This is a genomic window from Pseudoalteromonas piscicida (assembly GCF_000238315.3).
In the GTDB taxonomy this organism is placed as follows: Bacteria; Pseudomonadota; Gammaproteobacteria; order Enterobacterales; family Alteromonadaceae; genus Pseudoalteromonas; species Pseudoalteromonas piscicida.
The window spans coordinates 1,471,970-1,529,640 of sequence record NZ_CP011924.1 but is presented as its reverse complement, the minus strand read 5'-3'; the positions used below and the strand labels follow the sequence as shown (position 1 = coordinate 1,529,640).

Annotated in this window: 51 protein-coding genes and 2 pseudogenes (1 of these 53 cut by a window edge); 18 read left to right on the top strand and 35 right to left on the bottom strand. The window is 43.0% G+C overall.

Annotation, left to right across the window (positions count from 1 at the left end):
* Together PPIS_RS07015 and PPIS_RS07010 are read right to left on the bottom strand one after the other, a co-directional pair.
* A protein-coding gene (locus tag PPIS_RS07015; protein WP_010373897.1) for a 2-hydroxyacid dehydrogenase crosses the window boundary here: on the bottom strand, positions 1–719 show its 5' portion. It extends 262 nt beyond the left edge of the window; 719 of the gene's 981 nt are visible here — the first part of the coding sequence; the start codon lies at positions 717–719; the stop codon falls past the left edge of the window.
* The gene (locus PPIS_RS07010) at positions 685–1,200 is read right to left on the bottom strand and encodes a glutathione peroxidase (protein WP_010373899.1); all 516 of its coding nucleotides are present in this window, start codon (positions 1,198–1,200) and stop codon (positions 685–687) included. The genes PPIS_RS07015 and PPIS_RS07010 overlap by 35 nt, the downstream gene beginning before the upstream one ends.
* A gap of 128 nt (positions 1,201–1,328) precedes the next feature.
* Between PPIS_RS07010 and PPIS_RS07005 the strand changes: the two genes are divergently transcribed.
* Positions 1,329–2,216 (top strand): NAD(P)-dependent oxidoreductase, encoded by an 888-nt coding sequence (locus PPIS_RS07005; protein ID WP_010373900.1) that lies wholly within the window; start codon positions 1,329–1,331, stop codon positions 2,214–2,216.
* On the opposite strand, the gene PPIS_RS25695 is transcribed toward PPIS_RS07005, so the two are convergent.
* From PPIS_RS25695 to PPIS_RS06965, 8 genes are all read right to left on the bottom strand, one after another.
* On the bottom strand, positions 2,138–2,380 hold the full coding sequence (locus PPIS_RS25695; protein ID WP_081629148.1) for a hypothetical protein: 243 nt from the start codon (positions 2,378–2,380) through the stop codon (positions 2,138–2,140). The two genes, PPIS_RS07005 and PPIS_RS25695, sit on opposite strands and share 79 nt — an antisense overlap.
* Before the next feature lie 393 nt (positions 2,381–2,773).
* On the bottom strand, positions 2,774–3,466 hold the full coding sequence (locus PPIS_RS06995) for a M15 family metallopeptidase (RefSeq protein ID WP_010373902.1): 693 nt from the start codon (positions 3,464–3,466) through the stop codon (positions 2,774–2,776).
* Positions 3,459–4,586 carry a succinyl-diaminopimelate desuccinylase gene (gene dapE, locus PPIS_RS06990; RefSeq protein ID WP_010373904.1) on the bottom strand — a complete coding sequence of 376 codons (1,128 nt, stop codon included), beginning with the start codon at positions 4,584–4,586 and terminating at the stop codon, positions 3,459–3,461. Before dapE ends, PPIS_RS06995 begins: the two co-directional genes overlap by 8 nt.
* Positions 4,586–4,933 (bottom strand): ArsC family reductase, encoded by a 348-nt coding sequence (locus PPIS_RS06985; protein ID WP_010373906.1) that lies wholly within the window; start codon positions 4,931–4,933, stop codon positions 4,586–4,588. Before PPIS_RS06985 ends, dapE begins: the two co-directional genes overlap by 1 nt.
* A complete protein-coding gene (locus PPIS_RS06980) occupies positions 4,930–5,442 on the bottom strand; it encodes a PTS glucose transporter subunit IIA (RefSeq protein ID WP_010373908.1) in 513 nt (170 codons plus the stop codon). The genes PPIS_RS06985 and PPIS_RS06980 overlap by 4 nt, the downstream gene beginning before the upstream one ends.
* A complete protein-coding gene (locus PPIS_RS06975; protein ID WP_010373910.1) occupies positions 5,439–5,819 on the bottom strand; it encodes an ACT domain-containing protein in 381 nt (126 codons plus the stop codon). The genes PPIS_RS06980 and PPIS_RS06975 overlap by 4 nt, the downstream gene beginning before the upstream one ends.
* A 148-nt stretch (positions 5,820–5,967) precedes the next feature.
* Positions 5,968–8,115, bottom strand: coding sequence for a phosphate acetyltransferase (gene pta, locus PPIS_RS06970; RefSeq protein ID WP_010373911.1), 2,148 nt, complete (start codon positions 8,113–8,115; stop codon positions 5,968–5,970).
* Positions 8,116–8,117: 2 nt separating this feature from the next.
* A complete protein-coding gene (locus tag PPIS_RS06965; protein WP_010373913.1) occupies positions 8,118–9,317 on the bottom strand; it encodes an acetate kinase in 1,200 nt (399 codons plus the stop codon).
* A gap of 152 nt (positions 9,318–9,469) precedes the next feature.
* On the opposite strand from PPIS_RS06965, the gene yfbV reads away from it, so the two are divergent.
* Positions 9,470–9,916, top strand: a complete 447-nt coding sequence (yfbV, locus tag PPIS_RS06960) for a terminus macrodomain insulation protein YfbV (RefSeq protein ID WP_010373916.1) — start codon at positions 9,470–9,472, stop codon at positions 9,914–9,916.
* A 67-nt stretch (positions 9,917–9,983) separates the two neighbouring features.
* On the opposite strand, the gene rlmA is transcribed toward yfbV, so the two are convergent.
* From rlmA to xthA, 3 genes are all read right to left on the bottom strand, one after another.
* Positions 9,984–10,784, bottom strand: a complete 801-nt coding sequence (rlmA, locus tag PPIS_RS06955; protein ID WP_010373918.1) for a 23S rRNA (guanine(745)-N(1))-methyltransferase — start codon at positions 10,782–10,784, stop codon at positions 9,984–9,986.
* Positions 10,781–11,404, bottom strand: coding sequence for an energy-coupling factor ABC transporter permease (locus PPIS_RS06950; RefSeq protein WP_010373920.1), 624 nt, complete (start codon positions 11,402–11,404; stop codon positions 10,781–10,783). Before PPIS_RS06950 ends, rlmA begins: the two co-directional genes overlap by 4 nt.
* Positions 11,405–11,485: 81 nt before the next feature.
* A complete protein-coding gene (gene xthA / locus PPIS_RS06945; RefSeq protein WP_010373922.1) occupies positions 11,486–12,295 on the bottom strand; it encodes an exodeoxyribonuclease III in 810 nt (269 codons plus the stop codon).
* A gap of 265 nt (positions 12,296–12,560) precedes the next feature.
* On the opposite strand from xthA, the gene PPIS_RS06940 reads away from it, so the two are divergent.
* Positions 12,561–12,995: a hypothetical protein gene (locus PPIS_RS06940; protein ID WP_010373924.1), complete on the top strand. Its 435-nt coding sequence runs from the start codon at positions 12,561–12,563 to the stop codon at positions 12,993–12,995.
* 41 nt (positions 12,996–13,036) lie between these two features.
* Here PPIS_RS06940 and PPIS_RS06935 read toward each other — a convergent pair whose 3' ends face one another.
* Positions 13,037–13,321, bottom strand: coding sequence for a hypothetical protein (locus tag PPIS_RS06935; RefSeq protein ID WP_010373926.1), 285 nt, complete (start codon positions 13,319–13,321; stop codon positions 13,037–13,039).
* Positions 13,322–13,483: 162 nt separating this feature from the next.
* Between PPIS_RS06935 and PPIS_RS06930 the strand changes: the two genes are divergently transcribed.
* Positions 13,484–14,719, top strand: a complete 1,236-nt coding sequence (locus PPIS_RS06930; RefSeq protein ID WP_010373928.1) for a DEAD/DEAH box helicase — start codon at positions 13,484–13,486, stop codon at positions 14,717–14,719.
* A gap of 67 nt (positions 14,720–14,786) precedes the next feature.
* On the opposite strand, the pseudogene PPIS_RS06925 reads toward PPIS_RS06930, so the two are convergent.
* The 3 genes and pseudogenes from PPIS_RS06925 to PPIS_RS06915 form a co-directional block, all read right to left on the bottom strand.
* Positions 14,787–15,166 (bottom strand): annotated as a pseudogene (locus tag PPIS_RS06925) (diacylglycerol kinase).
* Positions 15,156–16,799, bottom strand: a pseudogene (locus tag PPIS_RS06920) (phosphoethanolamine transferase). Before PPIS_RS06920 ends, PPIS_RS06925 begins: the two co-directional pseudogenes overlap by 11 nt.
* 75 nt (positions 16,800–16,874) lie before the next feature.
* Positions 16,875–18,776 carry an LTA synthase family protein gene (locus tag PPIS_RS06915; protein WP_021032637.1) on the bottom strand — a complete coding sequence of 634 codons (1,902 nt, stop codon included), beginning with the start codon at positions 18,774–18,776 and terminating at the stop codon, positions 16,875–16,877.
* A gap of 204 nt (positions 18,777–18,980) precedes the next feature.
* Here PPIS_RS06915 and PPIS_RS06910 point away from each other — a divergent pair, with 204 nt between their 5' ends.
* Entirely contained in the window at positions 18,981–19,658 is a 678-nt protein-coding gene (locus PPIS_RS06910) for a response regulator transcription factor (RefSeq protein WP_010373934.1), read from the top strand.
* The gene (locus PPIS_RS06905; RefSeq protein WP_010373936.1) at positions 19,655–21,043 is read left to right on the top strand and encodes a histidine kinase dimerization/phospho-acceptor domain-containing protein; all 1,389 of its coding nucleotides are present in this window, start codon (positions 19,655–19,657) and stop codon (positions 21,041–21,043) included. Before PPIS_RS06910 ends, PPIS_RS06905 begins: the two co-directional genes overlap by 4 nt.
* 8 nt (positions 21,044–21,051) lie before the next feature.
* Here PPIS_RS06905 and PPIS_RS25325 read toward each other — a convergent pair whose 3' ends face one another.
* From PPIS_RS25325 to PPIS_RS06895, 3 genes are all read right to left on the bottom strand, one after another.
* Positions 21,052–22,083, bottom strand: coding sequence for a ShlB/FhaC/HecB family protein (locus PPIS_RS25325; RefSeq protein WP_019647389.1), 1,032 nt, complete (start codon positions 22,081–22,083; stop codon positions 21,052–21,054).
* A gap of 75 nt (positions 22,084–22,158) precedes the next feature.
* Entirely contained in the window at positions 22,159–22,698 is a 540-nt protein-coding gene (locus PPIS_RS25320; RefSeq protein ID WP_019647388.1) for a hypothetical protein, read from the bottom strand.
* 143 nt (positions 22,699–22,841) lie between these two features.
* Positions 22,842–24,137, bottom strand: coding sequence for an anti-phage deoxyguanosine triphosphatase (locus tag PPIS_RS06895; protein ID WP_010373938.1), 1,296 nt, complete (start codon positions 24,135–24,137; stop codon positions 22,842–22,844).
* Between the two features lie 255 nt (positions 24,138–24,392).
* On the opposite strand from PPIS_RS06895, the gene PPIS_RS06890 reads away from it, so the two are divergent.
* The 3 genes from PPIS_RS06890 (at position 24,393) to PPIS_RS06880 (ending at position 28,835) form a co-directional block, all read left to right on the top strand.
* Positions 24,393–25,214, top strand: a complete 822-nt coding sequence (locus PPIS_RS06890; RefSeq protein WP_010373940.1) for a glucosaminidase domain-containing protein — start codon at positions 24,393–24,395, stop codon at positions 25,212–25,214.
* Positions 25,215–25,233: 19 nt separating this feature from the next.
* Positions 25,234–25,854, top strand: a complete 621-nt coding sequence (locus PPIS_RS06885) for a DUF2987 domain-containing protein (RefSeq protein WP_248694161.1) — start codon at positions 25,234–25,236, stop codon at positions 25,852–25,854.
* 314 nt (positions 25,855–26,168) lie between these two features.
* Positions 26,169–28,835, top strand: a complete 2,667-nt coding sequence (locus PPIS_RS06880; protein WP_010373944.1) for a TonB-dependent receptor plug domain-containing protein — start codon at positions 26,169–26,171, stop codon at positions 28,833–28,835.
* A 340-nt stretch (positions 28,836–29,175) separates the two neighbouring features.
* On the opposite strand, the gene PPIS_RS06875 is transcribed toward PPIS_RS06880, so the two are convergent.
* Positions 29,176–30,510 carry a dicarboxylate/amino acid:cation symporter gene (locus tag PPIS_RS06875; RefSeq protein ID WP_010373946.1) on the bottom strand — a complete coding sequence of 445 codons (1,335 nt, stop codon included), beginning with the start codon at positions 30,508–30,510 and terminating at the stop codon, positions 29,176–29,178.
* Between the two features lie 180 nt (positions 30,511–30,690).
* Here PPIS_RS06875 and PPIS_RS06870 point away from each other — a divergent pair, with 180 nt between their 5' ends.
* Positions 30,691–33,675, top strand: a complete 2,985-nt coding sequence (locus tag PPIS_RS06870; RefSeq protein ID WP_249031252.1) for an Ig-like domain-containing protein — start codon at positions 30,691–30,693, stop codon at positions 33,673–33,675.
* A 251-nt stretch (positions 33,676–33,926) separates the two neighbouring features.
* The gene (gene topA / locus PPIS_RS06865; RefSeq protein ID WP_010373951.1) at positions 33,927–36,572 is read left to right on the top strand and encodes a type I DNA topoisomerase; all 2,646 of its coding nucleotides are present in this window, start codon (positions 33,927–33,929) and stop codon (positions 36,570–36,572) included.
* A 138-nt stretch (positions 36,573–36,710) separates the two neighbouring features.
* Here the strand turns inward: topA and PPIS_RS06860 are convergent, their stop codons facing one another.
* Positions 36,711–36,953, bottom strand: a complete 243-nt coding sequence (locus PPIS_RS06860) for a hypothetical protein (RefSeq protein ID WP_010373953.1) — start codon at positions 36,951–36,953, stop codon at positions 36,711–36,713.
* A gap of 191 nt (positions 36,954–37,144) precedes the next feature.
* On the opposite strand from PPIS_RS06860, the gene PPIS_RS06855 reads away from it, so the two are divergent.
* Positions 37,145–37,687, top strand: a complete 543-nt coding sequence (locus PPIS_RS06855; protein ID WP_010373955.1) for a TIGR00645 family protein — start codon at positions 37,145–37,147, stop codon at positions 37,685–37,687.
* A gap of 681 nt (positions 37,688–38,368) precedes the next feature.
* Here PPIS_RS06855 and PPIS_RS06845 read toward each other — a convergent pair.
* The 3 genes from PPIS_RS06845 to PPIS_RS06835 are packed head-to-tail and all read right to left on the bottom strand — an operon-like array spanning position 38,369 to position 40,274.
* Positions 38,369–39,073: a hypothetical protein gene (locus tag PPIS_RS06845; protein ID WP_010373959.1), complete on the bottom strand. Its 705-nt coding sequence runs from the start codon at positions 39,071–39,073 to the stop codon at positions 38,369–38,371.
* Positions 39,070–39,903: an ABC transporter ATP-binding protein gene (locus PPIS_RS06840; RefSeq protein WP_010373961.1), complete on the bottom strand. Its 834-nt coding sequence runs from the start codon at positions 39,901–39,903 to the stop codon at positions 39,070–39,072. The genes PPIS_RS06845 and PPIS_RS06840 overlap by 4 nt, the downstream gene beginning before the upstream one ends.
* On the bottom strand, positions 39,903–40,274 hold the full coding sequence (locus PPIS_RS06835; protein WP_010373963.1) for a GntR family transcriptional regulator: 372 nt from the start codon (positions 40,272–40,274) through the stop codon (positions 39,903–39,905). Before PPIS_RS06835 ends, PPIS_RS06840 begins: the two co-directional genes overlap by 1 nt.
* Positions 40,275–40,363: 89 nt before the next feature.
* On the opposite strand from PPIS_RS06835, the gene PPIS_RS06830 reads away from it, so the two are divergent.
* The 6 genes from PPIS_RS06830 to PPIS_RS06805 all read left to right on the top strand — a co-directional run bounded on the left by PPIS_RS06830 (position 40,364) and on the right by PPIS_RS06805 (position 48,490).
* Positions 40,364–41,848 (top strand): alpha/beta hydrolase, encoded by a 1,485-nt coding sequence (locus tag PPIS_RS06830; protein WP_010373965.1) that lies wholly within the window; start codon positions 40,364–40,366, stop codon positions 41,846–41,848.
* Positions 41,849–41,851: 3 nt separating this feature from the next.
* Complete coding sequence (locus PPIS_RS06825) at positions 41,852–42,586, top strand: ABC transporter ATP-binding protein (protein WP_010373966.1); 735 nt, start codon at positions 41,852–41,854, stop codon at positions 42,584–42,586.
* Complete coding sequence (locus PPIS_RS06820; protein WP_010373969.1) at positions 42,583–43,719, top strand: ABC transporter permease; 1,137 nt, start codon at positions 42,583–42,585, stop codon at positions 43,717–43,719. Before PPIS_RS06825 ends, PPIS_RS06820 begins: the two co-directional genes overlap by 4 nt.
* 163 nt (positions 43,720–43,882) lie before the next feature.
* Positions 43,883–44,776: a tRNA 2-thiocytidine(32) synthetase TtcA gene (gene ttcA, locus PPIS_RS06815; protein WP_010373971.1), complete on the top strand. Its 894-nt coding sequence runs from the start codon at positions 43,883–43,885 to the stop codon at positions 44,774–44,776.
* 289 nt (positions 44,777–45,065) lie between these two features.
* Complete coding sequence (locus PPIS_RS06810) at positions 45,066–47,219, top strand: TonB-dependent siderophore receptor (protein WP_010373973.1); 2,154 nt, start codon at positions 45,066–45,068, stop codon at positions 47,217–47,219.
* A 74-nt stretch (positions 47,220–47,293) separates the two neighbouring features.
* Positions 47,294–48,490 carry a PepSY-associated TM helix domain-containing protein gene (locus tag PPIS_RS06805; protein WP_010373975.1) on the top strand — a complete coding sequence of 399 codons (1,197 nt, stop codon included), beginning with the start codon at positions 47,294–47,296 and terminating at the stop codon, positions 48,488–48,490.
* A 53-nt stretch (positions 48,491–48,543) separates the two neighbouring features.
* On the opposite strand, the gene uspE is transcribed toward PPIS_RS06805, so the two are convergent.
* The 10 genes from uspE to ccoN all read right to left on the bottom strand — a co-directional run bounded on the left by uspE (position 48,544) and on the right by ccoN (position 57,641).
* Positions 48,544–49,467 (bottom strand): universal stress protein UspE, encoded by a 924-nt coding sequence (gene uspE / locus PPIS_RS06800; protein ID WP_010373977.1) that lies wholly within the window; start codon positions 49,465–49,467, stop codon positions 48,544–48,546.
* A gap of 118 nt (positions 49,468–49,585) precedes the next feature.
* The gene (locus tag PPIS_RS06795; RefSeq protein WP_010373979.1) at positions 49,586–50,320 is read right to left on the bottom strand and encodes an FNR family transcription factor; all 735 of its coding nucleotides are present in this window, start codon (positions 50,318–50,320) and stop codon (positions 49,586–49,588) included.
* 185 nt (positions 50,321–50,505) lie between these two features.
* A complete protein-coding gene (locus PPIS_RS06790; protein WP_010373981.1) occupies positions 50,506–51,177 on the bottom strand; it encodes a sulfite exporter TauE/SafE family protein in 672 nt (223 codons plus the stop codon).
* 1 nt (position 51,178) lies between these two features.
* Positions 51,179–51,379 (bottom strand): cbb3-type cytochrome oxidase assembly protein CcoS, encoded by a 201-nt coding sequence (ccoS, locus tag PPIS_RS06785; protein ID WP_010373983.1) that lies wholly within the window; start codon positions 51,377–51,379, stop codon positions 51,179–51,181.
* Positions 51,376–53,751, bottom strand: coding sequence for a heavy metal translocating P-type ATPase (locus tag PPIS_RS06780; RefSeq protein WP_010373985.1), 2,376 nt, complete (start codon positions 53,749–53,751; stop codon positions 51,376–51,378). Before PPIS_RS06780 ends, ccoS begins: the two co-directional genes overlap by 4 nt.
* A 6-nt stretch (positions 53,752–53,757) precedes the next feature.
* Positions 53,758–54,249, bottom strand: a complete 492-nt coding sequence (locus PPIS_RS06775) for a FixH family protein (RefSeq protein WP_010373987.1) — start codon at positions 54,247–54,249, stop codon at positions 53,758–53,760.
* Between the two features lie 118 nt (positions 54,250–54,367).
* On the bottom strand, positions 54,368–55,333 hold the full coding sequence (gene ccoP / locus PPIS_RS06770) for a cytochrome-c oxidase, cbb3-type subunit III (protein WP_010373990.1): 966 nt from the start codon (positions 55,331–55,333) through the stop codon (positions 54,368–54,370).
* The gene (locus PPIS_RS06765; RefSeq protein WP_010373992.1) at positions 55,330–55,515 is read right to left on the bottom strand and encodes a cbb3-type cytochrome oxidase subunit 3; all 186 of its coding nucleotides are present in this window, start codon (positions 55,513–55,515) and stop codon (positions 55,330–55,332) included. Before PPIS_RS06765 ends, ccoP begins: the two co-directional genes overlap by 4 nt.
* A gap of 5 nt (positions 55,516–55,520) precedes the next feature.
* Positions 55,521–56,195, bottom strand: a complete 675-nt coding sequence (ccoO, locus tag PPIS_RS06760; RefSeq protein WP_010373994.1) for a cytochrome-c oxidase, cbb3-type subunit II — start codon at positions 56,193–56,195, stop codon at positions 55,521–55,523.
* Positions 56,196–56,207: 12 nt separating this feature from the next.
* Positions 56,208–57,641 carry a cytochrome-c oxidase, cbb3-type subunit I gene (gene ccoN / locus PPIS_RS06755; RefSeq protein ID WP_010373997.1) on the bottom strand — a complete coding sequence of 478 codons (1,434 nt, stop codon included), beginning with the start codon at positions 57,639–57,641 and terminating at the stop codon, positions 56,208–56,210.
* Positions 57,642–57,671: the final 30 nt, after the last annotated feature.

The window sequence follows — 57,671 nt, the reverse complement described above, 5'->3', positions numbered from 1 at the left end:
CAGGCTTTGCTATCTAACAGGGCACCCCTACTGGTGTTAATAAGCATCACACCCGCTTTCATTTTGGCAAACGCAGCATCATCAATAATATGATGGGTATATTCATTAAGCGGACAGTGCAGGCTAATAATATCCGATTGTGCTAGTAAGATATCTAGAGAGACCAAAGTATAGGGACCTTCTCCAATGTTTGGGTCATAAACCAGCACATTGGCACCAAAGCCGTTCAAGATACTGACTAAGGCTTGGCCAATTTTGCCACAGCCGATGATACCAACCGTTTTATTATAAATATTAAAACCGAGTAAGCCGTTGAGATCAAAATTATCTTCCCGAACTCGATTGTAGGCCTTATGTGTCTTGCGGCTGAGCGTTAGCATCAACGCGATACAGTGTTCTGCAACCGCTTCTGGGCTGTAGGCTGGAACACGGACAACCTTTATGTCACGCTGTTTTGCCTGTTGAATATCAACGTTATTGAAACCTGCGCAGCGTAGGGCGATGGTTTTAACGCCATAGTCAGCCAGTTTATCAATCACTTGTGCATTTACAGTATCGTTTACAAATACACAAACCGCGTCATAGTGCTGGCACAGCGAAACCGTTTTTTCATTGAGTGACTCACTAATAAAACTTATTTCAAGTTCAGAATAGGAATTTACGGCTTGCTCAAAAAACGGCACTTCATAGTTTTGCGAACTGAATAGGGCGATTCTCATGATTAATGTGGCTCTCTATCACTGACTTAAGCGTTTCTGGTTTTGTTCTTGGGGCATATCTTGATACTAGCATGCCTTCAGAGTTTATTAGAAACTTGGTAAAATTCCATTTAATTGCGCGGTTTTGCGCGATACCACGGGTATGAGATTTTAAATAGCTAAATAATGGGTGTGCATCAGGTCCGTTGACTTGTGTTTTAGTACAGATCTTAAAGCTTAAATTGAAATGTGTATTGTAAAACTCTTTAAGCATTTCATCTTCAAGTGGTTCATTGCGACCGAACTGATTACAAGGAAAGGCCAATACCTCAAATCCAAAAGGTTTGTATTTGCTGTATAGCTTTTCAAGTGCAGACAGTTGCGGAGCAAAGCTACATTTGCTCGCAATGTTAACGATCAATAACGGTCTTCCCGCTAGAGACTGTAATGGCAAAACTTGGCCATCAATAAGTTGTGCACTAAAACGATAAATATTCTCCATCCTTTCAGGCTCCGTGTGATTTATTCATGTTATTCGGTATCAAAGCGGTTTTTTCATTTGCTATGACAGAGGTGCTCGGGTATAAAAACTCCATTCTTATTAAGATAACAACGAAATAGGACAGAAATATGTCAGTGAAAGTCGCATTTATAGGATTAGGTGTCATGGGGTATCCAATGGCTGGGCATTTGCAAAAAGCGGGTTACCAAGTCACGGTATACAATCGTACCACCAGCAAAGCCGAAAAATGGGCCGCTGAGTATGCTGGCAACTTTGCAGTGACACCTAAAGACGCAGCGACTGACTGTGATTTTGTATTTATGTGTGTTGGCAATGATGACGATTTACGCTCAGTCGTATATGGCGAAAGTGGTGTATTAGCGGGAGTAAAGCCGGGAGCTGTGATAGTTGACCATACTACAACATCTGCAAAAGTTGCCCGTGAAATAGCGCAAGAAGCTAAGAAATTACAAGTTGAATTCTTAGATGCCCCGGTATCAGGAGGTCAGGCTGGTGCAGAAAATGGCGTGTTGACGGTGATGGTTGGAGGAGACGAAAATACGTTTGAAAAAGCACAACCAATCATGGCCGCGTTTGCTCGCTTTAGCCAATTAATTGGAGAAGTGGGTGCGGGGCAGTTGTGTAAAATGGTCAATCAGATTTGTATCGCGGGTGTGGTACAGGGGCTCGCAGAAGGCTTGCACTTTGCTAAAAAAGCGGGTCTTGATGGTGAAAAAGTGATTGAAACGATTGCTAAGGGAGCTGCTGGCTCTTGGCAAATGGAAAATCGTTATAAAACCATGTTAGCAGGCGAATATGACTTTGGTTTTGCAGTCGATTGGATGAGAAAAGATTTAGGCATTGCACTAGACGAATCAAGAAGTAACGGCGCTAATTTGGCGCTTACAGCTTTAGTGGATCAATATTATGCGGATGTTCAAGCGCTTGGCGGCAACCGTTTTGATACCTCAAGTCTACTGGCTAGGCTTGACCCTATCCACGACAAAAACAAATAACCTTTCGTTTCTAGGGCCTGTTGACCTTTGCTGTTTGATTTTTGTTCTTCTGAGTGTGTTTTGGTCGCGACGCTCGACTTGCCGCCTAGTAATCTAGGCAAAAGTTGAGCAACAATGAACAAAGCGCACTCAGATGAACCCAAAGGGCAGCGCTTGATTAGCATTTCTTCTGTGTTGCCCCACAAGGATGTGGGGTAAGGTGACTTTGCAGGAGCACAAAGTCTTTATAGCCAGACTTACATAACCTGAGCTGCGGATAATTAATGCCTTTCTAGCAGCCAGTTTTAGCGCTAACTGCGTTGAATTCACTTCCAATAGCCAGCTATTGGTGCGTAAATTCGCCTTGTTTTCCCTAAAACTTGCTGGCTAGACAAGGAAAAAACTAAGTTGTGCTTTAGCAACAATGAGTTGGAACATTCCTTATCCAAACCTCAGGTTACATAGAATGACTATGCTACGCTGGCTCTGCCTTGTATAAATACCAATCAAACTGCTGCAAAAACAAACTTGAAAGATCAACAGACCCTAGTCTAAGTAACTTAAGCTCGGATCAGTCGTTATGGCTGCGCTACATTGGTGATAAATTGCTGATGTAGTGCGCTGAGATCCGCCAGTATTGCGTCTTTACCTTTGATATCGCTGCGTTTAAGCACGGCATCAATTGCGTCAACGGATTGCAGCGTGGCAAGCTTTGATGCCGTTAGCTGGTGGCTAATATGCCAAGGTTCTTCGGCAACTCCCCCTCGATAACGATCATAAGGCCGGTAGAAACCAAAAGTTGCTAAATGCGCGTCAAGCCACAGCGAAAATTCGTGCTGATGTCCATTTTGCTGGTATTCCCATGGTTCTAGTTGTAGTGATTGTCCTGTCGGTACGAGGTTTTTGGCGAACACATCTAAATCAGTGCCCAAATGGTGGCGACTTGCACCGGGTAGGGCGGAGAACAACATAATTGCTTTTACTTTGTCGATGTCTGAGAGATTACTCAGCTCTATCTCTTGGTTAGTGATATCAAAAACAGGACGGCGCATCGCAAACTTGCTATTCCAAATCGCTTTTTGCCTTTCAAATCCTCGATATGCGGACGCCATGTAGAACTCAAAACCGGCCTTTTTTGCAGCTTGTGAGAGGGCGTTGAGATCAGAAACGATTGCGCTATGCACATGGCGGCCCTGGTAAAAAGCAAGATGTGATTCGTTGACGCCACAAGCGCTACATTCAGCGCTTGTAAGCATATAGCGGCTAGGCAAGTAACTTCTCCAAGATCTTTTCATAGACTAAGGCTAATTGATCTAGGTCTTTGCAACTCACACATTCATCGACTTGATGGATTGTGGCATTAATTGGGCCAAGCTCAATCACCTTACATCCCGTTTGGGCAATAAATCGACCATCCGACGTGCCACCTGAAGTCTCCGGTGTGGTTTGCCTTCCCGTCACTTCTTTGATGGCTGCAATCGTCACATCGAGCAATGGACCTGGCTCTGTTAAAAACGGTAGGCCATTCAGTATCCAATTAAGTTCATAATCAAGTTGATGCTTGTCTAGAATAGTAATAACACGTTGTTTGAGCTCATCGGCTGTAACTTCGGTGCTAAAGCGAAAGTTAAACTGTACTTGCAAAGAGCCCGGTATCACATTGCCAGCCCCTGTTCCGCCATTGATATTGGAAACTTGAAAGCTTGTTGCGGGGAAAAATGCATTCCCTTGATCCCACTCGGTCTGACTGAGTTCAGCAATCGCCGCCGCAGATAAGTGGATGGGGTTTTTAGCGAGATGAGGGTAGGCTACGTGACCTTGTTTTCCAATCACTTTTAGGTGTCCGGTAAGTGAACCGCGACGACCATTTTTTACGACGTCACCAAGTTCATGACGTGATGAAGGTTCACCGACTAAGCACATATCAATTTTTTCGTTTCGGGCTTCTAATAAATCTACAACTCGAGTTGTGCCGTTCACGAAAGGGCCTTCCTCATCAGAGGTTATCAAAAAAGACAATGACCCTTTGTGGTTGGGGTGTTTTTCGATAAATCTTTCCGTTGCTACGACCATAGCTGCAAGTGAGCCTTTCATGTCAGCAGCTCCACGGCCATGTAACATGTCATTTTCAATCACAGCAGCAAATGGCGGGTGTTGCCATTGACTCTCGTCGCCAACCGGTACTACATCTGTGTGTCCAGCAAAGCAAAAATGTGGTCCACTGTCGCCTTTTCGTGCCCACGTATTGAGCGTATCAACAAAGAAGTGTTCTTCGATGGTAAAGCCAAGCTTTGCCAAACGTTCATTCATTAATTGTTGGCAGCCAGCATCATCAGGTGTAACAGAAGCCCTTTGGATCAGAGCTTGAGCGAGCTTAACTACTTCGCTCATTAGGCAAAAATCTCATCATACTGTGCAGCTTTAAAACCCAAGTGATATTGACCTTGGTACTGCAAAATAGGGCGTTTTATCATGGCTGGTGCTGCCAAAAGGTGTTGCTTCGCTGACTGCGCGTCGAGATTTTGTTTTTGTTCTTCGCTAAGGGCTCGATAAGTGGTTCCGCGTTTGTTTAACACGTTTTCCCAGCCAAGTTGGTCAATAAAAGCAGTGAGTAGAGCTTCGTCTAATCCATCTTTACGATAGTCATGAAAAGTAAATTCGATATTGTTGTCTTGTAGATATTTTTTGGCTTTTTTAATGGTATCGCAGTTGCTGATCCCATACATGGTGGTTGTCATAAAGCACACGCCCTTGCAATTGTGATTATCGGCTCTTTGGCCGCAGATACTTGTTTTAAAGGATAATAACACGCACCAAGCTTTTGTGCATTGAGTAGCACAATGGCTGCCATGGTTTTTGCTTCACTGAGTGGAATATCAAAAAAGCATAGCGGCTCTCCAAGCTTTATCGTGGTTTTGCCAAAGCTGTTTGCTTTGAGATATTCGGGTTTGGCAAACTCATTGCCGACCTCTAAGCTCAGTAACATTTTTAAGCCGTTATTGGCGTGTAGAATGTATTCGCAGTTATTTTTTCTGATCTGGATTAGTTTTCCGTTACAAGGAGATAGCAACAAAGGCACGCGCATTTGTACGCAAACGCCTATTCCTAACATACCAGACGCAATCGCCGCGTTTGGATGCGTACTTAGCGGTAAGACTTTGCCGGAAAAAGGACTTGGAATGTGCGCAATCGGGTTTGCGATTTGGGATATTGGCCGATATTGGATTGGTGGTGAGAGTTCAATCAAAGTAATAAATATCCATCTTTTTTAAGTGCTTGCATCGCTTGCTGGATTTGGCTTTCTTTTACCAGAATGTAATCGGTATCGTATGTTGATAAGGTAAAAATAGAGACGTTGGACTTTGCTAATACACCAGAAATATTAGCCATAATCCCCGTTAATGAAAACCCTAGCGGACCAACGACTTCCAATGCTCTCCAATGACTTTCAGCCGCGAGGCTACTGACTGCGATATCTGACGCGCAAACGATAGAGAGTTCATCTTCTGTTTTGGCAATAAAAAAGATTTTACTGTTTAACACAGCTTGCGGGACAGCGTCATCGCAATCCAAGCTATGTATCGTAAATTCTTGTTTGAGCAATTGCAGCGTTTGCTTTGACATTACCAACCCTTGTTTTTTGAAAAATACCAATTGGTATAATTCATAGTATAGCGAAGTCAATTTAAAGACCAGAGGGTTCGCCCGAATTCTAGAGGATTAGTGATGTGATAAAGAAAAGGGCTCATGTATTGAACCCTTGGGATAAAGATTATTCTTCGATTTGTGTTGCCTGAATAGCTGTCAAGGCAATGGTGTACACGATGTCATCAACCAAAGCCCCGCGGCTTAGGTCGTTAACCGGCTTACGCATACCTTGTAACATAGGTCCGATGCTGACAAGTTCAGCACTTCGCTGCACCGCCTTGTATGTGGTGTTACCTGTATTTAAATCTGGGAAGACAAATACCGTTGCCTTACCAGCGACTTTGCTGTTTGGCGCTTTTTTACGTGCGACATTTTCCATAATGGCAGCATCGTATTGCAGCGGCCCGTCAATATCGAGATCAGGGCGTTTCTTTTGTGCGATCTCGGTAGCTTCACGGACTTTTTCTACATCTGCACCTTGTCCTGATGTTCCTGTGCTGTAACTGATCATGGCAACGCGAGGCTCAATGCCGAATGCTGCAGCGGAATCTGCAGATTGAATTGCAATATCTGCTAACTGCTCTGCCGTTGGATCTGGGTTAATTGCGCAGTCGCCGTATACTAACACTTGGTCCGGTAGCAACATGAGAAATACTGAGCTTACCAACGACGCGCCTGGTGCCGTTTTGATTAACTGCAGTGGTGGGCGAATAGTATTGGCGGTGGTATTTACCGCACCAGATACTAAGCCATCAACTTGGCCTTCGGCTAACATCATGGTGCCGAGCACGACGTTATCTTGCAGTTGCTCTGCCGCAACAACCTCGGTTAGGCCTTTGTTTTTACGTAGCTCAACCATAGGCGCAATGTACTTTTGCAGCTCTTCTTCAGGAGATAAGATAGTCACGTTTTCATTCAGCTCAACACCTTGTTGCTGGGCGATACGCTCAATTTCTTCTCTGTCTCCAAGCAGTACGGTTTTAGCGATATTTCGCGCACCACAGATAGCAGCCGCCTTAATCGTTCTCGGCTCATTACCTTCAGGCAGCACAATAGTTTTGCTTGCTCGTCTAGCTAAATCAGTCAGTAGGTAACGAAACGCAGGAGGCGAGAGTTTGCGGGTTTTCGCGACCCCTTTGGCCAAACTTTCCAGCCATTCGCTATCGATGTGACGGGCGTTATGCTGCTTTACGCGCTCGATGCGCTGCTCGTCATCGCTTGGCACTTCCATATTGAAATTGTGTAATAGCAAAGAAGTGCGCCAAGTATCGGCCTCAGTAGCAAGGATAGGCAGACCGGTATCCATCGCTTGCTCACATAAGGTCATGATCTTCTCTTCTGGTTTGAATCCACCAGTTAACAAGATGGCGCCAATCTTGGTGCCATTCATGGCCGACAAACATGCAGCGACTAAGATATCCGACCGATCGCCAGGAGTAACCAACAGGGCGCCTGGTGTGAAGTGGTTAAGAATGTTCGATACTGTTCTTGCACAGAAGGTAACACGGCGCAGACGACGGTGCTCCATGTCACCCGCATTGATGATTTCGGCTTTTAAATAATTACTTAAGTCGATAACTCGCGGCGCTACTAAGTCAAAGTCCCATGGAATGGCACCTAAAAGTTGAAATGGGTGCTTTCTGAAAATAGGCAGCGATGCCAAACGATTCATTTCATTTTCAAGCTCTTCTGGTTTGTATTGATCAACCAGATCGGCGCGCGCTCTGCCATCTTCATCCAGCGGTGCATTCACTTTATTGAAAATACAACCCAATACGCGAGGGTGGTTTACACCGCCATAATTGCCAGCAGCAATCTCTAAGCGGTCTTCAAGCTCGTCGATAGAGTCATTACCCGGCGTTAAGACAAACACGATATCTGCACCTAATGTTTGCGCAATTTCGCGGTTTACACGGCCAGCGTAAGGTTGACGACGGGTAGGAACCATTCCTTCAATTATGGCAACTTCATCATCTTGTACTGTGTCTTCAAAGCGCTCCACAATTTCTTCTAACAGGTCATCGCCTTTACCATCACCTATCATTTGCTCAGCGTAGCTCAGCTCAAACGGCGTGGGTGGGGCAATGGTAGAACCTTGCTGAACGATGAGTGTTGACTTCTCGGGGCCGACTTCATCTTTACGAGGTTGTGCGATTGGCTTAAAGAAGTTTACTTTTACTGCTTTTTGTTCCAGTGCTCGGACTATTCCTACAGACACCGACGTCAACCCAACGCCCGTTGAAATAGGAATAAGCATAATACGACGACCCATCATTACACTCCTTTAGCAAGCGTGGCTGCATCGTTGGCAATCACCCATTCTTCGTTGGTTGGGATGACCATAGCGACAGGGGAGTGAGACTCATCAGTGATCACCCCTTGGTTACCGAAGCGTGCGTTGAGGTTACGCTCTTTATTGATGTGCATGCCAAGGAAGTTAAGTTGGTTCACTACTTTTTCACGGATAACGTCAGAGTTTTCGCCAATTCCGCCAGTGAATACAAGTGCATCTAAACCGTTTAGTGGTACCAAGAAGCTAGCAATTTGTTTGGTTAAACGATAACAGAAAATATCAAGCGCCAGTGTTGCTTGAGGGTGGTTTTCCTGCGCAGCTTCTTCGATAGTTCGGCAATCGTTAGAAAGCTCACTAATACCTAAAAGGCCACTTTGTTTATTCAACAAAGTGTCAATTTGCTGTGTTGAATAGTTAAGGTGATTAACTAAAAACGAGAACAAGCCCGGATCAATATCACCACTTCGGGTGCCCATCACTAGCCCCTCTAATGGTGTTAAGCCCATGCTGGTGTCCACCGATTTACCGTCTTTAATCGCGGTAACGGAACAACCATTGCCTAAGTGTGCGGTAATAATACGAGATGGCTTATCTTCTAAGCCTAAAATCTCGATGGCTTGCGCCGATACATAAGCATGGCTGGTGCCGTGGAAACCGTAACGTCTAACACCATGTTCACGATATAGTGAATAAGGTAGGGCATAAAGGTAAGCTGTTTGATCCATACTTTGATGGAAAGCCGTATCAAAGACAGCAATTTGCGGTAGATGCGCGAATGCGGCTTGGGCTGCGCGGATCCCAAGTAGGTTAGCTGGATTATGTAAAGGCGCCAGACTAGCCGTTTCTTGGATAGCATTTATAACGGAGTCATCGATAATGACAGATTGTGTAAAGCGCTCACCGCCGTGTACCACGCGGTGGCCGACAGCAACAAGATTTGCGTCTAACGCGAGATCTTTGATAAGTTTTACAAGCGTTGTGATCGCAACTTGGTGCGCATCACCACTATTTAGGGGCACGATTTCCTTGTTGCCTTGGAACTTATATTTAATTTGTGGTGATTGTTCAGCTAGGCGTTCAGCCAGACCTGATAATATCTCCTCTCCCGTTGCGTTATCGATGATTGCAAACTTAAGACTGGAGCTTCCACAATTAAGAACCAAAACATGCTGAGATGACATAATGACTTTCCGTTTTGACAATAACAGTTATTGCGTATTAAGCTTAAAGCTATAGCGCATATAAGCTACGCATTTAGACTAAGGTATAGTTGACAGTAAAGACGTCGATTTTACCTCATTTTTTATATAAAAGTTAGCACCTAGGAGTTATGATGCAAAAAAGTCTTATTTCGCAAGTGCAACTTGGACGTCAATACTCGAAAGAGTGGCCTATGCGCAAGGAGCTAGCACCGTTGTTCCCTGAATTTAGGGTGATCAAGGCGACAGAACTTGCTTTAAATACAATGCCTATGCTGGCGGTGTTTACTCTGTTTTTGCAGACCAGCCAATTGGGTTTTCAATATTTTCCGCAAACCATTGCGATTGCTTTATTCTTTTTATCGCTTCCTGTCCAAGGGTTATTATGGCTTGGTAAAAGAGCTGAAACGCCGTTAAATCCGGCTTTGTATTCTTGGTATACAGAACTGCATCAGAAGATGGTTGCCAACGGCTATGATTCGCCCATGTCTTCAAGAAAGCCTAGATACAGAGATTTAGCGCGGTTGCTAAAAGATATGTTCGATAAAATGGACAAAGCGTTTACGCAAGAAAATCTGTAATTCCTGTTTGCCTGCCTACCAAGCAAGTAGGCAGCGATTTGCTCATAATTGGTGATCTGATGTTGGGTTACTTGCGCTGATATTGGTTTATCAAAAACGAGAGCGTGATTTCGATATGGTCCATCTTTTGTAATCTATCCATGTGTTGTTGCTTAAATTTCCATGCAAATGGCGTCATCATGATTAAGTGTTCAACACACTCAAATTCCATTCTGTGTGTTTGTTGCAATTTAGTCCGTTCAACCAATTCAAACCCTTGTGGTGTTTCTGGTGCCTTGTGTAGTTTTACATTGTCATAAATCAGAGACTTGAGTTCGAATAGATGGTGTTCACCAGGTGAGATGACATACAAACTGCCTGATGGTTTGCACAGGCGAGCGAGTTCCTCGGCGAACACTGGCGCAAAAATACTCACAATCACATCTGCAAATTCATTTTCAAAAGGAGCCTCTTTGATGGAGGCTACGCTAAACTCTACTTGAGGATAGCGTTTAGCTGCATAACGGACAGCAGGCTTTGCGATATCGACCCCGTAGACTTTGGCATTCTCGCAGCGATTTGCGATTTCATGGGTGTAAAAGCCTTCACCACATCCTAAGTCCAGCAGGGTAGTCGGCGCTTTTTCAGAGACGATTTGTGCAAGTCTATCACGTAGAAAGTGATAATGATCGGTTTCGAAGAATGCCCGACGCGCCGCAACCATTTCTTGGTTGTCGCCCGGCTGTTTTGATTTTTTATTTTGCACGGGTAGTAAGTTGACATAGCCTTCTTTGGCAATATCAAATTGATGATTATTATTGCAGCTGTAGCTTGCACCGCCTTGATATAATGGCAGTTTACACAGTGGACAGCGGTAGTGGGAGATCATTTGTCTAAGTATTCCCTATCAAAAAAAGTTTTTACCCAATGTGGGCGATATGTAATGAGTAAGGTGATAGCCATGCCATTTAACATGGCTTCAGGGAACCACATTATTACGGCAAAATGGAGATAATTGTCTGCTAACTGATACCAAGTATAGGCATCGATTGCATAATAATAGAATGCGCTTAGAAGTATCTTTAAACAGCCAACCGTACCTGCGAAAATAAATGCACAAACAAAAATATAAACGAAAAAGTGCCGCGGTAAATGATGATAGCAAAGGGCAAAGAGTCCATAGCTTAAGTAGACAGGGAACAGTGCAGTAAACAGCCAAAAATTACCAAACTCCACCAAGGTAAAAGTACTAAAGTAACTATGGACGAGGCATGCCAAAGTTGCACTCAACGCACCCAGCCGCCAACCTAAAATTAACGTTACTGCGGTTATTCCAAGAATATGAATGTTCAGTTCAGGTAAAATACCTGCCTTTATTTGCCACAGTAACGTGAGGACAACCGCACAACTTAATACGCCGGTTTGTCTGGCTGGTACTTGTAGTAATTGCTGGTATTCTTTGCGATGAAAACTGAGTAAAAATAACCCAAGGGCAGCGATAAACGTCACGTTTCTATCCAGTTTTTAAATTTGGTGATTTTGCTCTATGCCGAGCACTGTATTCACAGTCTCGGCGGAAAAAGCAGACGATTAAATGTCGAAAGTTGCCCAAATTGGTGCGTGATCTGAGGGCTTATCAATTCCTCTCAATTCGTAATCTATGTCACTTTCGATACATTTCGCAGTTAATGGCGCGGTTGCTAAAACCACATCTATGCGTAGACCACGGTTATCATCAAACCCTTTTGAGCGGTAGTCAAACCACGAATACTTTTCGGTTGCATCAGGTGTCAGCACTCTAAATGTATCTTTAAAGCCCCAATCTAGCAGTGTTTTTAACCACTCGCGCTCTTCTGGTTGGAACGAGCACTTACCCGTCTTTAACCAACGCTTGCGGTTTTGCTCACCAATACCAATATCCGCATCCAGTGGAGAAATATTAATATCGCCCATGACAACAAGGTTAGATTGAGGATCGGCAAAATCATTCAAGTGGGTCATGAGATCTGCATAAAATTGTCTTTTATACGGAAATTTAGTTTCATGGCTGATGTTATCACCTTGAGGGAAGTAACCATTCATAACGGTAACTTCGTTACCTGAATCACTTTCAAACGTACCGCTGATCATGCGACGTTGTGACTCTTCAGTATCCGTAGCGAAGCCTTTTTGGATAGCTTTTGCAGGTTTCTTGGAGAGTAGTGCCACACCGTAATGCGCCTTTTGACCATGGAAGTAAACATGGTAGCCAAGTGCTTCTACATCGTCGATAGGAAAAGCTTCGTCATGGACTTTAATTTCTTGCAGTCCAATGACATCAGGTTGGTGTTTTTCAATCAATGCCTGTAATTGATGCAGTCTAGCTCTGAGGCCGTTTATATTAAACGAAACAATTTTCATAGCGCGCTCTTTAGATTCTTGCTGTTATTTGGCAAAGTTTATCACTTAAAAACGAGAGGGTCAGCGCTTGGGTGAAATTACTTATTTAGTCAGCTGAGAAGCATGGTGGCAGTTGTTAAATTTTGCACAAGTTTAGCGAGATGATAACGAGGATTTTAGCTTAGTGTAAATAGATCATTAAATAACCAAAATTGCATGATTTAGCTGTTTACTTATTCATCGTTGTAATTATAATCCGCGCCGAATCGTTCAATTGGGGTATATTATGCTTAAATCTCTCTCTTTCTTTGGTCTTGTTTCTTTGGTTTCTACAACGGCTTTCGCTTCACAGGTTGAGTTCACTCAAGCTGACGCATCACCAGCGACGAAAGTATGTGCTGTTGCAGCAGAGCAAGGTTTCAGTGCAGCACGTAAAGAAGCTGCATCACTAGGCCTATTTATTTCTCGCTTCTCACCAAGCATCCACTGTAATGGTGAAGATATTCGTGAGTTTGCAAAAGCGGCAAAGCGCTCGCAAAAGCAAGAAAAGAAAGTTGAGCTAATCGCTGAAAAAACAGATACCGCAACTGAGCTATGTTTAGATGCAGTACGTCACGGCGTTAATCACTTACGTTTGAACAACCAACAGGTTCGCAACTTACGTTGTAATGATATGCCTGTTAAGCAATTTGTTAAAGAATTCAGAAACGCAGCAATTTAATCAAATTGATGTGAAGAGAAGAGGGGCATTTAGCCCCTTTTTTATTGGTTTTTATTTAGGTTTGCATTTCGGTATTTTGCGTAACAGACCAAAGCCGCCAAGCCTGCCACAGGGATAGAAATCATACTTACCCAACCACCTGTGTATAAAATGGCCAGTAGCATGCCAATATCGATACCGCCGATAACACAATCAGAATGACCACTTTCTGCAACCCGACAATCTAATACTGCAACACTAAGTTCAGCAATAAGTAAACCAAATAAAGGCGCAATGGCGAGAAATCCTAGGCTCACCGCTAAAAGTTTCAATTGCTTTTGTGACATGTACATCTCCTTATTTATCACTTTTGAGCATTTTGCGTTAGCGTGATTAATCTTATCTGAGAAGTTGTTCTGGCTAAATAAAAATCAGTATTAGAACATTACAGTGCTTAGATAATTATTTGCTATAATCCGCACAATTTTGGTAATAGACACTGATCTCCAATGACATTTAGCGAGCTACAACTTCACCCCGAACTACTAAGCGCAATTACTGAGCTTGGGTTTGAGTCACCAACACCAATCCAAGAAAAGAGTATTCCACTTCTGCTCAGTGGTTTTGATTTAATTGCAAGTGCCCAAACTGGAACCGGTAAGACTGCTGCCTTCATGCTGCCGATTTTGCACTCCATGCTGATGGGCGGCACGCAAGGTGAGAAATCGGTTAGGGCATTGATACTAACGCCGACTCGTGAGCTGGCACAACAGGTTGCAGAGCATACTGAAAAGTTAGTAGTGAACACCAGCTTAAATGTCGTGTGCTTATATGGCGGTGCAAATATTGGCCCGCAAGAAAAGCGCTTAAGAGCGGGTGTAGACGTAGTGGTGGCGACACCTGGGCGTTTACTTGATCACCTAATCAAAGGCACATTAACACTCAAAAATATTCAACACCTGGTCTTCGATGAAGCTGATCGCATGTTAGATATGGGGTTTATGGGGGAAATTAAGCGGATCATGCGTACTATGCCGCTTAAGCGTCAAACGTTGCTATTTTCAGCTACGGTTGACGATGCTGTGTTATCCCAAGTAAAGCCTTGGTTGAACGACCCTAAGCGAGTAGGTGTTGAATCCCAGAACAGCACCGCAAGTACAGTTACGCAAACTTTCTATTCGGTAGACGAAGATCGCAAACGTGAATTGATCTCCCACTTGATTGGCAAAAATAATTGGCATCAGGTACTGGTGTTTACTCGCACAAAGAATAGTGCTGATAGCTACGCAAAAGAATTGAATAAGGATGGACTTAAAACTGCAGCGATCCACGGTGATAAGTCTCAAGGCGCGCGTGACAAAGCGCTATCTCAATTCAAATCAGGTGAAATTCGCGTCTTGGTCGCAACGGATGTAGCAGCTCATGGCATTGACATTGACTCGCTAAACTATGTCTTCAATGCTGAGTTACCCTATGTTGCTGAAGACTATGTGCACCGTATCGGCCGTAGTGGTCGCGCTGGACAAAACGGCCAAGCCATTTCGCTTGTGAGTATTGATGAGCAGTGGTTATTAGAAGAAATCGAGATCTTTCTTGATGAGCGCTTTGCCCCACAGTGGCTGCCGGGCTATGAGCCTGATTTAACACGAGAAGCTAAAGATAATCGCCGCAATACGGGAAAATCTAAAAAACAAAGGGATAAAAAGCGGATTTTAGGAACAAGAACCAAACGTAGAAGGAAGTAATGGGTTAGCGCTAAAGCTTATGTTTGGCTTCTCTCATCCAAACATAAGCTTGATTGGCCATTACTTGCTAGTAGAGGTTTTGATATAAACAGCTGCCCCAGATACAGATAAAAACGATAAGTGCGATCAACACGCCAGCCGAGCCCAAATCCTGGCAAGCCCCGACAGTGGATGGATCTCTAAACCGGCTCTGTCAATTGTCGCTTCAATAGCGGTATTCACTATCTCTGCAAACATCACAAACAGCGTTGCACAAAACAACATAACGCGCTCATAGAGTGAAAGTTCAAGTGTAAATAGCAAAATGATGGTTACCAGCAATAGAATAAGCTCTTGCCGAAAGGCGGATTCATTTTTTGTGAGCCAATTAAACGCTCTAAATGAGTGTCCAAGCGCCAGCAATAGTCGTTTTGCTCCAGTTGGCTTATTGGTGTTATCAAAATGCATTAGTTTCTCCATTAGTTGCGAGTAATTGAGTTCGACAGGTTGCGAATATGTCTTTTTTGGACTGATAGGTTTTCGACTTAACTTGCGTTAAGCCAAGTAACGTATCGTAGATATTGTCATGAGAAAGGGGTTGCTGTTTTACAGCGTCAATGCAACCACTATAGTTTTTATTTGTTAGCCGATTACTCCAGTAAATCATCGGGATTTGAGTTTACTCTTTAGGCGCTAGACGATATGGAAAGCCATGTAAATATAATCCGGTTTCACCAAGTGATTCGCCATGATCGGAAACATAGAGCATGTTGACAGTTTCTGCGTCTAACGAAGACAGTTGTGTAATGATTTTGTGCAACACTAAATCTGTATAAGCGATGGTATTGTCATAGGTGTTCACTAATTCTTGAGGCGTACAATTTTGGATATCGCTGCGTTGGCAATCTGGGAGGAATTTTTGCTGTGTTTTAGGGTAACGGCGATAATAAGTTGGGCCATGCGAGCCAATCATATGTAAGACAACAACAATATTGCTTGTTTGCGCGTTGTTTATGGTATTCATGAGTGATGGGATTAGTACCTCATCAAAGCAATACTTACCGTCGCACAGCGGGTTATCCTTGTTAGTATCAATTCGATAATTCTCAACCCGATTACATACACCTTTACAACTACTATTATTGTCTATCCAAAACACTTCGGCGCCAGCTCTGTGGATCACATCAAGCACGTTATCTTGGCTCTGAGCAAGACGGCTATTGTAACCTGCTCTATCTAGCCGTGAAAACATACAGGGTACTGAAATTGCTGTCGCTGTGCCACAAGATGACATGTTACTGAAATATTTGATGCCGTCCTGTTTAGTGTATTCGTTAGTATCTATTTTATAGCCTCCATATGAAAAGTTGCTTGCACGTGCAGTTTCACCAACAACAACAACGGTAATATTCGCACCTGACTTGGAAGCTAAAGCAGGTGTTTTATCTAGTAATCGAAATGGTAATGGAGGATAAAAATAGTTATCTCTCAGGTATTTATATCCTGCAATATAAAATGAAAATGGCGTGATATAGCTTGCGACTTCTTTGTTGTTTCTACCAACGGAGGCATAGTTTTGATAAAAGCTAAATGCTATCAAAGAGATGAAGGTAATTGAAACAAAGTTAATGAGAATAAAGGATTTTAGTCTTTGCTTGAGTGGCTGCCTTATTTTGTTTTTTGTCATTAAATAAGCAGGAATTAAACCCAAAGTTAGTACGAAAAGAACTAGGTTTATATTTAAATATGAAAATGCTTCCCCCGTGTCTGTTTCAATAACGTTTTGCATCATGCTTTTATCAAATATGACGCCGTAGTTTATTGATGCGTATAGCAAAATACTGGATAGCACAATGGTGATAAATAAAAAAGGCCGTACGAAGGTGATTAAAGAAAACCAACTAAATAGTAACAGTGTCAGGAAAAACAAAAGAATAGGGACAGACGCTAAAAATAGCCAATCGGACCAGTCCTGTATTGTGGAAACATTAAATACTTTGATAAAAAATAGGCTATTAAAAGCAAAGGTACAATAAAGTGTGGCGAGAACCATCAGGCTGGTATAGCCTGATGGAGAGATATGTTTTAAAAATTTAAACATATCCAACTCCTGACGAGAAAATAAAAACTAAGTTATCTTTATTTTCTATAGAAATACTTAAGACAACCTTATGCTTTACTCTTTTAGTCGATAAATTCGCTCCTGATAGGCCAAATTACTAAATAATACATGAGATAGTGCTTTTTCTTTAAAATCAACGGTGTGCGTTGTATTCACCAGTGGTTTTTGCATCTTAGTCGCCGTGTCATATTGCCAATAACTCACTCTGTTGCCTGGCATCAAAATGGCGGCTTTGTCATCTTCAATGTAGGCAAAATTATCGTAATATTGCATCATCGCTCTTTGCACTGGATATTGTTTGGTTAAGTCAAAACCAAGCATAGGCGTTGGGCGTTCAACCCCTATTAAAGAAAGCAAAGTGACAGGTAAATCAATTTGACTGACCAATCTTTTATCTTGCTTTTGATTAAAGTCTGAATTCAAAATAACGGCTGGAATATGAAAAGACTTAATAGGGACGGGCTCGGATCCATACACCCTGACATCATGATCTGCAACGACTAAAAAGATAGTATCTTGCCAATAACGACTTCGCTTGGCCTTATCAATAAACTTTCCGAGGGCATAGTCGGCGTACTTGATAGCGAGATCTCGCGCAGGTTTATCACTTTTATGATTTGTTGGTAACATTACTTTCCCGTCAGGAATTTCAAACGGGTCGTGATTGCTAGATGTAAAGATCAAACTAAAAAATGGCTTTTCTTCTTCACTCAGCTGAGTTAGTTCTTTATCCGCTTGATTAAACAGATCTTCATCGCTGGCGCCCCAAGACGCAACAAATTCCGGGTTTTCAATATCATCAAAGTCAATGATACGTTGAAAGCCATTTCCTAAGAAGAAGCTTTTCATGTTATCGAAGTGGCTTTCGCCACCATAAATAAACTGTGTGGTATAGTTTTCTTTGGCTAAAATATCCGCCAACGTACAAAACTGTTGCTGAGACTTTGAAAGCTTAACGACGGAGCGTGATGGTGAGGGTACAAAGCCGGTGATCACGGCTTCAATTCCGCGAACCGATCGGGTGCCCGTTGCATAGAGGTTCTCCAGCCCCCAGCCTTCTTGATACAGTTTATCTAATTCTGGGGTTAGATTTGCTCCTCCTAGCGAGCTTACAAAACGCGCGCCTAAGCTTTCTTCCAAGATAATTACCAAATTTTTCTTTTTGCCCTGATGGTATGCCGGATTAGTGGCTAAGGTAGGAAGTGTATTTGAGATAAAACCTTGTTTGTAACTTGCTTTTCTTACTGTATCAAAAACCTTTTCTTTGGATAGCGAACCATAAAGCGCACTGGCACTTTTTTCGCTACCCATATTTTTTGCTGCGAACGCAACACTATAAGCCGAGTTGATGGTCAGCGAATTAACCAATGCATCTTGTGAGAAGTAGACGGTAGCAGGGTTAAGCGGTCTATGACCCAGAGTGCCTCTTGCTAACAGCGCTAAACAGATAAGACTACAAAAAGTGGAGATAGCTATATTCCGTTTTGATGGCACATCGTTGCCAATGCGAGGAAAATATCTCAAGGTGGTTATTAAAGCCAAAGTACATAAAAGTAGGGTGAATATCACTGTGCCCAAGTGACCACTCAACAGCATTGAAATGACTTCTTTGGGGTAAATCAAATACTCAATAAATAAACGATTTGGTCTGATGTCGTATTGCAAAATAAATGCCGGAGTTGCAGCTTCGAGTAGTAGGACAAATGCAATACTCAATGCAATATATCCCGTTACTAGCGCAGTAAGTAAAGGCTTCAGTGGTTTAGGTATAAAATAGTGCGCGACCATTAATAATAAGAGCGGTATCGCCAGATATGCGGTAGTGCTCAAATCAACTCGCAGGCCTGATATCACAAAGGTCAAAGGATCAGAGCCTGCCATTCTCTCTAACATCCAAGCTGATAGTCCTAAACGGCTAAGCGTCAAAATCATCAACAAGGAAAGAAAAAACACCATGAAGGGTTTTGCATAAGGAGTTGAAAAGTGTACTTTGTTCATAGAGTGTTAAGAATAGCTGCATTTATCACAAGACTATCCGAAGAAACTTAAGAAAAGCTTAGGAAATCCTTCGGAATTAATGAAAGTTGAAGTTCTCTTTAGCGAATCTTAAGTTTGAGCAACTAAGCTATGTGATATTAAGCACTAGCCAAAGGTTTATTTATGAATGTATTACTGATTGAAGATTCTGAGTCCCTGCGTCGCAGCTTAACCTTAGGGCTCTCTAAACTGGGCTTTACGGTAGATGATATGGCGGATGGTTCTAGCGGTTTGAGTATGGCGCTGATGGATCACTATGATGTAATTATTTTAGATATTATGTTGCCCAGTTTGGATGGCATAAGTGTGCTTAAAGCGCTAAGACAACAGAAGAATGACACTCGAGTGTTGGTGTTGTCAGCAAAGTCACAACCTGAAGACCGAGTGCTGGGTTTATTAAGTGGTGCAGACGACTATCTCGCCAAGCCCTTTTCGTTTGATGAGCTGCATGCACGGCTATTAACGCTAATGAGAAGAGGGGCATTTAAACAAGATGGTGATGAAATCGTGCATGGCTTCTTGACCATTGACTTGCAGCTAAAGTCGGCGTTAATTGCAGGGCTGCGGATAGACTTAACACCCAATGAGTATAAAATTTTGGAATGTTTGTTTACTAATCAAAATAAGATTATTACACCAGAAAAATTGAGCACTTATATTACCGGCAACTTCGATAGTGTGTCGAAAAATGCCATCGAAGCTCACCTTTCTTCGCTACGCAAAAAGGTCAAAGCGCTGGGTCAATGCTTGCCAGTTAAAACTAAACGCGGGTTTGGATATTATGTTGAGCAACTACCATGAAGTCGATCCGAGGGAACTTAGTTAGAACATTATCAATTACCATCACAGGTGTTGTAGTCGCCATTTTACTCGCCACAGATTTGGCTGTTGACTCTTGGATTGACTCACAATTCGACAAAGCGATGCATACAAAAGTTGGTATGCTGATGACGCTAGTCTCTGAAGATGAAGATCATCTAGAACTACACTTTTCCGGTGAGTTTTTACCTGAGTTTACAGGTAATATCGAGCCTGAATATTATCAAATCTGGTTGAACGACCGAGTGTTTGCACGCTCTGACAGCTTAGATCTTTTTTCGCAACACGAGTTACCCTATTTGTCGCTATCACTTGGTGAAAGTAAAGTGGTAAGTGAAACCCTGCCAGATGGTCGTGCGGGACGGATCATATATACCCGTTTTATTCCGCAGATCCATACCCTAAAAGGGGAAAAAAAATCTTTTGATGATGAGCTTGTTATTGCCTACGCGGCCTCGTCGGAGGGACTGGACTTTATTCTTTGGCTCATCGATATCGTTTTTATCGTGACTATCGTATGTGTTGTGGTGTTTATTCGTGTCTTTGTGCGTAAAACGGTCGATGTTGGTCTCGCGCCGTTGAATAGCATGAACGCTCAGATAGCCAAACTAAATTTCTCTAAAGATTCAGACACCATAATATTAGAAAAGCCAGTCTCTGAGCTATTACCCGTTGAGCAAAGCTTAAACCGTTTTATCGTTGAAAACAGACAACTGTACTTGCGAGAAAAGCGCTTAACCTCAGATATTTCGCATGAATTAAAAACGCCCATTACGGAGCTCATTAATTTGGCGGAAGTTATTTCACGCTTTCCCGAAGACAATGAACTGGCGGATGACTTTGTGCCAGAAGTATTAAGAATAAGTCAGCGGATGAAAAGCATCGTCACCAATGTGATGTTGCTACATAAATACGAGCAGATAAAGCTACCCAAAGACGATGTTGTTGATGTATTGCAAGTCGTCAACCGCTCGATAGGTGAGATAGCATTTGATAATGTTGAGATTCAGACAACTCGCTCAGAATGTCCAATTCAGACCAACTTAATGGCAGTCGAGAGTATAATTGGTAACTTACTAAAAAATGCCAAGCGTCACCGTGTACTGGGTTCAAAAGCACTTATTGTTGTTGAAAAAGGGGCGATGGATGGAATAAATGTTCGAGTGAGCAATCAGGTTTCTGGCGAGCTCGTAAGTGTGAATTTAGCACAATTATTTGAACCACTATGGCAAAGCGACCAATCGAGAAGCGCGAATGACTGCTTTGGCTTGGGGTTGCCTATTGCTAGGGCCTTTGCTGAAGCCATTGACGCGGAACTCACTGTTACGTTGGAAGGGAGCACCATCACCTTTACATTGACCCTTTGAGGCGCTATTTAAAAGTGAGTCTCAACTGATAAACCTAGTTCCCAGCTGTCAACTTCAGGGTAATTACTTAATGGTTTAGTAAAGTCTATATGCACTACGTTTTCGTTACTTGAACGTGCGGAATATAAACGAACTCCGAGCCCTACACTGCCTAGCATGTTATTGCTTATATTAGGATGTTGTATCTTCCCGGATGCTTTTCCCATATCAACAAAGCCAACGAACCCTAAATCAATAAGCTGATAAATATTAATGTTAGGGTACATGCGGAGTTCGAATGAAGATTTGACCGTTTGCGTACCTTGTTGATAGCTTTGTGGGAAGCCACGGATCCCTTCATCTCCACCGAGAGCAAGAGGACGCTCGGCAAACTCCTTGTTTTGCCACGCAGCAATGACATCAGCATAAAAAGCAAAACTATCGGTCCAGCGATAATTTACCTTTGCAGCGAGAGTAGACCATACTCTATCACCTTGCTGCGTGCCAATTTGGGCATTGGTTGATGCTTTAAATCGGTATAAGATATCCTCATTAAATAGCCATGCTTTGTTGGCTGAAAACTCCCAAATTGAGCCAACTCCGTCCGCTTCGGTATCAATACCTGCCTTGGCCGCAAGTGACCATCCGAGGTTGAAATCTTCACTGTGATTGATTAAATCTACATCCTGCAGCACGATATAATTATCTTCGATATATTGAAGGCTAATCCAAGGCGCTAACCGCTTGAAGTCATTAAGGTTATCTCTTGTGGCTAAGTTTTGCTCGTCGTAGCTTACATCTTGGTAATCGACACCGGCTATCCACCTTAGTGTGGTGCTATTGGTTTGCTGCCATAAACGGCCATAAGCAAACTGCGCAGATGTACCATTATATCGAAACTGACTTTCTGTTTGACCGTTATGATAGATAGAAGTCGTTTGCTCTTGTGCATTAATATAAGCTCTATATAACAAAGAGCTGGAGCGCTGATAGAAAGGTTGATAAATGTCAGTCATAAATATTTGACCGTCATCATAATCATCTGCTTGCACTGTTATCATGGCATGTGGTTGCCATGGCGCAGGGCATTTGCAATACGCTATGGTAACCGGAGCGTTCATGGTCAGATTTGTATTTTACGGATGCCCTAACAAGTTTTCCTCTTTAAACCCCAAACTTAACTTATTGTTTCCACTACTTCGGCCAAAGTTTACGCTGGGCAGCAAACTCCAGGTGTCCCACGTTTGCACTGATATTTTCTGTGGCTCGGCACTGTTGCATGGCTTGGCGTAGTTGATTTTCGCCTCTCTGATGTATTTTTTAGCACGCAAGATCCGCTCAGCCTCTAAAATATCGGCCTCGCTGACTAGGTCACCAGCCTGAAAAGGGAGTTGAGAAGCGATAGTTGCATTTCGGGTTTCTATATGCAGCCAGTTTACGAAGTCATGGAAAGAGGTCGTTTCTGGGTCGTCAGGGTTAAAAATAGGGTTTGAGTTTATTTCGATAGACTCAATATTGATGTTTTTCTCTTGGCTTGCTTTATCCGTCTGTCGAGCCATTTTATTACGATGTTCAGCGTTATTATTGCAAAGGGAGTCGATGCTAAATGGGTCACCAGCAAACGCAGGAGTGATTGAAGTGACTAACACGAATACCGCAACGGTTTTGGCTGGCATATATGCTCCAACTGAAAAATATCAAGCTACGTGCAAAACATATATGCCGATACTTAAGAAAGGCTTAAGAAAAATTAAAGAATGAATTAATCGCCAATGTATGCGAATTTTTCATGATTAAGTCTTGGCTCTACGAATAGAGTTTACAGTTCCCCGGTAAATAAGCGTCGATGCGTTTTTCGTGCATACTCATCAGACATGCCACCAAGATAGTCCGCTAACACGCGCATTTGCTGCGTTTCATCGGTTGCTTGCTGGTACAATGTTTGGGTTGTATACGGCAATAATCGCATGGGATCACTGGCAAAAACTTCAAATAAATCAATAAGCAGGTTTTGACCGCTAAACTCAATTTGCTGCATTTTAGGTTCACGAATTAATCTTCGATATACGAACACTTTTAATACTTGCAGGATTTCCTGAAATTCGGGTGCCATCTCAACGGTAAAATGAAGTAGGGCTGAGTCAAAATCTGAGTCTTGAACGGTGAGTTTACAGTGCACAATAAACAGGTTGACGAGTTCACCTATGGTATCTTTACGATTAGATTCATCTTCTGAAAATAAACTCTCGCTTACGCGTTGTAAGTTGTGCTTTAGCCAAGATGAGTCTAACTTTTGTAATTCAGGCCGCGCAAAATCATGCCATGCTGCCTCGTTAAGGGTCTCGGTTGCTATCGCATCTTCTAAATCATGAACTGCATAGGCGATATCATCGGCATATTCCATAATGGCGCAATCTAACGATTTAAACTTAGTCTTGCGACGGAAGGTGTCTTTTATCTCGGTTTCTTGCAGCTTTATTTGGTCGTTTTGAGAAAATGGCGAGAGGATCCAATCAAATACCGATTGGTCGCATTGATAAATGCCTTTAGCAGGCAGCCAATCACTAGATAATATGTATTTTCGAGTTTGTGTTTGCGTCGGTTGGTGATACCAAAGTGTGTCGATTAATGCAGGATATTTAATAAAACCTAATAAGGTGCGGCGCGTTAAGTTCATGCCATAACCTTTAGTGTATGGTTCCAACTTGGTGACGATACGCAAGGTTTGAGCGTTTCCTTCAAACCCTCCGTGATCACGCATAAGGTAATTAAGCGCTATTTCTCCACCATGGCCAAAAGGCGGATGGCCGATATCATGCGCTAGACACAAAGTTTCAATAAGACTTGTCGAAGGAAAGTGTTCAAATTCGGGGTGTTGTTTTCTTAAATGGCGCAGTAAACCGCTGCCTATTTGCGATACTTCCAAAGAGTGCGTTAAGCGAGTCCGGTAAAAGTCATTGACGCCGATTGCCATAATTTGGGTTTTGGCTTGCAAGCGCCTAAAAGCAGCGGCATGTATGATCCTAGAACGATCTATTTGCCATGCTGAGCGATTGTCGTTAGGGCGGTTTTTTTGCTGCGATAGCAGACGCTGTTGCCAAGCGTTAGACGTCATACTTCTGTTCCTTTTTCTTTATATCTCAAACTCGTCTAAACTATGTACGATAACTGAACGAAAATTCGCGTTTAATTGTGGCTTTTGATATTATCAGCCGCTATTTTTGAATACTGTTATTTTGGCGCAATTTATCAACGCTCTATCAAACTATAGTAACAGAATAAAACTGTTATTGAGCGAGCTTGAGAAAAGTTCTTAGAGACTTAAGGAAAGAGACTCCGTTTCCAGAACAACGCCACTGCGAGGAGAAGTATGCAAGCTAAACTGATTAAACTCATTGTTGCCCTAGTGACCATTTGGGCGTTAATTTATCCTTTTATCCAAGATAAAGGTCCTCAAGATTCTACCTTAGATCAAGAGGATACCGGTGCAGAGGTTGTACCTAAGGTGCCGGAAAAGCCACTCCATAGCGTAAAGCTACCTAATTTTTCAGCCATTCGTGACATTAAGGAAAAGAAAACGGCGTTTTTCGACTTTATTAAACCGCACGTAGAAGCCGAAAATAAACAGATCTTAGAGCAGCGGGCAACGCTTGAAATCGCTCTGATGATGGTGCAATTTGATGAAACGCTAACACGCAAACAAATAGAAAAGATTGCGATGATTTTCACCAAGTATGATTTAAAAGGCGAAGCCATCAATGAATCTTCGCTCAAAAGAGCACTGCGCCGAGTGGATATTATTCCTAAAGAGCTGGCGCTGATGCAAGCTGCTAATGAATCTGCCTGGGGCACGTCACGGTTTGCACGGATTGGGTTAAACTTTTTTGGCCAATGGTGTTACACCAAAGGCTGCGGCATGGTGCCGAAGCGGCGAGAAGATGCGGCCGATCACGAAGTTAGAGCATTTCAGTCGGTAAGAGCCGCGGTCAAGTCATACTTTAGAAATATTAACACCAATGATGCATACAGGGAGTTGCGTTCGGTACGAGCAGAGCTGCGAGCTCAAAAAGCGCCGATTGACGCGACAGTATTAACAAGTGGTCTGTTGAGTTATTCAGAGCGTGGTGAAGACTACGTGAACGAACTTAACGATATGATAAGGCATAACCGAGCGTATTTTGATGAAGAGTAAGATTGTAGTTGTCCTGATAATGGCACTTTGGAGTGCGATAGCCTCTGCCAAAACGGTCACCTTTGCATACGACAGCTTTTACGACAGACTAAAAGTGGTAAGTAAAGGCGAGTTTGAGTTTGCACGTGTGGGTTTTTACCTTGTTGATACAGTGAGTATGCAAGCCTGTAAAATCACGACGGGTAATATTGTGACCGAGGAAGCGAGCTTCTCATTGTCATACACAGAAGAAGCGCAGCTCTTGCTGCCATTTGACAAAGAATTGGACAAAGACAAAGCAAAAGTAGTGATTGAAACGAAGGGCGCAAACTCGGACTGCCAGCTAAAAATGCAGATTGAAGCTGAGTTATTTAACACAACATCTTTGAGCAAAGCTGACCTTTATAAAATGCAACAGGAATTTGAAGAGCTACTGGCTGATCTCTCAGGCTTTTTTATTAAAAACTTACTGTCATTTTTGCTGCCTGAGCAACAGGGAGTTATTGTGACCTTTGGCAGAAGTCAAACCGTTACCGACGCTACAATGAAGTGTGAGTTGCAAGTCTGTCAAATCAGCGTCCCGAAGACGTGGTCAAACGACAATACACATTTTGCTGACTCTGCTAATGTGAAGTCAGTGCAACCTTGGCTGGCACTATAATTAGCCCATCATAATATAAAGTAACGTCTATAGACTTTAGTCGGAGCTATTCAGACTAACTAAATTCGTTGGACGTTACTTTACCCTTGCATTTCTTACAGATAAAACCCTCTCTTATCACCTTTAATCCTTCTTTTGACAATAATTCACACTGGCAAATAACGATATCTATTCGTCGTGAATTTCTGCTATTAGACACCCAAATTGGAAACTTAATGTTAAATAAATGCATTGTTAAAGTTGCTTCGGTATGCTAATAATGGCTGGATTATTAAAAAAACTACAGTGTAATTATCAACTTAAGGGGAAACAGGATGACCTATAAATTACCACTCAGTGCGCTCTCTATTGCCGTTTTAATCGGCATGAATCAACAAGTTAAGGCTGAAGAAACGAAGCAAGTTGAACGTATTGAAGTGACCGGTTCTCACATTAAAAGAACAGATTTAGAAGGCCCGTCACCAATCCAAAGTTTATCAGCAGCTGATCTAGCTTCAACGGGATCAACGGACCTTATTGGCGCGTTGCAAAAGCTGCCGGTATCGGGTACTGGTACTTTTAGTACGCAAGGTAACTCAAGCGATGACACTGCAAATGGTGGATCTAGTGTTGCTCTAAGAGGGTTAGGGGCATCATCGACACTTGTATTAATCAATGGCCGCCGCGTTGCGGTTAGCCCATTTGCAAAAGATATCGAAACATCATTTGTGGACTTAAATACCATTCCGGTGTCATCGGTTAAACGTATCGATATTCTAAAAGATGGCGCTTCTGCGACTTATGGTTCGGATGCAGTAGCGGGTGTTATTAACATCATTCTTCGTGATGATATCGACGGTTTTGAAGTTGCAGGTAAAATCTCAGACACCGCAGATGGTGGTGCCGAAGAACAAAACTTTACCCTTCTTTGGGGCTCATCAACACAAAATGGACACCATAATTTTTCACTAGATTATTTTAAACGCGGTCACTTAACGTATGCAGATCGTGACTATACGGCATCTGCTGATCAGCGTTTTCGTGGTGGTAATAACTCATTAAGTTCTGCTGGTGTTCCTGGTAGTGTTGAAGTAATGAGAAGCATGTTAACAGACGAGCAGTGGGCGAGATTACCCGTTGTTCGTGTTGAAGACGATGGCACTCAGGTAAGACAGACTATCTTTACGGACGTATGGGGTAATGATAAATGCGATCCTGCTTTAGATATTGGTGATATTTGTCGCTACGACTACGCGCCACACATGACCGCAATTCCTTCGACAGAACGTATTAGCTTTAACTATAACGGTGTACAAGAGATCACCGATGGTATTGAAGGCTTTGCTGAACTTTCGGCACAGCATTCTACAACTTTCATTCAAGGTGCAGGTAGTCCAAGCTTTACAGAACTGTTTATGGATGGTGATAACCCAAACCATCCACTATTTAACGACCCAGACCATTTCTTACATGGTGTAGATATTTCAATGCGTCGTCGTACGGTTGATATCGGTAACCGTAAAAAAGATGTTGATTCTGAATACTACCGCGCAGTCCTTGGTGCTCGTGGTGAGTGGAATGCGTGGTCTTGGGAAGTTGCATATTCTGCTATTCGTTCAAGTGCAGTTGAAAAGGGTTTTGATGGTTTCCCTAACAAGCTAAGAGCGCAGCAAGCGATTGATGAGGGTCTTTGGAACCCATTTGAACCAAGCACCAATACAGAAGCAGGTCTGGCGTTTTTTGAGACCACGACTACACGTTATGGTGCATCAACCATGCAATCATTAGACGGTACTATTTCAGGTGAACTGTTTGAATTGGGTGCAGGCTACGTTGCTGCAGCGTTTGGTTTCGAACATCGCTACGAGAAAATCGAAGATAACCCAGATAGCCAATACATCAGAGGCGAAATCTTTGGTACAGAAGCGACGCAAGCGAACGGTGATCGCGACAACACTGCGATATTCGCAGAATTTAGCGTACCAGTGCTAGATACGCTAGAGCTACAATTAGCATTGCGTTATGAAGACTATAGTGACTTTGGGACAACAACCGATCCAAAAGTAGCATTCCGTTGGTCACCACTTGATAGCCTTGTGGTTCGTGGTTCTTGGGGAACAGCATTTAGAGCACCTTCTCTTGTGCAGCTACATCTAGGTAGAACAGACGAATCTCCAAGCGTGATAGACCGCGAGCGTTGTCGCCAAACTGGCGCTGATGATGATTGTAGCCCGTATGAATACACTGCGATTGTGTCTGGTAACAAAAATCTACAACCAGAAGAGTCAGAAAACTACAACTTAGGTGTTGTGTGGCAAGCGACCGATGACTTTAGTATCGGTGTGGATTACTGGAACTATGATCAAGAAGATCTTATCAAGAAGATAGGTGCACAGAAGTTAGTTGATTGTTGTGGTACCGATCCTAATTTGGTGGTGCGTGCGCCGAATCAGGGCAGCACACTTGGTCGTATTCTAACTATTAACGACACCTTTGTTAATATTGGTGGTCGTGAAACAGACGGTTTCGATGTTAACTTAGCCTACGCATTAACTACACGTGAAATGGGTGAGTTTAAGTTCAATTATAACTTAACTTACGCACTTAACTTTGAAGAGCAATCATTTGAAAGTGACGATCAAGGTAACACATTCAATGTTGCAGAAGATCTCAATGGAGAATACCAGCATCCACAGTTCCGTTGGACCGCAGGCATGGACTGGGCCAAGAATGATTGGCTTGCAAATATCAGCGTAAACTATGTTGATTCGTATAAAGACCTTGCCGATAGTGATGGCAATAAATATGAGATTGATTCATGGACTACCGTTGATACAAGCGTCAGTTATATTGGCGTAGAAAAGCTGACAGTAACGCTTGGTGCGTCTAACTTGTTAAATGAGGAAGCGCCGCTTGCTCCTTCAGAGTCTATGGGCATTGACAATAAAACGCACAGTATCCTTGGTCGTCAAGCATACGTGAAGTTTGCATACCAATTCTAATAGGTTAACGTTTATTAAAATGAAAGCCGCGCTTTATAGCGCGGTTTTTTCTTATCCACAACAATGCATTTGTCGAACCGGACTCAGCCGAGCAAATGTTTAGATAAGTGGTCTAGCTTTGAGGTGAGAGGCTTACCGATAACTCCATGTCCAAATCCTGCTATAACTAAAGTACTCACATGCTTAGACACGGACAATCTTCTGCTTAACCCTATTCTGTACCTAGAAAAAAGTGGCAATGAAGAAGAGGGTATGGATAGCAGATATGTCGCTAGAGAGTATTGAGTTAGCTTATTGAGGAAAATAACGCAGCTATTATAACTAGCTGCGTTATTGATATTTACGCTTTTGCTTTTGAAGTGGTTTCTTCTAGTTCTTTTGCTGCATCAGGGTCGTTGAAAACATCAATATCAAATTCGTTTTCAGACTTAGCGACAGCACAAGTTACCATACAGTCACCAGTGACGTTAACGGCTGTTCTTGTCATATCTAGTAGTCTGTCTACACCAATGATAAGCGCGATACCTTCAACTGGCAATCCAACTTGGTTAAGCACCATTGCAAGCATGATCAAACCAACACCAGGCACACCTGCCGTACCAACAGAGGCAAGAGTAGCAGTCAAGATAACCATGAGATAGTCATTAATGGTGAGGTCTACACCAAATACCTGAGCAATGAAGACTGTTGCAACACCTTGCATAATAGCTGTGCCATCCATATTAATGGTTGCACCCAGAGGGATCGTGAAAGAAGCAACTGAGTTATGTGCACCTAGCTTCTTAGTCGCCGTCTCTAGTGTTACTGGCATAGTCGCACTTGAACTTGAGGTACTAAAGGCAAACATACACGCGTCTTTCATTTTCTTCAGGAAGATGATTGGGCTCAAACCTGTTAACAGCTTAAATAAGATTGAATAGTTAATGAATGCATGAATTAGCAGCGCTGCTAGTACTACCATGAAGTATTTGCCGAGCTCGGCGATTAAACCCATGTCGATGGTTGTAAACAACTTGGCCATCAAACAAAATACACCATATGGAGCGACATTCATTAATAAGGTCAATAGCTTAAGCACTACAGTATTTAGATCTTCAAATACAGATGCTAGGCGAGCACCTGCGTCTCCGCTTAGTGCCATAGCAATACCAAATAGCAGCGCAAAGACGATGATTTGAAGCATGTTACCATTGGCCATCGCATCAATTGGGTTGGTCGGGAACATGTTGATTATGACTTGCACAAGTGTCGGCGCTTGCTTTGCGTCAAATGACGCGCTGCTTGGAATTTCAACGCCACCGCCCGGTGCAATGAGTAGTGCGAGCGTGATTGCAACCGTGATTGCGATTGCTGCTGTAATGAGATACAAACCAATGGATTTACCACCCAAGCGGCCTAATTTCTTTGGGTCACTAAGGCTACATGTGCCACATACAAGGGAAATAAACACTAAAGGAACAACAAGCATTTTTAAGCTTGCAATGAAGATTTGCCCACCTATGTGGAATAAACCGTCAACGAAAAAACCTTTAATGGGGAGGTCGAAAAGACCTAAAGGAATGAGTATTTCTTTATTCTTACCTAGGATGGCTTGAAGAGTGAGGCCTAATACAACACCCAACACCATGCCTATCATAATGCGCGCCGTTAGGCCCATTTTTTGATTTTCTGACATTGTCCTAACACTATGTATCTTAAAACTGCTAAAGCTTAACAGGCTTGGCGCAGATGAACAGCATTTCACGATAGAAAATCTATCTAATCTAATAAAAAATTGTGATTTTATCGCTAAAATTGGGTTACTATTGAGCAATAATAAAATTAACTTAGCTAGGGAGATAGGTGAATGCCCTTGATGCGCTATTTTAGCATACTGATGCTAGCATTCTTACTGACCGCGTGCGGTGGCGGCGGCAGTATCCAAAAAGATACAGATAATGGTAATGGTGATGATGGTAGCGATGGTACTTATGCCATTACGCTTTCAGGAGCGGATACTAGTGGTAATTCAACGAATACACTTTCATCTTCATCTCCTCTAGTAATCACTGCCACGTTAACAAAAGATGGTAGCCCTCTGGCAAATAGTCGAGTCGTTTTTGAGAGCGACGAATTTGCGACCATGGAACCCAGCTCAGGGTCTGTGCTTACAAATACTGAGGGTAAAGCGTCAATTACTTTAAAAGTGACGGCTACTGTAGGTGCTGGACGTATTACGGCGACTTACACTCAAGGTGATAATAGTGCAACGAGATCTTTTGATTTTACCTCTCAAGGTGGTGGTGATGACGGTAATGTAACCGCGTCAGCAAAACTTGAGGTTATGTTGTTAAGTAAATGCCCTGCAGGTTGGGATGATAGCCGAAATCAGGCAATGATAGATCCGATCGCTGCTGGGTGTACTCGTGTCAATCAAGTATCGTCAAACGAGACTGCTGATGTATTCATCAAAATGACATCTAGCCAAACAGGTGATGCTATTGCCAACGCGTTAATTAGCGCTGAGACTACTTTAGGGGCTATTTTACCATCGACAGGCACCGCGCTAACGGATTCTTTTGGTATTGCAATCCTAAAGTTTCAGCCTGGTAACCAAGGTGGCGCAGGTACTATTACGGTAAACTCTCCTGATTATGTTGATGTCACTCAGGCTATCAATTTTAATGTTGGTGTTGCTCAGTTGAATGTTACGATTGACAATGGTTTGGTTGATAGTAATGGCGTCCAACAAAAGCTTTCCGCAGGTGGAAGTACGGTTATTACCGTGACGTTAAAGGATCAGAATGGGGCATTAATCAACAGCGCTGTTGAAGTTGCATTCAGCTCAGCTTGTTCCGTAGCGACCCCTGCGCTTGCAGAATTAGATGAAACGGTAAATACCTCAAATGGTATCGCCCGTTCTACATACCGTGCTAAAGGTTGCCAAGGCGAAGATAGAATTTCTGTTACTATCCAAAACGGCAGCTCTCCAATAAATCAAGAAACGATTATTGAAGTGGATAGCGCGCTTGCACAAGCGGTACAGTTTTTACCTGAAGAAGATGGGTTTAATCAGTTTATTGCTTTACCCCCTGATGAAGGCGGTTTACCAACCCAATCTGTTGTGAGCTTTAAACTGGTAGATGAAGATAACCTTGCAATTCCACGAGCGCGAGTCGACTTTAGATTGTCAGATGAGCAAGGCCTAGCCTCACTTACGCAAATTACCGGAAACACCAATGCAAATGGTATTGTAAGAACAACGGTTAAGTCTGGTATTGTGCCAGGACCGCTTGTTGTCAGTGCGTGTTATATCCCAGAAGAATCTTACGTGAATTTGCCAGAAGGTGATGCGATTACCTGTTGGACGGATCTTGCTAACGCTTGTAATGATGCAGATGCATCAAACGACGATGCCCGCTGCCCTACAGGCGTAATGCATACTATTCCGTTAAGTGAGCAGATATTTGGTGTATCGTCGGGATTAATTTTAAGCTCAGGTGTCACCGATCAGGATACGTTTGACGCTTCCCCCGTTACATTCAATACCAACTCGCTTAATTATAATGGAGTAACAACAAATATTACCTTGTTCTTTGGTGATCAATTCAATCAGTTTAATGCTGATGGCGTTGCTGCAACTGTGATTGCTGAGGCCGGTGCTATAGGTAGTACTGAGTCTGAGGACACTTACGATTGTAGAACGAATAATGCTGCTTGTACTGTGGTGTGGCGTAGCCAAGGAGATAGACCTTTCTATGAATATCGTTGGGGTAACCGCATTGGTGATATAGACGGTAATGCGAATACCTTTGAAGCGGTAGCACCTAGGCTAGCAGCTACATTATCAAATACTCAAAAGCAAAGTTCAGCTAATTGGAACTGTGACCCATATTTTGGTAATGCAGCACCATGTATTAATGGCATGCTGAGACAAAAAGACGCTTCGTCGAACGATGGCGCTACAACTGCGCTTAGACGAATTGTTATGGGTGGGCGTGTAAGTGTGTTGGCTTTTGTTAAAGGCCAAGAAAATTTCAGAGATGAGCAATCAAGCGGTGGAGTAGAGCGCCGTAATGGTCGATTTGATATTGGTGAATATCGCCAAGAGTTTGACCTTACAGAAGCATTCCTAGATACCAATGAGAATGGTCGCTTTGATAAAGAGAATTGTGATTCTGCCGCAAACACTGGACCTTGTTCTCCAACCGGAACTGTAAATGGCGGTCATGACGATTGGTGGATGGATAGCAATAACAATGGTCGCTTTGATTTTGATATCGATGGCAACAATATTTATGAAGGGGACGGCAAATATAATGGTTTGCTTTGTTCAGAAGCCGCCGAAGCCGCTGGAGAATGTACTAAAGAGCTAGTTAATGTTTACAGACAATTTGAATTGATAATGTCTGGCGATAATGCTTTTGTGCGGTTTACAGTGCCGGCTTCGCTTGCTGGTTCTAATGCGTGTCCAAGTGGCAATGGCCTAGTGCTTGAACCATCTGGAGTAGATGGTGTGTGCGACCTCGCCAGTGTAGATTTCACGGCGGCAGGCAGCCCATCAGCTGTTCCTATCACGATTTATTTCACTGATGAGTTTGGTAATCCGCTTCCAGCAGGTACAGAAGTCGAAATTTCAACAAATAACGGTGAGTTGACCAGTGGTAGTGTGTCTGGCACCTTAGGGAACTACACAAGTGATAAGCCAAACTTCTTCAACGTTACTTTGGCAAGAGAAGCTGAGCCAAACAACAAACTTTCTGGCGTATTAGGGATCAAATTTACTTTCCCAGCTTTGGGAGATGATGATGACGAACGAAAGACACAATCAATCGGAATAAGCGTTACAGACGCTGGATAATTCAACAAATGCCAACTTTCGGGTTGGCATTTTTGTTTCTATTCCTTTATATTCCCGTGCCTTAACCTTATATATATGAATGCGTCCCTAAATTGGCTGAATATTGTACATAAATTGGATAATAATTCGGTGATCAGGGAAAAGTTAGTATTTTTAGCTTATAACAATAGGTGTTTGTAGATATACCTATAAGTAATTTAACGCCCAAGTAAGGGCAAACATCAGACAGAATCGGTCAAAAATAGGCAGCTATGGGCAAATCGCTAGTAATTGTAGAGTCTCCCGCGAAGGCAAAAACAATCAATAAATACCTCGGCAAGGATTACATTGTTAAATCCAGTGTAGGCCATGTTCGAGATCTTCCTACCTCAGGGGCAGGTAAAACGAAAGGCTTGGCAACTAAGTCGCCAGCTGAAGTACGTAAAATGTCACCTGAAGAAAAAGCGCAATATAAAAAGCAAAAAGATTATGCAAATTTAGTTGCGAGGATGGGGATTGATCCTGAGAAGGGTTGGGAACCGCATTACGAAATTTTGCCGGGTAAAGAAAAAGTAGTTCAAGAGCTACAGAAACTTGCTGAAGATGCTGACCATATCTATCTCGCAACCGATTTGGATAGAGAAGGGGAAGCCATTGCTTGGCACCTTGAACAGATTATCGGTGGCGATGAGAGCAAATATAAGCGTGTGGTCTTTAACGAGATCACCAAAAACGCGATAACCCAAGCGTTTGAAGCGCCTGGCGACCTTAACACCGACATGGTATATGCCCAGCAGGCAAGACGATTCCTTGACCGTGTTGTTGGCTTTATGGTCTCCCCACTGCTTTGGCAAAAAGTAGCAAGAGGGTTGTCGGCAGGTCGCGTACAATCTGTTGCTGTGAGATTACTTGTTGAGCGAGAGCGTGAGATTAAAGCGTTTATTCCAGAAGAGTTTTGGGATATTCACGCCGATGTTAAAGCAACAAAAGATGATATTCGCCTAGCGGTTACTAAGTTTAAAGGTGAAGCATTTAAGCCTGTAAATAAAGCGCAGGCTGATACTGCTGTACAAGTGCTTGAAAACAGTGCTTACGAAGTAGTCAAGGTTGAAGAAAAGCCAAGTAAGAGTAAGCCAAGTGCGCCATTTATTACTTCGACAATGCAGCAAGCGGCAAGTACTCGTTTAGGCTATGGCGTAAAGAAAACTATGATGTTAGCGCAGCGTCTATACGAAGCGGGTTACATCACCTATATGCGTACGGACTCGACGAATTTATCAAACGACGCGTTAGAAATGTGTCGTGGCTATATCGATAGTGAATTCGGTAGTAAGTATCTTCCAGAAGCACCACTGCGTTATTCCGCAAAAGGCAACGCACAAGAAGCGCACGAGGCAATTCGTCCTTCTGACGTGACGATCTTATCAGGTCATTTAGACGGCGTAGAGGCAGATGCTAAGAAGCTCTATGAGCTTATTTGGCGTCAGTTTGTGGCGTGTCAAATGATGCCAGCAGAGTATGATCTCACGACGCTGACCGTCGCCGCGGAAGATTACACGTTAAAAGCGAAAGGTCGCGTGCTACGTTTTGATGGTTGGACACGTGTACAACCAGCCGTTCGTAAGAAGAATGAAGAAGAGCAGGCGCTACCTAGTGTTTCAGTTGGCGACAAGCTTGATCTTATTGCGATTGATCCTAAGCAGCACTTTACTAAACCACCAGCACGTTTCAGCGAAGCAAGCTTAGTTAAGGAATTAGAAAAGCGTGGTATTGGTCGTCCATCTACCTATGCTGCTATCATTTCGACGATTCAGGACCGTGGTTATGTTCGAGTTGAAAACCGCCGTTTTTACGCTGAAAAAATGGGCGAGATCGTAACTGACAGACTCGTTGAGAATTTCAACGATTTAATGGACTTTGACTTTACCGCAAAAATGGAAGGTCGCCTTGATGATATCGCAGAGGGCGAACGTTTATGGACGCAGGTACTTGATAAGTTTTACGCCGACTTTTCTAACCAGCTAGAAATCGCAGCTGGCGATGAAAGTGAAGGCGGCATGCGACAAAATGTGATGGTTGAAACAGACATAGATTGTCCAACATGTTCACGCAAAATGGGTATTCGTACTGCTTCTACTGGAGTATTCCTTGGCTGTACAGGCTATAACTTACCGCCAAAAGAGCGTTGTACCACCACAATTAATCTGGTGTCTGGTGATGAAGCGGTTGCTGCGGATGCGGATGAAGAGGCGGAAGCTGAATCGCTGCGTCATATGAAACGTTGTCCAATTTGCGAAACGGCGATGGACTCATACCTTATTGATGAAACGAAAAAGCTCCATGTATGTGGTAATAACCCCGCGTGTAAGGGCTATGTCATTGAAACAGGCGCATTTAAGATCAAAGGCTACGATGGACCACTGATTGAGTGTGACAAGTGTGGCTCGGATATGCAGCTTAAATCTGGCCGTTTTGGTAAGTATTTTGGTTGTACAAATGAAGACTGTAAAAATACACGTAAGCTATTGAAAAACGGTGAAGCTGCACCACCGAAAGAAGATCCAGTTCCGCTTCCGGAACTAGAATGCGAAAAGTCAGATGCGCATTTTGTGCTTCGTGATGGCGCTTCAGGTATTTTCTTAGCGGCGCACACATTCCCGAAATCACGTGAGACAAGAGCCCCGAAAGTATCAGAGCTAAAACGCTTCAGAGATAGAATTTCACCTAAATTCTATTATCTGGCTGATGCGCCTGAGCAAGACTCAGATGGTAACCCTGCGATTGTTCGCTACTCTAGAAAAACCAAGACACAATATGTGATGACAGAAGTGGATGGTAAAGCGACGGGTTGGAAAGCGACATATAGCAATGGTAAATGGGTAGAAGAAGAGAAAACTACCAAGAAAAAGAAAGCTTAACGATTAGCCAAACATCGATAGGTGTCTTCAGATGCTATGGATATTTTGTCTAGAATGTTATTGAAAATAAAAGGCCGCTCAACACATTGAGCGGCCTTTTTCATCATGAATGCCATCACTTAATTAAGCGAACTGGTATTATTTAATGTTTACGTCTTTGACTTTTTGATAGCCAGTTGCTTCTAGCTCGTCGTTAACGCAATTCAAAACATATTTTTTCATCTCAGATGCTTGTACATCATCATCTTTTGCCCAATCAAGGCACATTTGAGTTAACTCTTGAACCAAATCTGCAGGCGCGACTGGTAACTCTTCATCGGCTTGTACTTGTACACAAGCAAAAAGAGATAGAGCGATTAATGATGAAACTAAGGTTTTCATTCGTGTTACCTGTTAGTTGAAAGAACAAGCATGTTTTAAAGCAAAATTTAAAATAAGGAAAACGAATTTATTTTCTCTTAAAGAGCAGAAAATTGATTCAAATTTACGTCAATAAATAGTGAGAAATATAAGCGTTGATGCTACATTTATAGGTTCAGTCAAACTTACTAAAGATGGTGAAAATCAAAAACATGGAGCAAGAAACCAAGTCCGAGAATGAGCAATTTAATCGTTATGAACATCTCTTAGAAAGAACCTTATTTAAAGGACGATGGTTGTTAGCGCCGTTCTTTGTTGGCCTACTACTCGCGATTGTGTTGCTGTTACTTAAGTTCTTTAAACAGCTTTATGTGATGACCATCAGTGCGCTTACCGCGACAAATCAAGAGTTACTCATTGGTATTTTAACATTGGTTGATACGGCTTTATTGGCTGGGTTGTTGATCATTATTATTTTTAGTGGCTACGAGAATTTTGTTTCTAAGCTTAATGTCGAACCACAAGAAGACAAACCGACTTGGATGGGGAAAGTTGGCTTCTCAGGGCTTAAAATCAAGCTGATCAGCGCCATAGTAGCGATATCTGCCGTAGAGTTGCTCAAGGTCTTTATTCATTCTCAAGATTTAACCAGTGAGCAGCTTGCTTGGAAAGTAGGCATACACATTACTTTCGTGATCTCTGGGGTGTTGTTTTCGGTCACCGATTTTATTAATAGTCGAACCCACTCCCATTAAAAATTGCAGCTGTAAAGGAGTGATAATCGACTTATGTTCACTATCACTCTTATATTTTATCCTGCACCGTCTCTGGTGGTTCAATCGCTAGCGCAACGCCTCTTCGTGAGACATCTCGGATCCGAGTACTCCTTAATCAAATTTCTTATTACTGTAAACAAGCAGTGAGGTGGCAATCACAACGTAACCTAATAATAGATATACGGTGGTTGCTGATTGTTCGTGATTTAACAGGTAAGATTTAAATGCACTATGCAAAATGACTACGAACATGCAGGAAAGCGACAACGTAAGGGCGCTTTTAATCATGCTTCCTAGCGCAACGCAAAGAACAAATCCTGCTACAGAGCCTGTAAATATTACTAAGTAGAAAGTCACAGTTTCGAATGTGGAAAAGAAGCTACAAGCTAGCAATACTAGAAGTTGAAACAAGGCTAGGCAAAACCCAAGTTTAACCGCAGAGACGTGGTAAGCCTGCTTTATCGCTTTAAGGCTTGAGTAGATAGGGAGTAGGTATAGTTGATCCCATGTCATTTTTGTTTGTAGTTTGGACCAACAGACAAAAATAGCGACCATCAGAACAAGCATATCGGTAAAGCCGATAACAAAATGGAGTGTGACACCAAAAAAGCCACTTGCCACAATCGCTAATAGCCCAGAGACAAGTAAAATCTGACAGGTTTATATCAACAGGTTACCCGCAAAATAGCTCATTGGCATAAAAAATTGTCTAAACCCCTGAGTGAGGAAATCTGGTGCGAAGGTATTGCTCGGGAGCCACCCAGTTTGAATATTGTTTATGTAGGTTTGATATGCCAAATGATGCCATTGGCAGTGATGAGTCCGTGTCACTAACAGGTATATTCCCATTACCATAAGGGGGATGGCAAGCAGTGCTAAAATTTTGGGGGTATCGCCAAAAAACATAGCGAGCACGAGTGCGAGCATAAAAACGTAACTATTATGTTTGAAATACACACTATTTCGAAGACATAGCAAAAAGAAGCTACCGCCAAAACTCGTTGCAAATAACATGGCGTAGGCAACTTCAGGTGCGGGGCGGTTGAGAAGAGCAAGAGCATTGAGTAGGTAGCCAATGACCAGAATTACCATACCTTGCAAGTATATGTGTTGTTTAATTGCAGGGAATAGTAAGGTGCTTTCCTGTGCTTGCAACTTCACTAACTGCCAACAAAAAGCCATCCATAAGGCGCTGATTGAAAAGACCAAACTAAATGTTTGTATATTTTGATCTTCTATTAAAGTTAACAAAGGTGAAGCGATAGACGCTAAGAACCCAGGAATGAAAAAATTTGCTGAGCCGCACTCTCGCAACCAAAACCCGGAAAACCCTGTCCACCAATTGCGCTGAGTTAATGTACTCATGCGTGTAGCTCCACAAAGAGCTGCTCAAGGTTGCTATGGCTTTGCTGTAGGTCTGCTGACCAGTTTGCACTGTCGTGAGCTTGATAAATGCTAAAACGTTCAGATTGATGAAGTACGTTTCCGGATGGCAGTTTGCTTGTAAGATGATGTGGTACAAGCCTAATTTGTTCCTTCAGTGTATCTAATTCGCCAGTAACCAAAACCTTACCATCTTTAATAATGGCAATATGACTCGCAACGCGCTCAACGTCAGATGTAATATGCGAGGAGAAAAGTACACCGGAGCTGGACTCAAGTGCTAACTCGAATAAGTCCGACATAAATTCCCGGCGTGCAATGGGGTCGAGACTTGACACTGGTTCGTCAAGGATCAGTAACTTAGGTCGGTACGACATCGCCATTATCAGCGCTAGACTTTGTTGTTGACCAACAGAAAGGTTACTTACCAGCTTGTGTTCGTCTAACTCGAAGCGAGAAAGCCATTCTTGCTCAAGTGTAATATCCCAATTTGGATAAAAGCTGCGGTGCAGTGCGAGAGCGTCTTTGACTTTAAAACCTTGATAGCCACAGGGCTGTTGTGGCACATAGCCAATTTGGCTTTTGCACGTAGGGCTCAGTTCTATGTTGCTGCTGTTGAGGCAGCTAACCTCACCACTATTTTGTTCGATTAACCCAAGTGCAATTCGCAGTAGTGTCGTTTTACCGGCCCCGTTTCGTCCTAGTAAACCCATAACCATGCCAGGTTCAATAATAAGATTTATGTCTTCAAGAACCGGCTTGTCGGCAAATTGTTTATGGATTTTAGTAAATTGTAGTAGTGGGCTTGTCATTATTCTTGTCCCCAATTTTTATCAATTAATGATATCAATTCAGTCTTACTGATCCCAAGCTGTTTCGCATCACTAATTAAAATATCTAGGTTTTTATGGAGTAGATTATCGGTCTGTTGTGTAGTTTGCTGCTGTGCAACGCGTGTCGGTTGGCCGCGTCTTCGTTCAAGCCAACCTTGATCGACAAGTTGCCCGATAGCCCGAGAGACGGTCATCGGATTTACCGAGAAGTGTTCAGCTAGCTTTCTTACAGAAGGTAGCTCTTCTCCGGCTTGTGCTTTACCCGACACAATTAAACGCACTATCTGATCAAATAGCTGCTTATAAATCGGCTCTGCGCTGTTGGGGTTGACATGAATAAGATCTAGCATTACTCTAATTCTACTGTATTAATACAATAATACACTGATACACTCACTTAAAGTTAGCATACTGACCGTGAGTCAACAAGGAAATAACTATGAAAAAGCCATTTAAGTTTAAGAAAAGCTTAGTAAAGCTAGCGCTGCTTCCTCTCGTTTTAGGAACTGGGCTGCCATTACAAGCGGCAACATCAACAGCAGAATTATCCGCTTGTTATGCAAAAGGCCTCAGTGACAGAGCGCAATGCGGAAAAATCTCGCAACCATTAAGTGAAACCAAAACAGAACAAAAAATTGATATTCATTTTATGGTTATTCCAGCAATAAAGCCGCTTTACCCACAAGAAGCGATTATTGCGTTTGCAGGGGGACCTGGACAATCGGCCACTGAAATTGCAGCGAACTTTGAAAGAATTCTTAAATACGCGAGAGAAAATAGAGACATTATACTTGTTGATCAACGGGGAACTGGAAAGTCCAATCTATTGCAATGTGATATGGATGATCTTGAGCAACAGTTTGCGCTAAATGATACCTTATTGGGTCTCGATTTTTACAAAGAAGATGCCCTTAAGTGTAAAGAAAAACTAGACACAGATCTTTCCGATTATACGACGGTTGCAGCTGCAAAAGATTTTGATGCGGTAAGAGTCGCACTTGGTTATAGCAAATTACACCTATATGGTGGCTCATATGGAACACGCATCGCACTTGAGTATATGAGACAGTTCCCTGATAGTGTTGCATCGGCCGTGTTAGATGGTCTTGCACCCAATAACCAAAGTTTAATGGCGATTGGTGGCGCGATAGAAGATTCATTGAATGCCCTTTTTGCACAATGTGAGGCCGATAAAAAATGTGCAAATAGTTATCCGAATCTAAAGCAGCAATGGCAAAGCTTGCTTAATCAAGTAGAGCAAACGCCGATAGAGGTGTCTGTACTTCACCCAAGAACCAGCAAACCGCTTGCGATGACGATGACCAAAATGAAGCTATTTAGCGCGATTAGGATGGCGCTTTACTCTCATTCTTTCCGCGCATTGGTGCCGCTTGCGATTAGTGAAGCGACTAAAGGTAACCTTGCTCCACTTGTTGGCATGATGGCACCAAGTGAAGACGGTCTGGGATTGACCATGGGGATGCATCAGGCGATTGTATGTGGGGAAGATTGGCCACGATTAACGGCTGCGGACAAAGCCAAATATAGTGAAAACTATATGGGTAAGATGATGATCACAGGACTAGATGCGACGTGTCCAATTTGGAATGTGAGTCCGGTGCCAAGTAGTTATTATGAACCCGTTGCGTCGGATATTCCAACCTTACTGCTTTCTGGCGGATTAGACCCAGCAACGCCTGCTAAGTGGGCAGAAGTTGCGATGGAAAAACTAAGCAATGCTACGCACTTAGTTGCGCCAACCGCTACGCATATTGTCGCAGGGCAAAGCTGTGCTAATAAGCTTATTGCTAAGTTTTACGATGAAAAGACGGTGGGAGACTTTGATATTAGCTGTCTTGAAGAAGACACGCGCAAACAATTCTTTATGAACATCAATGGCCCAGCAACCGCTAATAAGGAGTAACGCATGATCCAAGTAGATAACTTATATAAAAAGATTGGTGAAGTGAACGCGCTAGACGGGCTGTCATTTACCGCTCGTGATGGTCAAATTACGGGACTATTGGGACCAAATGGGGCAGGTAAAACGACTTGTTTACGGACCGTATTTGGCCTGCTCCAAGCTGATCAAGGTATGGCGTCTATCGATAGTATTGATGTTGCCAAAGAACCGACCAGAGCAAAACAACAATTAGGGCTGTTCCCAGACCCGTGTGGACTCTACGAGCGAATGACACCGCGTGAATATACCCAATTTTACGCTGAACTAAGTGGCATGGACGCAAAATCGGCCGCTGCCGCGACGCAAGAAGTGTTAGAAAAGCTGCAAATGTTGGATATCGCGGATAGGCGCTGTAAAGGCTTTTCACAAGGTCAAAGAATGAAAACAGCGTTGGCGCAGGCAATCGTGCATAAACCAACGAATATTGTACTTGATGAGCCAACGCGTGGTTTAGATGTAATGAGTACCAGAGTATTACGGGATTTGTTGTTGATGCTTAAGGCGCAAGGTCACTGTGTCTTGTTTTCTAGCCACGTGATGCAAGAAGTTGCAGCACTTTGCGATCATGTGGTGGTCATGGCGAAAGGCAAAGTGGTCGCGGAAGGTTCTCCACAAGCTCTATGTGAACAAACAGGTAAAGCATCGCTTGAGGAAGCTTTCATTACCCTAATCGGTACGGATGAAGGAATTGCAGCATGATGAAATTAATCTCAGTTTTATTTAAAAAAGAAGTGTTAGACGCAAGCCGCGACAAACGTTCAGTGATGGCTGGCCTTTACTATTGCATCGGTGCACCTATTCTAATGTGTGTATTATTTACCGTCATGTTTAAGCAAATGGCCTCGCCTGATGCACTCAAAATCACCATTAATAATGCGGAGAATGCGCCCAACTTAGTACAATTTTTAGCGAGTAAAGAAATTGAACATGGTGAAGGCGAAGAGGTTAAAGCCATTACCTTGGAGGTAAGCGAAGATTACCAAGAGAATATGATGCAAGGTAAGAGCGCGACGGTATTTATCATCGCTGATAAGTCGGAGCAAAAGCTACGCTCATCAATTAATCGACTAGAGCGTAACCTCATGTTATACAACAGCGAAGTTGCTTCATTGCGGTTAGTCGCGCGTGGTATCGATCCGACAATTGCACGTGCGATAGATGTTCAAACTCATGACCAAGCGACACCAACCTCTAAAGGGGGCTTCGTATTAGGTATTGCAACGTTATCTATTATTATTTCACTATTTTATGCGGCGATGGGTATGGCAATTGACAGTAGTGCAGGGGAGCGTGAACGCAACTCTTTACAGCTATTACTTAGCCACCCGATAAGTACTATGCATATTGTGTTAGCTAAAGTGGGGGCAATTGCAGGTTTCTCTATCATTGCTTTAGTGTTAACCACCATAGTATCAAAGTTTGCGTATAATATGGTGCCTTGGGAAATGATGGGCTTTACGGTGATTATTGGTCCTAAATTCATTATTTCGGCAATTATCATTGGCCTGCCTATTGCGCTAATGTCAGCCAGTTTATTGATATTTATCTCTTTCTTGGCTAAATCATTTAAAGAAGCGCAATCTTATGTAGCGATGGCGCTGTTCATTCCGGTAATGATGAGTATGGCAACGACCTATGATATTGCTACCGACATTATGCAGTGGATGCCGATCGCAGCGCAGCAAAACGCAATGATTGAAATCATTAAAGGCAATGCGATACCGGTACCACAACTATTGTTGTCGAGCGCGGTAACGCTGGGGTTGTTTGCTATTTTCACCTACCTAAGCAGTCGTATGCTAAAAAGTGAAAAGGTAGTGTTCGGCCTATAATTTATTAGTTCCCAACAATGGCGCCCAGAGCGGCGCCATTTTTGTATTTTACCTCATCTCAATTTCACGTATAATCGGCGCCCCATAATTGATGTAGTAATGTACTAGCGCGATAACGCCCACAGTACACATTTGAGTAAGTATGAATACGGCACCTAACACCATGACAGAGCAAGATAATCGCAAAGAAGTTTTAGAGTTTAATAAGCTGCAAAAGCGTCTGCGCCGTAATGTCGGCAACGCCATCAAAGATTACAATATGATCGAAGAAGGCGATGTGGTGATGGCTTGTATCAGCGGTGGTAAGGATTCATTCGCCATGCTAGATATTTTACTTAGCCTAAAAAAAGCGGCACCAATTCACTTTGATGTGGTGGCGGTCAATCTGGATCAAAAGCAGCCTGGGTTCCCTGAGCATATCTTGCCTGAGTACTTCGAAACGTTAGACATTCCTTATTACATCATTGATAAAGATACTTACTCAGTCGTAAAAGAGAAAGTACCAGAGGGCAAAACGACTTGTGGTCTTTGTTCACGCTTGCGTCGTGGCACTTTGTACTCATTTGCGGAAAAGATTGGCGCAACTAAAATCGCACTGGGCCATCACTTAGATGATATCGTTGAAACGCTGTTTTTAAACATGTTCTACGGTGCAAGAATGAAAGCGATGCCACCAAAGCTGCGCTCTGATGATGGTCGTAATGTGGTGATCCGCCCGCTCACTTATGCGCGTGAAAAAGATCTAATTCAATACGCTGAACATAAGGATTTTCCTATTATTCCGTGCAACCTATGTGGTTCGCAAGAAAACCTGCAACGTCAAAACATTAAATCTATGTTGGTAGAGTGGGATAAGAAAACACCTGGTCGAGTAGAGAATATTTTCAAATCAATTCAAAATGTTAGTCCAAGCCAGCTGGCTGACACTGAACTCTTTGACTTCGAAAGTCTGCCTCTAGATAGAGACGGTGAACGTGAGGCTTATGACTTTAATGAAGCAGTGGTTTCCTCGACGAACATTGATGAATCATTGTTTATTGATGTAACCAATATTTAATTCTCAACAATGATTTTTTCAGGCTAGGTCTGATAGGCCTAGTCTAAAACTCAATAATTGGTACTCTATAACTTAACTACTTTTGCTCCCCAACATCTTTCACTCTTAATTACCTGTTAACTCTACGCACCTAATTTATACATGCTGTCGGGAAAATGATCTCTGCATGAGATATTTTTGTTCTTAGTTTTGCAAAAAACGCAATTAAATGTAGGTTAGTTATTTTAAATGTAATTAATAATTGTTATCATTTGTCTGCGCTTTAATAATAACCGAATTGTGGCTCTTAATGAAAACAGTATCAAAACTATCCCTTATCGCTTTAGCGATTATGTACCCCTCTTTGCATGCATCAGCTCAGCAGCAAGTGTCAGAAGATAAGCTTAAAGACCAAGACATAGAAAAAATAACCGTCGTTAGCCGAACATTAAATTTATATCGTAATGGTGAATCTTCAACGGGAAAGCTTGCGGTTGACCCACTTAACTCGACCCAGATGGTGACTTCTCTCAATGCAAATCTGATCCGTGATTTAGCCGCAAGAGATGCCAAAGATCTTTATCGTAATATCGCGGGGGTCAGCCAATTTAGCTACGCGGGGGTGACTGCACGTGGCTTTCGTCAAGAAGAAATCTATTTTGATGGTCTAAGAGGCGACCCATATGTTGGGTTTAATGTCCCACAGCTATTTAATGTCCAGCGTGTCGACTTTTTGAAAGGTCCCGCTGGTATGCTGTATGGACCCGGGGCACCTGGTGGATTATTCAACTATATAACTAAAAAGCCGCAATCTGAGTTTAGTGCCAACACTCGTATTATTGCGGGTACAGATAGCCGCTATGGTGCTTCTGGTGAGGTGACTGGTGAAGTAGCACAAGCACAAAGCATTCGCTTGGGAGCTTTTTACGAACAACAAGATACCTACCGTGATAATAGTGCCAGCGAAGTGGCAATTGTGGATGCTGGTTACGCTTATGATTTTGATGATACCCGCTTGATTTTGCAATACACGCACTACAAGCAGGACTTGGACGCGAATCGCTTACGCGGTGTCCCCGCTGGCGATGACGGTGAGTTTCTAACGACACCATCGTGGAATCACAATGAGCCTACAGACTTTTTAAATCTAACCTCAGATGTATTGCAAGCGAGTGTTGCTGGGGATTTGAGCCCATCGCTAAGTTACAACGTTGCGCTTCGCTATATAGATAATGAGCAAGAACAAAACTATCATGAACCAAGAGCACTCATCGACAGCAATAAAGATGGTCAAATCGATTTGGTCGCACGTGAGTTCCGAGATCAACTAAGAGCCCAATCTCAACTCTCTTTTGCGGCTAACTTTGTTTACGAAACACAAGTACTTGGCGCTGAGCAGCGTACCGCATTTGGACTAGATATATATTCTGGTGAAGAAGATGCATTATTAGGTCGAGCGTCAGCATCTAATGACTTTGTCACTCGTTACTTAAATGGTACGTCGTTAGGCTCGGATATTTTGCCTTTGTCTCTCTACAATCCTAATTATGGCGAAACGCAGCCAACCCAATACAATGTGAAGTTTGCGCCAGAAAGTACAACGAAACAAAAGCGTAATGGCACGTATGTCCTTAACGAACTCGCTTGGGAGAAAGTAACGTTTGTTGCAGGCATACGTTATGACCAGTTTGAAGACGATGCCAACGGCAGTAAGTTTGATGATACCAATGTTAGCTTCAGAATTGGTGGTATCTACAAGCTATCTGATGACATCTCATTGTATTCACAGTGGGCTGACTCTTACGAACCTCAAGGCGTATCCAGCCAGGACGAAAAAGCGGGTGGTCCATTTGAGCCAACGACGGGTGATATCATTGAAGTTGGGCTTAACGCAGAGTTATTTGACGGAAGTACATTGCTAAAAGTGGCTGGTTATCAGATAACAAGGCAAAACTTGCTACAAAATACAGGCACAGATCCTGAGCAAGATGGTGTTGATAATTTAGCGTCAATCGGAGAAATCACGAGTAAAGGCCTAGAAATTGAATTGATCACCGATGTGACCCCTGACTGGGTAGTAAGTCTGGCCTATGCCTATAATGATGCGACTATCACCGCTGACAATGGCGCTGGAGGGATCCGCAATAGTGTTGGCGATAAATTTGCCAACGCCCCTGAAAATCAGTTTGGGGTGTGGACTCGATATCAGATCCCTGAGTGGAATTTGGCTTTCGCAGTTGGCGGAAACTATGTGGATGAGCAGCTTAGTTTATCTGGCCAAACACTAAATTCCTATTTCGTCGCTGACACCTCAATTATTTGGGAACTAGATAACTACAGTGTGCTATTCAGAGTTGAAAACGTATTCGACAAGGAATATGCAGAGTCGGGCTTTTTAGAGCGTACAGGGCACTTTCCAGGCGATCCAAGAAATGCTTTCCTTGAGTTTACCTACAATTGGTAATGCTTAAGTTAATCTGAGGCTCGGTGAGTTATCCGAGCTTGTGGAAATAGAAGTCTACCTTTATGAGGATCAAGATGGCTGACAAAGCTAGACAAAGAAAGCGGCTACGCAAGTTATATGATTTACATGCCTGGGTAGGCTTTCAATTAGCGGCCGTTATGTTTGTGATCCTCGCAACGGGCACAATCGCAACTGTTTCAAATGAATTAGATTGGCTGGTTTTTGACCAAATGCGTGCGAGTCAAAAGCCCAAAGAAGTAAAAGAGCAAACGGCTGTATCTTGGAGAAACATGTATGCGTCGATAGCTGAGCGCTATCCAGAAGGTCGTATTAATACGTTAGGTACAATGGGAAGCGACTACTTTACCTATCGAGCACGGGTGGCTTTCGAGGCTAAAAGTGACAGGTATGTGCACGTCGATCAATGGACTTATGAAGTAACCGGCGACATCCCATTACTTACAATTCAACGATTTTTTAGAGATTTGCACCGTTATCTATTTATGCCTGCGGTGCCCGGGCTGCCAATCGTCACCGCTTTTGCTTTCATTTTAATGATCTCTCTCTACACTGGGCTGAAAACCACCCGGAATTGGAAAGTCGCGCTGTGGCGTTTGAGAGTAGCGCAAGGTACAAGAGTATTTTTGAGTGACTTGCATAAGGCCTTTGGCTTATGGGGACTGTGGTTTACCACACTTATTATTATCACCAGTATTTGGTATCTGTTTGAGTTTTCTGCACGGGTAGCCGGTGTGAGTTTGGAGCCTCCAGCTCCAAAAGTTGGACATGTTACAGCGGTAAAAGACGCCAACATGCTATCTGCAGGGCGCTTTGAAAGCGCTTTTGAAAAGGCGCAGCATGCCATTCCTAATTGGACGATAACAACCGTACAGCTGCCAAGAGCAGATAATGCGGTGCTGCGTTTTCAAGGAATGAGTACAAACCCTTTACTTCGTGATAGAGCGCACAAAGTTTATATGGACCCAACAACGCTAGAGGTTTTAGCAATACAGCAACCTGAAAATATGACGTGGGGCAATTATCTTAACGAATATGCAGATCCATTACACTTTGGCTATTTTGCTGGGATCACCTCTAAGCTTATATGGTTTGTGTTTGGTCTAGCGTTAGCCGGACTGTCATTTACCGGCGTGATGATGACATACAAGCGCACTAAGTCTAAAAGTATAACGGGCGCACAGTTGGCAACGTTGCCGATATTCTGTTTATCAGCATTTTACTTTTATTTCTGGCTTGCCAGATATACATAAAGGGGATGTGCGGCTGGTTATTTGCCGCACATTAAATTAATTTGAGCGCAGAGTTAGTCTTCTAATGGGGATTTATAGCCATCAGGCTTTAGTGCTAAGACATCACAGTCTAAGCTATCAATTACATGCTCAGCGGTATTGCCAACAAGCGCTGCACTCAGTCCAGTGCGACCGACAGTGCCAATGACCACTAACTCAGCGTCTTTTTCTTTAGCAACGTAGGGGATAACGTCCTCCGGTAGACCTTCTTTGATGATGCAATCGCTTTTATCTATTGAATAAGTCTCTGCGAGTGCAAATGTTTCGTCTTCATGGTGTTTTTTTACGGCTTCATTGTATTGCGATGGGTTAAACTCGGGAATTTCAATCGCAATATTAACAGGCGTTGCTGGATAGGTGTTTACCAGGCTCAATTTGGCATTGGCTAATTCACATAAAAACTGAGCATCCGTAATGATACGTTTATTGAGTTCTTGATGTTGCTCGTTATCGCTGACAGAGTTTACAGCTGCAATAATGTTGCCTTGATCTGGCCAAGCGTGATCTTTAACCAGTAATAGAGGCGCAGGGCATTTGCGAATTAAATGCCAGTCGGTTGGGGTGAAGATAACTGACTTTAGGGTATCGTGCTGATGGGTGGATTTAATGACCAAATCATAATCATGCGCAAGCACGGTTTTGATGATTGCTTCGTAGGGGCGATTGTGCCACAACACTTTAGTTTGGATACTCACATCAGAAAAGCCCTTAACCATATCGGCAAGCCATGCTTCTCTGTCTTTAATTACCGCTTCACGCATTGCTTCACGCTCGTCTTTAGACAACATCGTGGTCATTTCATAGGAGAAGTCATAAATAGACATAAATGCAGTGATGGCTGCACCGGTACGCTTGGCAAGATTGATAGAGCGTTCTAAGCTATTTTGGCGCTCTTTAGTTGGATCAATTACGGTGAGTATACTTTTGATTTTATCCACGACTATCTCCTTAAAACGGTATACAAATAAGATCAGAAGTTTTTTCACCTCTGACCTTATTGAGTGTAACCGATCCTATCTAAGGATAAAGTCTTAACGATAAATAGTTTGTTCTAAATCAAGATGCAATCGCCGCTGTTTCAGCGAGGGCAGCAGCATCAATAATGGTAATAAACTTGCCTTCGACCTTTATTGTTCCCGCTTTTTGGAAACGGCTGAGTAAACGACTAATGGTTTCTACAGTAAGACCCAAGTAGTTACCAATTTCACCGCGCGTCATCGTAAAGCGGAATTCTTTACGAGAAAAACCACGCTCGCCAAAGCGATTTGAAAGGTTATAGATAAAAGTTGCTAAGCGTTCTTCAGCAGTCTTTTTATTCAATAATAACAACATCTCTTGGTCGTAATTAATTTCACTGCTCATTAATCGCATGATCTGTTGGCGCAGTTTTGGCAGTTTACCGGCTAATTCATCTAGGGTATCAAATGGGATTTCGCACACCATAGAGGTTTCTAAAGCTTGTGCGAAGCTCTGGTGCTGCATTTTATTGATGGCATCAAAACCCACAAGATCGCCCGCAAGGTGAAATCCTGTGATCTGCTCGTCTCCTTGCTCAGACAGAGTGTAGCTTTTAAATGAGCCGGAACGAACGGCAAAGATAGCATTTAATGGCGCACCTGACTCGAAAAGAAAATCCCCTTTATGAAGCGGCTTTTTACGTTCAATGATCTCATCTAACTTATCCATTTCGCTGCCATTGAGCGAAAATGGGAGGCAAAGTTGACTGATACTGCAATTATTGCAGCTGATTGTGCATTGGCTCTTTGAGCGGTTTTGATTACTTAAGTCCATAAAATTTCCATAAGTCTATGACGCACGTGAAGGCAACCTAGTATCAAAGCATAACGGTTTTGGTACTACAGATCGCCACAAACTCATATGACACGCAAAAGAAAATTTGGTTATCAATTGGAGCTCCTAATCTCAAAGCGCTAACCAATAATCTTAAATGATGAGTTTGCTTAGATAAGGATAGGTTAATGTACTAACTTATCAGTTGCAATAATAATTAAATAAACACCATACCAAATCAATAAATTACCCATAATAATACGTGTAACTAAATGATTTATAAACTTTTGTAGCAGCTGAGCCGATTGCCCTATTACAATCAGAGCAGGCATTGTGCCGACACCAAAGGCGAGCATAATGAGTGCGCCTTCAGTTGCTGATTTCGCTTGTAATGTCCATGTTAAAGCCGAATAAACTAGGCCGCAGGGTAGCCATCCCCATAAGGCCCCGTAGCAAAACGCTTTGGTTTTTGTATTGACCGGGACTAAGTAGCGATTGAGCTTAACAATATGTTGCCAAATTAAGCTTTTAGCAAACGACTCTAGCCATTTTAAGGTGCTGGCTAAGCGCATTACGTAGATAGCGACAAGCACCATAAAAATACCACTCATCAATTGTAATATAATGGCGAGTGACGTGTTTTGCTTGGCGAGACTTGCCCCGAGTAGGGCGACAAGGCTGCCAGCAAGCGCATAGCTGGAGATACGTCCGATATTATACAACAAGGTAACAACCACAGTAGAAAGCTGCTTGCTCGCCAGTTGTAGCGAGCTGGCAATACCGCCACACATCACCAAGCAGTGACCACTTCCCGCAAGCCCCATCACAAATGCACTTAGCAAGCTTATCTCATTCATGCTAGTTGTCGTTATTACTCTTATTATTTGATGGTTTTACGGACTTATCACCCGTTTGCGCTTTATCATCATCGAATAAGATGCTGTGGCCCTGTTTATTCAAATCTGAAAATTGTTCGCTTTTTACTGCCCAAAAGAAAATACCAATAGCAATAATGACGAATAAAATGGCGATAGGTATTAATACGTAGATGATACTCATAGCTTTAATAACCTTAATGAATTACCGATCACGATGATCGAGCTGGCTGACATGCCAATAACTGCTATCCAAGGTGGAATGAGGCCAAGCGCAGCGAGTGGTAAAATGGAGCCGTTATACAAAAGTGATATGGTTAAGTTTTGCTTTACTATTCTGCGCGTTTGTTTCGCTACTTGCTGAAGGGCTAGAATGGCATTCAAATCGCTATTTAACAACACCACATCAGCGGTATTCTTTGAGATATCAGCGCCGGTATCCATCGCAACTGACAAGTGAGCGCTATTGAATACCGGGCTATCGTTGATGCCATCACCAACCATAGCGACAATCTCGCCTTGTTTGGACCAAGCTTCAACGGCTTGTTGCTTAATCTCTGGTGTGCAAGCGCTTTGGTAGCTATCTAATGCTAACTGCTGCGATAACTCTTTGCCTGCATTGGAGCTATCCCCAGTTAGCATGTGGCACGTAAGGCCAGCTTGTTGTAGCTGTTCAACAACTGTTTCTGCATTGCTTTTTACTTTGTCATTGAAGTAAAAGTCAGCGACTGCGTTGTTATCAATAAACAAGGTTGCTTGAGCAAATGACGCGTGATTATCAAACCAATGGCTTTTCCCAAGGGCAATAGTGACTCCTTGCCAGTGACCACGGATACCAGAACCAGCCACAACTTCAACATCTTGGACTAGGTTTTCGGTTGGGGTGATATGTGCAAATGCGCGAGCGATAGGGTGCTCAGAAAATCGCTCTAACGCTGCGGCAAAATCCAAGACTTGTTGCTCGTTATAGTTAGTTTGCAGCAATTCGATATGTTTGATTGAGAAACGGCCTTCGGTCAGAGTGCCTGTTTTGTCAAAGGCAACACGCGTTAATTTGGTTGCCGTTTCTAATACATGGGCTTCTTTAATCAAGATCCCTTTCTTTGTAAGTGACGCCACAGCGCAGGTAAGCGCGGTTGGTATCGCAAGGCTTAACGCACAAGGGCAGGTTGCTACTAGCACCGAAATCGTGACCCAAAAAGCCTTATCTGGTGAAATCGGGTACCAGCCGATGGCGGTAATTGAGGCAAAAACTAATAGGCAGGCAACAAACCACTGCGCGACTTTATCTGTGATTTCCACTAATTTAGGGCGTTTGGTAAGTGCGTTATGCTGCAGTCGAATAATCTGGTTGAGCAGGGTATTTTGCCCAATTTTATTGATCTCTAACGTAATTACACCATCGTGATTCACGGTTCCCGCATACACTTGATGGCCTTGATATTTCTTAACTGGCAAATGTTCGCCCGTCATCATCGACTCATCAACGGTGGTATGTCCTTTGATCACTAAGCCATCCGCAGGGATAGTTTCTCCAGCCTTAACTAATATCAGATCGTTCAGCTTTAGCTTTTTGGCGGCAATATGTTGTTCATTGTTATTCTCATCAACCTTTCTGGCGGTCAATGGCAGCAGCTTTTGCAGGTTTGCTGTAAACTCACTGGCTTTGAGTCTGGCCCTAAACTCAAGGTATTTACCTAACAACAGCAAGAAGGTAAACATACAGATGGATTCAAAATAGACTTCGCCGACTTCCATAAAAGTCGCGTAAGTACTGGCGCCGTAAGCTCCGAATATAGCAAGTGAAACAGGGAGATCCATATTCAGTTGTTTAGCTTTCAGTCCTTTAACCGCATTCGTTAAAAATGGCATCGCTGAATACAGAATAACAGGAGAGGCGAGCACGAGACTTATCCAACGGAAGTACTGTTCAAAGTCCTCTTCCATGCCTGAAAACATGCCAAAGTACATGGCAAATGCAAACATCATCACTTGCATAGTCATGAGGCCTGCTACACCTAAACGACGAATATATGCTTTCGCTACGGCTTGTTTCTGTGCGGCTTCTTCATCGGCCTGAAATGGGTAGGCCTTATAGCCGATTTCCATCAAGGATTTGATTATATCGCTTAGCTTAACGTGTTTATCTTGCCATACAATCATGGCGCGATGGGTGGAGGTGTTAACATCAACACGAACGATACCGCCGAGCGCCAGTAGTTGTTTTTCGATAAGCCAAGCACAAGCGGCGCAGCTTATTCCTTCAACACTGAGCAGTACCTCTTTGTGCTCACCACTAATTTCGACGAAGTCCTCTTGGATCTCGTCGTTATCATAGCTGAGTAGCATTTTTAGTTGCTCAGGTACGAGTTCTTCAACTTTACCTGCACTTTCTGTGCGGTAAGTATAGTAGTCACTCATACCTTGAGAAATAATGGTTTCGGCAACGGCCTGGCAGCCAATACAGCAAACCGGTTGTGCGCTACCCTCAAAGGTAACCGAGCCTACAAACCCTTTAGGAATAGGCTCCAAACAATGAAAACACGAATTTGCCATGGCAGCTTACTTATACTGTGGAGTGACCGCGATAATACCATCATGTGGCAGTTGGATTTTTTCTTTCATTTTCCAACTGTTATCCATAGGCTCTATAAATACCGAGAACACACCGCTATGTGGTTCATCAAATAAACCAGTAAACTCGCCGCTGGCGTTTTTAGTCAGTGTGACTGCAAAATCGTATTTCTCAATAGTGCGGTGGTAAAACGAGAGCTTTAATGCATGAACTTTAGAAGCGTCGCCCTTGGTAAATTTAAAGGTGACTTTTTGCTCTGCTACTTGCAGGTCACCATGTAAATAGAGCGCTTTTGCTTTATCAAACTTACTCAGCTCTAGATTGATGGCTTTACCTTTTTTGTAGTAGTCATCAACGACCATATCAGGACCATTACCGACTGCAAACGTGATGAGAAAAACACAGGCAACGACAGTAACGAGTGGGAAAAAAATTAAAAACCAAGGCCAAAAATTCTTATACCAAGGGGTAGGGGTCATAGTTGCTCACATGGCTATAAAACTTGCCCGTATTCTACCGTAAGTTGCGGTAAATACCTAAAAAAAAGCCTCCAAATGGAGGCTTTTTTGATCTCAAATAATGTTCTAAAAGCTAAGCTTATTGGTCTTGTGACAAGCTATAAACATACGCTGTTAGAAGGTGTACTTTATCTTCCCCTAAGATATCTTTCCATGCTGGCATTACACCCGCACGACCGTGGCGAAGTGTGTCTTCAACTGCGCGTTGAGAACCACCGTATAGCCAGATATTATCGGTTAAGTTTGGTGCACCGAACGGAAGGTTATGTGCAACAGAACCTTTACCATCCATACCATGGCAAGCCGCACACATTGCAAACTTAGCTTTACCTGCATCAGCATCTTTTTGGTTAACGGTACGTCCAGAAAGGCTTAGTACATAAGCAGTCATTTCTTTTACGCCTTGATCACCAAGTGCATCTTGCCAAGCTGGCATCGCTGCAACACGACCGTTAAGCAGTGTTTCTTTGATCTTGTCAGGCGTGCCACCATATAACCAATCTTTATCAGTTAGGTTAGGGAAGCCTGCGCCACCACGAGCGTCAGAGCCATGACACTGAGCACAGTTTTGCGAGAATAAACGCTGTCCGATTTCTAGGGCTTCTTCATTCTTTGCAAGCGCAAGTACGTCTTGCTTTGCAAATTCTTGGAAGATAGGGCCAAAACGGTCTTCAGCAGCTTCAACTTCTTTATCAAGTTGTACCCACTGGCCATTTTCATGTGCTTCAGCGACTGCTTTCTTAGACTCTGCCAAGGTAGTAATACCTTGGTTAGAGCTCGTCCAGTTTAAGAAACCTTTAAAGTTACCAAGACCTGGGTAAGCAGCAAGATAATATACTGACCAAACAAAAGTCGCGAAGAACATGTAAGTCCACCACTTTGGTAGTGGATTATTTAATTCCTCAATTCCGTCGAACTCGTGACCACAGCTTTCGCCTTCTTTGACACCTGTGTAGTTTTTCAGGTTCCAAATTAGCAGGCCGAAAATCAGAGCTAGACACGCTAGGGTTAGTACGATAACCCAAATACTCCAAAAGCTAGTCATTTTTCAGACTCCTTTTCCTCGTTAGAGATAGTGTTGTTATGTTTTTTCTCATCTTCAAAAATGGCATTAGCAGCGTCGTCGAAACGGCGCTTAGACCGCTTGCTATATGCCCACACAACAATCACTATAAACAGTACCAAAATTACCAGAGTCAAAATGCCTCTGTATGTGCCGTAATCCATAACAATTACTTCAAATGTGTGCCAAGTTGTTGTAAGTAAGCGATAAGTGCTTGCATTTCTGTTGCACCTTCGCCACCGTTCATCGCGTGGATTTCATCCACTTGCGCTTGTAGTTCAGCATCATCACCGTAGCCTTTGCCATTGTAGCGGTCTGACGACTTATCAATACCAAATGCATCACGGAACACTTGTAATTTTTTCAGAGTATAAGTGGTATCTACTTTAGTGCTATCAAGCCAAGGGTAGCCTGGCATGTTTGACTCAGGTACCACCGAGCGAGGATCCATTAAGTGCGCATAGTGCCAGTCGTCAGAATAACGCTGACCAACACGAGCCAAATCTGGACCTGTACGCTTAGAACCCCACTGGAATGGGTGATCCCATACCGACTCACCGGCTACAGAGTAGTGACCGTAGCGCTCAACTTCATCACGGAATGGACGAACCATCTGTGAGTGACAGTTGTAACAACCTTCGCGTACGAAGATATCACGACCTTCCATTTCAAGCGCGGTCAGCGGGCGTAAGCCTTCTACTGGCTGAGTGGTATCTTTTTGGAACATTAGTGGAGTAATTTCGACTAGTGCACCGAAGCTAATTGCGAATACCGTTAAGATAGCCATCAGGCCAACGTTCTTTTCAACGATTTCGTGTTTGTTTGTTGAGTTATTGTTGCTCATACTCAATACCCCTTAAGCCACTTGCGGGTTTGCATCAGTGGCAAGTTGACCACTTTTTGCAGTAACCGTACGGAATACGTTGTAAGCCATTACCAGCATTCCAACTACGATGAATACACCGCCTAGGAATCGCATGATATAGAAAGGCTTAGAAGCTTCTAGTGACTGAACAAAGCTATACATTAATGTACCGTCAGCATTTACTGCGCGCCACATTAGGCCTTGCATAACACCAGAGATCCACATTGCAACGATATAAAGCACAACACCTACTGTGTGTAGCCAGAAATGCGTGTTAACTAGCTTTATGCTGTACATGTTACCGTGACCAAATAGAGCTGGGATTAGGTGGTAAATTGCACCGATAGAAATCATCGCAACCCAACCTAGAGCACCAGAGTGTACGTGACCTACTGTCCAGTCTGTGTAGTGTGAAAGCGCATTTACAGACTTAATAGCCATCATTGGGCCTTCAAACGTAGACATACCGTAGAACGATAGAGATACAACTAAGAAACGCAGTACAGGGTCAGTACGTAGTTTGTGCCAAGCGCCAGACAGCGTCATGATACCGTTGATCATACCGCCCCAAGAAGGAACGAATAGGATAACTGACATCACCATACCTAGAGACTGTGTCCAGTCAGGTAGTGCTGTGTAGTGAAGGTGGTGAGGACCTGCCCAAATATATAGAGAAACAAGTGCCCAGAAGTGAACAACCGATAGACGGTAAGAGTAAACTGGACGACCTGCTTGTTTTGGTACGAAGTAGTACATCATACCTAAGAAACCAGCGGTAAGTAGGAAACCTACTGCGTTGTGACCATACCACCACTGAACCATCGCATCTACTGCACCTGCGTAGATTGAATAAGATTTAGTAAGTGATACAGGAATAGCCATACTGTTTACAATGTGAAGCACTGCAACAGTGATAATGAAACCAGCGTAGAACCAGTTTGCTACATAGATGTGTGACACTTTACGCTTGATAAGAGTACCAAAGAATACTACAGCATAAGTAACCCATACTACCGCGATTGCGATATCAATCGGCCACTCTAGTTCAGCGTATTCTTTTGAAGAAGTAATACCTAGAGGAAGCGTGATAGCCGCAGATACGATGATGGCTTGCCAACCCCAGAAGGTAAATGCGGCAAGTTTGTCAGAGAACAGGCGCGTTTGACACGTGCGCTGAACAACATAGTAAGAGGTTGCAAATAGTGCACTTGTACCAAATGCAAAGATTACTGCGTTCGTGTGTAACGGACGAAGTCTAGAGTAAGTTAACCATGGAATGTCGAAGTTTAACGCAGGCCACGCAAGTTGCGCTGCGATAAATACACCTACACCCATGCCAACAATGCCCCAAATCACTGTCATGATAGCGAATTGGCGTACAACTTTATAATTGTACTCAGTTTGTGATGCTACTGTTTGGCTCATTTTCTGGATTCCGCTGCAATTTATTGCGAT

Coding starts and splice junctions, on each gene's coding strand:
- PPIS_RS06975 (WP_010373910.1), bottom strand. CDS start 5,819: ATGTCAAAGCAAACGCTGCAATTGCTCAAACAAGAATTTACGATACAT.
- pta (WP_010373911.1), bottom strand. CDS start 8,115: ATGGGTCGTCGTATTATGCTTATTCCTATTTCAACGGGCGTTGGGTTG.
- dapE (WP_010373904.1), bottom strand. CDS start 4,586: ATGAGCGAAGTAGTTAAGCTCGCTCAAGCTCTGATCCAAAGGGCTTCT.
- PPIS_RS06845 (WP_010373959.1), bottom strand. CDS start 39,073: ATGAGTACATTAACTCAGCGCAATTGGTGGACAGGGTTTTCCGGGTTT.
- ccoS (WP_010373983.1), bottom strand. CDS start 51,379: ATGAGTATCATCTACGTATTAATACCTATCGCCATTTTATTCGTCATT.
- PPIS_RS06765 (WP_010373992.1), bottom strand. CDS start 55,515: ATGGATTACGGCACATACAGAGGCATTTTGACTCTGGTAATTTTGGTA.
- PPIS_RS25325 (WP_019647389.1), bottom strand. CDS start 22,083: ATGATAACAGTGCAAGCAGATGATTATGATGACGGTCAAATATTTATG.
- PPIS_RS06935 (WP_010373926.1), bottom strand. CDS start 13,321: ATGTCACAAAAGCAATTGAAACTTTTAGCGGTGAGCCTAGGATTTCTC.
- PPIS_RS06895 (WP_010373938.1), bottom strand. CDS start 24,137: ATGACGTCTAACGCTTGGCAACAGCGTCTGCTATCGCAGCAAAAAAAC.
- PPIS_RS06775 (WP_010373987.1), bottom strand. CDS start 54,249: ATGACCCCTACCCCTTGGTATAAGAATTTTTGGCCTTGGTTTTTAATT.
- ccoN (WP_010373997.1), bottom strand. CDS start 57,641: ATGAGCCAAACAGTAGCATCACAAACTGAGTACAATTATAAAGTTGTA.
- PPIS_RS25695 (WP_081629148.1), bottom strand. CDS start 2,380: ATGCTAATCAAGCGCTGCCCTTTGGGTTCATCTGAGTGCGCTTTGTTC.
- PPIS_RS06780 (WP_010373985.1), bottom strand. CDS start 53,751: ATGGCAAATTCGTGTTTTCATTGTTTGGAGCCTATTCCTAAAGGGTTT.
- PPIS_RS06855 (WP_010373955.1), top strand. CDS start 37,145: ATGGAGCAAGAAACCAAGTCCGAGAATGAGCAATTTAATCGTTATGAA.
- PPIS_RS06795 (WP_010373979.1), bottom strand. CDS start 50,320: ATGGACTTAAGTAATCAAAACCGCTCAAAGAGCCAATGCACAATCAGC.
- PPIS_RS06905 (WP_010373936.1), top strand. CDS start 19,655: ATGAAGTCGATCCGAGGGAACTTAGTTAGAACATTATCAATTACCATC.
- PPIS_RS06930 (WP_010373928.1), top strand. CDS start 13,484: ATGACATTTAGCGAGCTACAACTTCACCCCGAACTACTAAGCGCAATT.
- PPIS_RS06880 (WP_010373944.1), top strand. CDS start 26,169: ATGACCTATAAATTACCACTCAGTGCGCTCTCTATTGCCGTTTTAATC.
- ccoO (WP_010373994.1), bottom strand. CDS start 56,195: ATGAGCAACAATAACTCAACAAACAAACACGAAATCGTTGAAAAGAAC.
- PPIS_RS06790 (WP_010373981.1), bottom strand. CDS start 51,177: ATGAATGAGATAAGCTTGCTAAGTGCATTTGTGATGGGGCTTGCGGGA.
- PPIS_RS06890 (WP_010373940.1), top strand. CDS start 24,393: ATGCAAGCTAAACTGATTAAACTCATTGTTGCCCTAGTGACCATTTGG.
- xthA (WP_010373922.1), bottom strand. CDS start 12,295: ATGAAAATTGTTTCGTTTAATATAAACGGCCTCAGAGCTAGACTGCAT.
- PPIS_RS06805 (WP_010373975.1), top strand. CDS start 47,294: ATGGCTGACAAAGCTAGACAAAGAAAGCGGCTACGCAAGTTATATGAT.
- PPIS_RS06910 (WP_010373934.1), top strand. CDS start 18,981: ATGAATGTATTACTGATTGAAGATTCTGAGTCCCTGCGTCGCAGCTTA.
- ttcA (WP_010373971.1), top strand. CDS start 43,883: ATGACAGAGCAAGATAATCGCAAAGAAGTTTTAGAGTTTAATAAGCTG.
- topA (WP_010373951.1), top strand. CDS start 33,927: ATGGGCAAATCGCTAGTAATTGTAGAGTCTCCCGCGAAGGCAAAAACA.
- ccoP (WP_010373990.1), bottom strand. CDS start 55,333: ATGACTAGCTTTTGGAGTATTTGGGTTATCGTACTAACCCTAGCGTGT.
- PPIS_RS25320 (WP_019647388.1), bottom strand. CDS start 22,698: ATGCCAGCCAAAACCGTTGCGGTATTCGTGTTAGTCACTTCAATCACT.
- PPIS_RS06860 (WP_010373953.1), bottom strand. CDS start 36,953: ATGAAAACCTTAGTTTCATCATTAATCGCTCTATCTCTTTTTGCTTGT.
- PPIS_RS07005 (WP_010373900.1), top strand. CDS start 1,329: ATGTCAGTGAAAGTCGCATTTATAGGATTAGGTGTCATGGGGTATCCA.
- PPIS_RS07010 (WP_010373899.1), bottom strand. CDS start 1,200: ATGGAGAATATTTATCGTTTTAGTGCACAACTTATTGATGGCCAAGTT.
- PPIS_RS06810 (WP_010373973.1), top strand. CDS start 45,066: ATGAAAACAGTATCAAAACTATCCCTTATCGCTTTAGCGATTATGTAC.
- yfbV (WP_010373916.1), top strand. CDS start 9,470: ATGCAAAAAAGTCTTATTTCGCAAGTGCAACTTGGACGTCAATACTCG.
- PPIS_RS06820 (WP_010373969.1), top strand. CDS start 42,583: ATGATGAAATTAATCTCAGTTTTATTTAAAAAAGAAGTGTTAGACGCA.
- PPIS_RS06830 (WP_010373965.1), top strand. CDS start 40,364: ATGAAAAAGCCATTTAAGTTTAAGAAAAGCTTAGTAAAGCTAGCGCTG.
- PPIS_RS06825 (WP_010373966.1), top strand. CDS start 41,852: ATGATCCAAGTAGATAACTTATATAAAAAGATTGGTGAAGTGAACGCG.
- PPIS_RS06870 (WP_249031252.1), top strand. CDS start 30,691: ATGCGCTATTTTAGCATACTGATGCTAGCATTCTTACTGACCGCGTGC.
- PPIS_RS06915 (WP_021032637.1), bottom strand. CDS start 18,776: ATGGTGTTTTTTCTTTCCTTGTTGATGATTTTGACGCTTAGCCGTTTA.
- PPIS_RS06965 (WP_010373913.1), bottom strand. CDS start 9,317: ATGTCATCTCAGCATGTTTTGGTTCTTAATTGTGGAAGCTCCAGTCTT.
- PPIS_RS06835 (WP_010373963.1), bottom strand. CDS start 40,274: ATGCTAGATCTTATTCATGTCAACCCCAACAGCGCAGAGCCGATTTAT.
- PPIS_RS06940 (WP_010373924.1), top strand. CDS start 12,561: ATGCTTAAATCTCTCTCTTTCTTTGGTCTTGTTTCTTTGGTTTCTACA.
- PPIS_RS06885 (WP_248694161.1), top strand. CDS start 25,234: ATGGCACTTTGGAGTGCGATAGCCTCTGCCAAAACGGTCACCTTTGCA.
- rlmA (WP_010373918.1), bottom strand. CDS start 10,784: ATGATCTCCCACTACCGCTGTCCACTGTGTAAACTGCCATTATATCAA.
- PPIS_RS06875 (WP_010373946.1), bottom strand. CDS start 30,510: ATGTCAGAAAATCAAAAAATGGGCCTAACGGCGCGCATTATGATAGGC.
- PPIS_RS06840 (WP_010373961.1), bottom strand. CDS start 39,903: ATGACAAGCCCACTACTACAATTTACTAAAATCCATAAACAATTTGCC.
- PPIS_RS06985 (WP_010373906.1), bottom strand. CDS start 4,933: ATGACAACCACCATGTATGGGATCAGCAACTGCGATACCATTAAAAAA.